Genomic DNA, 57671 nt, shown 5'->3' on the forward strand with positions numbered 1-57671 from the left:
ATGCCCAACTTATTGCCCAAAGCTTTGGAAAACAGCTCGCCCAAGGCAATAGCGGTATCTTCAATGGTGTGGTGTTCATCCACCTCTAAATCGCCATCTACTCTGATTTCCAAATCCATTTGTCCGTGCCTAGCTAGCTGGTCCAACATATGGTCAAAAAACGCCAGACCTGTATTGATGTCACTTTTTCCTGTGCCGTCAAGGTTAATTTTGATATAGATATCGGTCTCGTTAGTTTTTCGGGTTATTTCCGCAACACGATTTTCCAATTTTAGAAATTCATAAATTTTCTCCCAATCGTTGCTTTCCAAGGCGATGTACTCATCCAATTCTTCACGTTTTACTGTAATTTCCCCTGTGCCCAAATGTGTTTCATCATTGATAAAGATTCCTTTGGCACCCAGATTTTTGGCCAATTCAACATCTGTCAAACGGTCACCGATCACAAATGAATTGGCTAAATCATATTCATCGGAAAAATAGGAGGTCAACATACCCGTACCTGGTTTTCGGGTATTGGCGTTGTCTTTTGGAAAGGTCCTGTCAATAAAAACATTATCGAAATTTACACCTTCGTTCTCAAAAGCTTTGATGATGAAATTATGTACGGGCCAAAACGTATTCTCAGGAAAAATGTCGGTCCCAAGGCCATCTTGATTGGTGATCATCACCAGTTCATAGTCCAACTCTTTGGCAATTTTGCCCAAATAAGTAAATACCTTAGGGTAAAAAACCATTTTTTCAAAAGCATCTATCTGCTCATCTACAGTTTCCTTGATGATGGTTCCATCACGATCAATAAACAATACTTTTTTGCCCATTAGTTCAATTCTTTTAAAATGGCTATCAATTTTTTGTTCTCCTCTGGTGTGCCTACGGTAAATCGCAACGTATTCTCACAGAGCGGCTGCGTGCTTCGGTTACGCACCACCACTTGTTTATCCAATAATTGTTGGTAGCGTTTGTTGGCATCGTCAACTTTGGCCAATACAAAATTGGCGTCGGTTGGATATAATTCCCTTACAAATTCCAAACCGTTCAAAGCATTGATCAATTCATCTCTTTCATCAAGAATCTGTTGCACCTCTCTATTGACCAAGTCTTGGTTCAACACCCGTTGTAAGGCACGTTGCTGCGTCAATTGGTTGACATTGTAGGGTGGTTTGATTTTGTTCAAAACACCGATAATTTCTTCTGATGCATAGCATATGCCCAATCGGATACCAGCCAGTCCATAGGCTTTGGACAGCGTTTGGGTCACAATCAAATTGGGATAGTTATCCAATTTCGACAACCAACTTTCATCCTTTGAAAAATCGATATAGGCTTCGTCAATCACCACCAAGCCCTGAAAGTATTTCAGCAATTTTTCGATGGCTTCTTCTTTGAAAGCGTTGCCCGTAGGATTATTTGGCGAACAAATGAATAACAACTTGGTTTTGATATTCACCGCCATTAAAATTTCATCCACATTGGGTTCGAAATCATTGGTTAACAGAACCTCCTTGTTTTTAACTGCATTGATGCCTGCCAGCACCTTGTACATTCCGTAAGTTGGTGGCAGCGTGATAATATTATCCTGATTCGGTTCACAAAACGCCCTGTAGATCAAATCCAAGACCTCGTCGCTCCCATTCCCGAGTAAAATTTGATTTTCTGACACTCCTTTCTGCTCCGCCAACAACGATTTTAAACTTCGCTGGTAAGGGTCTGGGTAGCGGTTGACGCCATTATCGAAGGGATTTTCGTTGGCATCCAAAAATATCATCTCCGAACCATCCGAGACATATTCATCACGTGCGGAAGAGTACGGTTGTAGCTTAAGAACCGATTCCCTCACCAATTTATTTAAATCAAACCCTTCCATTATTTTAAACTTTTTAATCTAAGGGTTACCGCATTTTTATGTGCCTGCAATCCTTCCGCTTCAGCCATCAGTTCAATGGCAGTTCCGATACCTTTGATGCCTTTTTCGGATATTTTCTGAAAGGTCATGCTCTTCATAAAACTATCCAGATTCACACCGCTATATTGCTTGGCGTAGCCATTTGTGGGCAAGGTATGATTGGTGCCCGAAGCATAATCCCCTGCACTTTCTGGCGTATAGTTTCCAATAAAGACCGAACCCGCATTCTGAATGTTCTCGAGATAAAAGCCCTCATTTTCCACACAAACAATAAAGTGTTCAGGACCATATTCGTTAATCAAATCCAAAGCTTCTTGGTCATTTTTGGCTAGAATGAGCTTGCTGTTACCGATAGATTTACGGGCGATTTCTTCTCTGGGCAGGAGTTGTATCTGATTTTCAATTTCCTTTTCAACGGCCTTAACCAACTTTTCCGAAGTGGAGACCAAAATAACTTGACTGTCGACCCCGTGCTCGGCCTGACTCAACAAATCCGAAGCAACAAAAGCGGCATTGGCAGAATCGTCAGCAACCACCAACAATTCACTTGGGCCTGCGGGCATATCGATAGACACATTGTATTGAGTGGCCAGTTGTTTTGCGACAGTCACATATTGATTCCCAGGACCAAAGATTTTGTACACTTTCGGAATGCTCTCCGTTCCAAAGGTCATCCCTGCAATGGCTTGAATGCCACCTACTTTAAATATTTGTGTTACACCGCACAATTGGGCCGTATATAAAATCGCTGGATTGATTTCCCCATTTTTATCAGGTGGGCTACAGAGCACAATTTCTTCACACCCAGCAAGTTTGGCTGGAATAGCCAACATTAAAATTGTAGAAAAGAGTGGCGCTGTTCCTCCAGGAATGTACAATCCCACTTTCTGGATGGGGCGTTTTTCTTGCCAGCACTCCACACCAGGCATGGTTTCCACTTCTACTTTTGAAGTTTTCTGTGCCGCATGGAATTTTTCAATGTTGGATTTGGCCAGCGTAATGGCTTGTTTCAACGCATCAGAAACAGAATTACTGGCGTTATCAATCTCATCATCGTTCACTAAAAGTGATTCCAAACTCACTTTATCAAACTGGGCTGTATATTTTTTGATGAGGGTATCGCCCTCGGCCTGTACCTCCTTAAAAATACTGTTGACAATTTCCTCAATATCGGAAACGGTGTGGGTAGGACGCTTTAAGATTTCTTCCCACTCCGTGGGCTGTGGATAGTTGATACGTTGCATTACAATACCATTTTTTCAATAGGACACACCAAAATACCTTCTGCACCAGCTGCTTTCAGCTCATCGATAACCTCCCAAAAAGTCTCCCGATTGATTACGGTGTGCACGGAGCTCCATCCTTCCTCCGCTAATGGCAAAACGGTGGGGCTGCGCATTCCGGGAAGAATGGAAATAATCTCTTCCAACTTATCGTTCGGGGCATTCATCAAAACATACTTGTTGTTCCGCGCCTGCAATACCGATTTGATCCTGAATTGGATTTTTTTCAGCAGTTCCTTGCGCTCTTGGGAAATGGTGGGCGATACCGCCAATACGGCCTCACTTTTCAACATCACTTCCACTTCCTTTAAATTGTTTTTGAAGAGCGTGCTGCCACTGGAAACAATATCACAAATTCCATAGGCCAAGCCAATATTTGGTGCGATTTCCACCGAACCGTTGATGATGTGCAAATCTGCCGTTACACCTTTGGATTCCAAATACTCCCTTACGGTGTTCGGGTACGAAGTGGCAATTTTTTTACCTTCAAAATCTTTGACTGAATTGTAGGTTACACCCTTGGGTACGGCCAAGGACACGCGACATTTAGAAAAATTAAGACGCTCCGCGATGGAAATGTCTTTTCCTTTTTCAATCAAAACATTTTCCCCAATAATGGCAATGTCAACTACCCCATCCCTTAAATATTGAGGGATGTCGCCATTTCGTAAATAAAAAACTTCCAAAGGAAAATTTCTTGAGGTAGCCTTTAACTGATCCTTTCCATTATCGATGGAAATACCACAATCTTTTAAAATAGCGAGGGAATCCTCGTTCAATCGGCCACTTTTTTGGACTGCAATTCTAATTTTTGTCATTTTTTTATCGTTTTGTCCGAAAAATCAAATGGGTACAAAAAATAAACCCGTTTGATTTCTCAAACGGGTTAGAATATATTTTAAAAACAACAATACATTTCTATCTCGCTTGAGGGCAAGTATAAAAATGATGATGTGTGTTTCTATTTCTCATTATGCTTCAAAAATAGGATATATTTTTATATCAAAAAAGAAGAATTTAGTTATTTCCCAAAATTAATGGCAATCCGTCATCGCCGGAACCAACCACAACAATTTTAGCATTCGGAGATTCCGCTAATTTTAAGGTTGCATCTATACCTTTGTCCTGCAATATCTTATCTGTTAAAGATGCACTCAAAATACGGTTGGCATCGGCCTTACCCTGTGCTTCGATTCTAACTTTTTCAGCTTCCTTTTCTGCAGTCACCAATCTAAATTCATATTCCAATGACTCCTGTTCCTGCTTCAATTTTCGCTCAATGGCATCCTTGATGGTTGGCGGTAAGGTAACATCTCTCACCAGTACCTCATTGAGTTGAATATACTGGTCTTCCACAATTTTCTGGGTCTCCTCAAAAATCTCTTGTTGGATTGCATCACGTTTACTGGAGTATAATTGTTCGGGAGTATAACGCCCAACAACGCTACGTGCGGCAGACCTGATGGCAGGAAGTAGAACGCGCTCTATGTACTGTTCACTTTTTTCCTGATGTAACTTTCCGAGTTGCTCATATTTGGGCTGGAACCACACGGATGCCTCCAATTTAATGTCCAGACCATTGGATGAGAGTACGTTCATTTTTTCGAGTTGTTCTTGCTGCCGTACTTCGTAAACAAAGACTTTGTTCCACGGTGCTACAAGATGAAAGCCTTCTCCCAAAGGTGGTTCGTCGGTAACAACCCCTCCACCGAAATATTTGTACAAAACCCCAGCTTCACCGGAACCAATGGTCACCGTTGACCTAGATGCAAAAATGATTAAAAAAATAATCGCTGCCAAAGCCGGCAACGCAATCTTTGGTAATTTATCCATGTTTAGTTTGATTTAAATTAATCCGTTATATTTTCTGATAAACCATTCCGCTGCAAGCGAAAGGATGATGAGTCCGAGTAAAATACGGAAATCTATTAAAGATACAACATTATCCCTGCTTTTTTGAACAGGTAAAAATTGTTGTGATAATGACAGATTGGTCTGTAGTTCTTCCAGTTTATCCAAATAATATATTTGCCCCCTATTTTTGAAGGCTAAACGTTCCATTTTTTTATAGTTTGAGGAAACAAGTTGCTTTTCTGGGTTAAAATCCAATATTTTAAAAGTTCCCGAGCGGCTCAAATTTTCATCCTGAACAGTTACAGTAAATTCATATTCCCCTGCTCCCAGATCACTCAGGTCCACTTCATAAAAAGAGCCTCTTAAGAGCATTGGGGATATTCGTGAAAAACCATTTTCTTTTCCTTTAATGGTCATGGAAATACTGGCATTGCTATCAAACTGGTAACTTTCATCAAAATAAGAAGCCCTGATTTTGGCCATACTTGCATTATCAAAAATCAATTCGTAATCCAGTTCCAAACGGTTCCGTTGCTTGCTGGAGCCCAGATACACCATCAAATTCCCGATAAATTCATCAAAAATGTCAAAGCTTTGCTCATTTCGGTACACTTGGGCCCGCCAACGCCAAATATCCTCTCCAAAAAGAACGGCTTCCTTTGTGTTGGATTCGGTCAAAATTGAAAATAAAGGCTTTTCAAGGTTGATGCCCTGCAACTGTTGGAACATCAATGTTTCACTTTCTTTGTTCAACTGAATATCTGCCAAGGTTCCCTTTAAGGGTGGAAATCCGTCAACAGCAAAATTGCCAAGACCAAATAACCCGAAGGCGTTGTTTAAGACTGGTAAAATATCCTCTGGCTGTCGACTACCTGAGACAGTAAAGCTCTTTTGGATTTGATTTAAAAAGTTCCAATCCGTTTTGCTTCCAGTGATGGTAAAATGGTTGGCACCTGAATTATTGATAAACTCGTAAATACTTCTAAAATTTCGGTTGGGCTGATACAAGATAATCAATCCCACATCCTCTAGTTCTGATTGACCGACGTTAGGTTTTAAAAGCTTTACGGAGCGTTGTTCGTTGGATTCAATAGACTTTTTTAATGCACCGATATCTGGATGCAGCATATCGGAAATAATGGCCACATTGGTTTTTTCATTAATAACTTCAATGGCGGTTTCTTTGGAGTTGTTGGCTGTATTGCGCTCATTTTCAAGTGTGACCACTTCAATTTTGATGGTTTTGATGCCCACACTTTGCGCCTCCACCAAGGTATTCAAGGTTTGACTATTCTTGGTAGCACTAAAGTTTATGAGTTTTTGATGCACCCTGCTCCCATTAATGGAAATGGTGACGGTACTGGAGACTGGTCGACTCCCTTGATAACGAATGGTGGATTCAATGGGAAAGCTGTTTCGTAAAAAGGCATATTTATTCACATTGATGAGTCCTACGGAAAGGTCTTCATACTGAGTTGTATCCCCAACGACAACTGAGTTTACGATTAAATTTTGATTCAGATTGATGTACTCGTAATCTCTTCCCAAGGTCTGATTGCCATCGGAAAACAATACAATGGCATTGTTTCCGTTGACAAATACTTCGTTTAAGGTATTGAGTGCATTGGAAATATCGGTATTGCTCTGATCAAATTGAATAGAATCGCTAGCAGAAATGGTATTGCCAAACCCGTATTGATGGATGTTGAATCTTTCGTTTATAGCATCATTCTGACTAATTTGTTGGATAGCTTGGGAAATATCAGTCTGGGACAAAGCATCTTGCATAGAAGTGGAATTATCCACTAACAGAATCAAATTGGCTTTTTCAACAAAATAATCCTTACTGACAAACTTTGGGTTTATTAAAAGTAAAAGGCCGCAAAACAAGGTGATAAACCTTAATGCGGCCAATATTATTTTAAGTGAACCCTTTCTTGGGTTTTTATAGAAGTATTGAAAATAGACAAGTATAAGCGCGGCAGCAACTGCTAAAATAATAAGAAGTACCGTGCTCAACTCCATTCATTTATGTTAACATTCCACCATCAACATTCAATACCTGTCCTGTTACGTAGTCGGATAGGTCCGATGCTAAGAATACACATGCATTGGCAACATCTTCTGGGCTTCCACCTCGTTTCAACGGAATACCTTCTCTCCAACCTTGAACTGTTTTTTCGTCCAATTTCTTGGTCATTTCAGTTTCGATGAAACCGGGAGCAATGGCGTTGCAACGGATATTTCTGGAACCTAGTTCCAAGGCCACGGACTTGGTAAAACCAATCATACCGGCTTTAGAGGCTGCATAATTGGTTTGTCCAGCATTTCCTTTTACACCTACCACACTGCTCATATTAATAATGGAACCTTTGCGCTGCTTCAACATAGTACGTTGCACCGCTTTAGTCATATTAAACACTGATTTCAAGTTAATTTCAATTACGGTATCAAAATCTGCTTCGCCCATACGCATCAACAAATTGTCCTTGGTGATACCTGCGTTATTAATCAGTACGTCGATTTTCCCATCAAAATCCTCCAAAACCTTGGCAACTAGTGCTTCGGATTCTTCAAAACTGGCGGCATTACTTTTATAGGCCTTGGCCTTTACGCCCATTTCGGACAGTTCTTTTTCCAATTCCAAAGCTGGAGCTTCGCTAGAACTGTAGGTAAAGGCCACATTTGCTCCGTGTTTTGCAAATACTTCGGCAATACCTCTACCAATTCCTCTACTAGCTCCTGTTATAATTACATTTTTCCCTTCCAAAAGTTTCATACAATGATTGTGTTTGAATGGTTAATAACCAAATATAGTTGTTGTTTTATGTTTAGACGAAAAAAAATCCCGCATAAAACGGGATTTAGTATGGTTTTAACGGTTGGTTACCCAACCACTTCTTTCACTTTTACGCCGATTTCGGCAGGAGAATCAACAACGTGGATACCACATTCTTTCATGATTCTTTTCTTGGCCTGGGCAGTATCATCGCTACCACCAACAATGGCGCCAGCATGCCCCATGGTACGTCCGGCAGGGGCGGTTTCACCAGCAATAAATCCAACAATCGGTTTTTTGCTTCCACTCTCTTTGTACCATCTAGCGGCTTCAGCTTCCAATTGACCACCGATTTCACCGATCATGACAACACATTCGGTTTCTGGGTCATTGATCAATAGCTCAACGGCTTGTTTTGTAGTAGTTCCGATAATTGGGTCACCACCAATTCCAATGGCAGTTGTGATTCCCAATCCTTGACGAACTACTTGATCAGCAGCTTCATAGGTCAACGTTCCTGATTTTGAAACGATTCCCACTTTTCCTTTTTTGAAGACAAATCCTGGCATGATACCAACTTTTGCTTCACCAGGGGTAATTACACCTGGACAGTTTGGACCGATCAATGTACAGTTCTTGTTCTTGATGTAATCGTTGGCCTTAACCATATCCGCTACGGGAATACCTTCGGTAATCGTGATGATTACTTTTATTCCAGCATCGGCAGCTTCCATAATGGCGTCCGCAGCAAATGCGGGCGGAACAAAAATAATTGTGGTATCGGCACCAACTTCTTTTACAGCATCTTCCACTGTATTAAAAACTGGTTTTCCCAAATGTTCCTGTCCTCCTTTTCCTGGGGTCACACCACCAACCACGTTGGTTCCGTATTCAATCATTTGTTCGGCGTGGAATGTTCCTTCACTACCGGTAAATCCTTGTACAATTATGTTTGAATCCTTGTTTACTAAGACGCTCATATATTTAACTTAATGTAGAGATACAAAAATATGGTTTACTAAAGTTTTTATCTATTGATTTCTTAAATCTTTTTCAGTTTTTTCAAGATTTCGGGAATCTTTTTAATGTATGCTATCTGTTTGAGTTTTTCGCGTGCTTCCTCTGCCGGATACCCAAAATAGGTTTTGCCTCCTTCAAGGGATTTGGAAATACCTGATTGTGCCAAGATGACTGCTTTTTTACCAATGGTCGCACCGCTTGTGATACCAACTTGTCCCCAAAGTGTCACTTCATCTTCAATAATGCAACATCCGGCGATGCCAACATGGGATGCAATCAAGCATTTTTTGCCTATGATCGTATCATGCCCAACTTGGATTTGGTTATCCAGTTTGGAGCCTTCTTTAATTGTTGTTGAAGCTGTTACTCCACGGTCAATGGTACATCCAGCACCAATATCTACGTTATTCTCGATAACGACATTTCCTCCGGAAAGCAGTTTATCGAAGCCTTCGGGTCTGTTTTTGTAGTAGAACGCATCGGCGCCCAACACAGTTCCTGCGTGAATGGTTACGTTGTCGCCAAGAATACATCTATCGTAAATTGTTACGTTGGGATGGATTACGCAGTTTTTGCCAATTTTTACATGGTTGCCGATAAATACATTGGGCTGGATTACGGTTCCCTCTCCTATCTCCGCGGATTTAGCTATTGATGCAACTGCAGTTTCGAAGGGTTTAAAATGACGCGTAAGTTTGTTGAAATCCCTAAATGGGTCATCCGAAACCAATAATGCCTTACCATCAGGACACTCCACCTCTTTGTTGATGAGCACCACGGTGGCTTTGGACTGAAGCGCCTTATCATAATATTTGGGATGATCCACAAATACGATATCCCCTTCTTCCACCACGTGGATTTCATTCATACCGAGTACAGGAAAATTTTCATCTCCTACAAAATCGCAGGCAATGATTTCCGAAATTTCCTTTAAAGTATGCGTTTTAGCGAATTTCATTTAGGCTATTCTTTCGCACGTTCCAGGTAAGCTCCTTTTTCTGTGTCAATTTTGATCTTGTCACCTTCGTTGATGAAAAGAGGCACATTAACACTGGCCCCTGTTTCAACGGTAGCCGGCTTGGTAGCATTGGTCGCCGTGTTCCCTTTAACACCGGGCTCCGTATGAGTCACTTCCAAAACAACACTTGCTGGCATTTCAACAGAAAGCGGCATGTTGTCCTCCGCGTTGAAAATGATTGTAACGACTTCGCTTTCTTTTAGCAAATCGTATGCATCAAGAGCATCCCTTTGCAAAGCAATCTGAGTGTAGTCGTCCGTATTCATGAAGTGATAGGTCTCACCTTCACTGTACAAAAATTGATAACTACGTGTTTCTACACGGACATCTTCAATTTTGTGTCCTGCGGAAAACGTATTGTCAATCACCTTTCCAGTGGTAACACTTTTCAATTTGGTTCGGACAAATGCGGGTCCTTTGCCAGGTTTTACATGAAGAAATTCTACAATCTTGTAGATATCATGATTGTACTTGATGCACAATCCCTTTCTTATATCAGAAGTACTTGCCATAAATTTAATTTGAACTGAAATAACCTTTCATAATTCCACGTTGCGAATCTCTTATAAATTGAAGAATCTCATCTCGCTCTGGAGTCGCCTCCATTTCAGCTTCAATAATGGATGCCGCTTGGGAATTGTTATAATTTTGTTGATAGAGCAGTCTATAAATGTTTTGGATTTCACGAATTTTGTCGGACTCGAAACCTCTTCTTCGTAATCCAATGGAATTGATACCTACATAAGATAGGGGTTCCCTTGCCGCTTTTACGTAAGGAGGCACATCTTTACGCACCAAAGAACCACCTGTTACAAAAGCGTGGTTTCCAATAGACACAAATTGGTGCACGGCTACCATTCCTGCCAAAACCACATTCTGACCAATGGTTACATGTCCTGCCAAAGTAGAGTTATTACTGAAGATACAGCCATCGCCCACAAAACAATCGTGTGCGACATGGCAATAGGCCATAATCAAACAATTATTTCCGATCACTGTTTTCATACGGTCGGAAGTACCTTTATTGATCGTGGCACATTCTCTAATCGTTGTATTGTCACCAATTACAACTGTTGTCTCCTCACCTTGATATTTAAGGTCTTGAGGCATTGCGGAAATTACGGCTCCAGGGAAAATACTACAGTTTTTTCCAATTCGCGCTCCTTCCATGATGGTTACGTTGGAACCAATCCAAGTTCCTTCACCTATCGTTACATTATTGTGTATCGTGGTAAAGGGCTCTATCACCACATTTTTGGCGATTTTGGCTCCTGGGTGTACGTATGCTAGGGGTTGGTTCATTTACGAATCTGTATTTTTTGTTTTTACGATCTGTGCCATCAATTCAGCTTCGGACACCAATTTTCCATTGGCGTATGCATATGCTTGCATATGACAGATTCCTCTTCTAATAGGCGAAATCAAATCGCATTTGAATATAAGCGTATCCCCGGGAACTACTTGTTGTTTAAATTTCACCTTATCAATCTTCATAAAAAAGGTAAGGTAGTTCTCTGGGTCGGGAACCGTGCTCAACACAAGAATTCCTCCAGTTTGAGCCATAGCTTCAACCTGTAAGACGCCTGGCATAACGGGTGCTCCGGGAAAATGACCTACGAAGAAAGGTTCGTTCATCGTAACATTTTTGACCCCTACTACATGTGAGTCGGAGAGTTCCAAAATTTTATCTACCAATAAAAATGGAGGGCGGTGTGGCAACCTCGCCATGATCTCGTTGACATCCATCAACGGTTCTTGATTTAGATCATAGCTCGGGACTTTGTTTCTTTTTTCGATTTTGATGATTTTAGAAAGCTTCTTTGCAAATTGTGTGTTTACAAAATGACCTGGTTTGTTCGCAATGACTTTTCCACGAATGCGGGTTCCAGCCAAGGCCAAATCCCCGATTACATCCAATAATTTATGTCTTGCCGCTTCATTGGGATGATGCAGGGTCAAGTTATCCAAGATACCATTGGGTTTTACGGAAAGTTTCTCTTTGCCGAAAGCTTTCTCCAATTTCTTCATGGTAGACTCCGAAATTTCTTTGTCTACATAAACAATGGCGTTATTCAGGTCACCACCTTTAATCAGGCCGTTCTCCAACAACATTTCTAATTCATGAAGAAAACTGAACGTACGAGAATCGGCTATTTCTTCCTTAAAATCAGACATTTTTTCCAAAGTGGCATTCTGAGTGCCCAAAACCTTGGTCCCAAAATCTACCATGGTAGTGATCTGATACTCATCAGAAGGAATAATGGTGATTTCACTGCCCGTGGCTTCATCTTTGTAGGAAATCACATCCTTTACAATGTATTCTTCCCTTTCTTCCTCTTGTTCAACTATACCGGCTTCCTCCAACGCTTTCACAAAAAACTTGGAGGAACCATCCATAATTGGTGGTTCCGGGGCATCGAGCTCAATTAGGACATTGTCGATATCCAGACCCACTAGTGCAGCAAGCACATGTTCGGAGGTATGAATTTTAACACCGTTCTTTTCTAGATTGGTGCCTCTTTGGGTGTTCACCACATAATTGGCATCGGCTTCAATAATGGGTTCTCCTTCCAAATCAATTCTTTGGAATGCAAAACCGTGGTTTTCGTCCGCAGGTAAAAAGCTCATGGTTACATTTTCGCCTGTATGCAGTCCTACACCTTGTAGCGTTACTTTTTTGCCAATGGTGCGTTGTTTATTGCTTGGTTTGCTCACCTTCAACTCTTTTTTCTATGTTAGAGATTTGACTTGCCAATTTTGGCAAATTCTTAAAGTGTACATATGATTTATTGAAGTCTCCATAGTTGAGTGCTGGCGACCCTTGGAGAGCTTCATCATCTTTTACGTTTCTTCCGATTCCGGATTGGGCTTGGATTCGGACCCTATCACCTATGGTGATGTGCCCAACGATTCCTACCTGACCTCCTATTAAACAGTTTTTTCCTATTTTGGTGGAACCTGCCACCCCTGTCTGGGCTGCAATGGCAGTGTGTTCTCCAATTTCAACGTTATGTGCAATCTGTATCTGGTTGTCCAGTTTTACGCCCTTTCTCAATATGGTGGAACCCAATGTGGCACGGTCAATCGTAGTGCCCGCACCAACATCCACATTGTCTTCTATGATTACGTTCCCTGTCTGGGGCACTTTACTGTATTCGCCGTTGGAGTTTGGGGTAAAACCAAATCCGTCCGCCCCAATAATCGCTCCGCCATGGATTACACAATTGTTTCCGATAATGGTTTCCGAGTATATTTTTGCTCCGGCAAAAACAATAACGTTGTTGCCAATGCTCACATTATCGCCAATGTATGCGTTAGGATATATTTTTACATTGTCCCCTATTTTTACATTATCCCCTAAATAAGCGAACGCTCCCAGGTAAAATCCTTCACCATATTTAGCAGTTTCGGATATATGGCAAGGGTTTTCCACTCCTATCTTATTGTTTTTTACCTGATTGTAATATTCCAATAATTTGGAGAAGGATTTGTACGCGTCTTCCACTTTAATAAGTGTTGTGGAAACGGATTGCTCCGGTACAAAATCCTTGTTCACAATAGTGATGGATGCTTTGGTGGAATAAATGTAAGAGGTGTATTTTGGATTGGCCAAAAAGGTCAGTGAACCTTTTTCACCTTCTTCGATCTTGGACAATTTATGGACAGCGATTTGAGGATTTCCCTCAACTTCCCCTTCTAAGATTCCGGCAATTTGGGTAGCTGTAAATTTCATTGGTGCAAAAGTAACAAAATTTGTTAAACGGCTTTCTTTGGATAACAGCTGTAATATTTGGTCACAGTTTCGGCCAACGCTTTTAGGCTTAGCTGGTCCGATTCTTTAAGTACATCTGAAATTTTACCGTTCTTTTTTAATATTTGAATAGCCTCGTCCTTACTGTATGCTTTGTTGGATATTTCTCCATTAAATACGAAATTGGATGCTTCTTCAACGGAAAGATCATGCTTTTTGATGATCCATTCCAACTTTTCATTTAATTTTTCTTGAGTTATAGGCCGCTTTTTTACTTTAATATGCAAAAGACGCCTGTTCAATAACATTTCACAAAGTTTGGAAAGCACAAAATCATCATGGAACTGCCAATTCTTCAGAGCGCCCAAAATATCGATATCATCAAGTTTGGCAAAGGTTTTTAAAACGTCGGCAGTAAAGGTCAAAGTTCCATTGTTCTTCAAAAAAAACAATAAGGATTCACTTGCGGCAAGCGGTTCTCCATTACTGAGTAGAAATCTTGCTCGTTGCATTACACGAACCAATAATTGCTCCGCCACCAAGCCTGTTTTGTGCAGATACACCTGCCAGTACATAAACCTGCGGGCCATTAAAAACTTTTCTACCGCATAAATGGCCTTCTCTTCTACAACTAGATTGCCTTCCACAACATTCAACATGGAAATCAACCTTTCTGAATTTATGTTGCCCTCGGTAACACCAGAGTAAAAACTGTCTCGTTTTAAGTAATCTAAACGGTCCATATCCAATTGACTGGAGACCAATTGATTTAAAAATGTTTTTGGGTAATCACCTTTGAAGATGGCGATGGCAGTATCCAACTGTCCGTTGAACTCTTCGTTCAATTCCATCATAAATTTCAAGGAAATCTGCTCATGGCTAATTTCTTTGGCCACAAAGCCTTCCAAAGCATGGGAAAATGGGCCATGACCAATATCATGAAGCAAAATAGCACACAATAATCCTTCTTCTTCTACTTCGGTTATCTCTACATTTTTTAATTTTAAAACCTGAATGGCCTTAGTCATTAAATGCATGCTACCCAATGCGTGATGGAATCGTGTATGATGCGCACCTGGATACACCAAATATGAAAGCCCCATTTGGGATATCCGTCTCAACCTTTGAAAGTAAGGATGTGATATCAGACTAAAAATTAGTTCGTTTGGAGTTCCAATAAAACCGTAAATTGGGTCGTTGAAAACATTAAGTTTATTGGTTTTTACCAAGGATTTTTGTTTTAATTCCCACAAAGATAAACACTATATGAACAAGATAACAATTCTTTGGGTCGATGATGAAATAGACCTATTAAAACCCCATATATTATTTCTTGAAAGCAAAGGCTACAAGGTAGTGACCAGCCAAAGTGGACAGGACGCCATCGAAGAAGTAACGAGCACTTTTTTTGATATTGTTTTTTTGGATGAGAACATGCCCGGACTGTCCGGCCTGGAAACCTTGACCGAAATTAAAAAATATGATGGCTCCATTCCTGTGGTAATGATAACCAAAAGTGAAGAGGAGTATATTATGGACGAAGCCATTGGGTCCAAAATAGCAGATTACTTGATCAAGCCCGTAAATCCCAATCAAATTTTACTTTCCTTAAAAAAGAGTTTGGACAATTCCCGTTTGGTCTCAGAAAAGACCACGGCCAATTACCAACAGGAGTTCCGTAAAATAGCCATGGATCTTTCCATAATCAACACACAAGAGGAATGGGTCGAACTCTATAAGAAATTGATTTATTGGGAACTGGAACTCGAACAAATCGAAGATTCCGGAATGTTCGAGATATTGGAATCCCAAAAGGTGGAAGCAAATTCGCAGTTCGGGAAGTTTGTAGATAAGAACTACAAGAATTGGTTCAAGGACGGTGAAGCTCCCGTAATGTCCCACACTCTATTTAAAAACAAAGTAGTGCCCGAGCTGGATGATAGCAAAACTCTTATGGTTGTCATAGATAATTTAAGGTATGACCAATGGTTGGCCTTTGAGAAAACATTGTCCGTTCATTATAAGAAGAAACAAGAATGCGCCTATTTCAGTATTCTGCCAACGGCAACACAGTATGCTCGTAATGCACTTTTTTCCGGTTTGATGCCCTCTGAAATGGAAAAGCGTTATCCAGATTGGTGGAAAAACGATACGGACGAAGGCGGCAAAAATCTGCATGAATCCGATTTTTTGGGAGAACAGCTTAAAAGATTGGGATTGGACCTTAAATGGGAATACCACAAAATAAGCAATCTAAAACAGGGGAAACAACTCGCCCAAAACTTTAAGACCCAAAAGAATAATGATCTAACCGTGGTGGTCTACAACTTTGTGGACATGTTATCCCATTCCAAAACCGAAATGGAAGTGGTGAAGGAACTGGCATCGAATGATAAGGCTTATCGATCATTAACCCTGAGCTGGTTCAAAAACTCCCCGCTGTTGGAAATTATCCAGCAAGCCCAAACATTGGGCATGAAACTGATTTTAACCACGGACCACGGAACCATTAATGTAAATCAGCCCTCCAAGGTCATAGGTGATCGTGAGACCAGTTTAAATCTTCGCTATAAAACTGGACGAAGTCTCACGTACCAGGAAAAGGACGTGTTAGCTACCAAGAATCCACAGGAAATCCATTTGCCCAACATTAATTTGAGCAGTAGTTTCATTTTTGCCAAGAACGACCTGTTCTTTGCCTACCCGAACAATTACAACCACTATGTTAGTTATTACAGAAATACCTATCAGCATGGCGGTGTTTCATTGGAAGAAATGATTGTTCCTTTTGTAGTTTTGGACCCTAAATAATACTCAAGTGAAGAGAACTTTTCAATTGAATGAAATCCACGATGTAGCCAAAGAGTTATTGGAAAAAGCACCGAACAAAGTTGTGTGCCTATATGGTGAAATGGGTGTGGGCAAGACCACTTTGGTAAAAGCTTTGATAAAAGTACTTGGAGCGGTGGATGTCGCCAGCAGCCCCACTTTTGGTTTGGTTAATGAATATTCCGATGCAAATGACACACCCCTTGCCTATCATTTCGATTTTTATCGACTCAATGATGAAATGGAGGCGTTGGACATGGGTTTTGAAGATTATTTAAACTCTGATGCTTGGTTGTTTATAGAGTGGCCAGAAAAAATACCTTCATTGCTTCCCAATGATGCCGTAAGCGTATTCCTGCACTTTATCGAGGAAAGCACACGTTCAATCGAGTTAAATATTTCCTAAAATAGTATTGGTATATCTTCCAACAAATTATTGCACAGAGCAAGTCTTTTTCGATAAAACGTTGATTTTTTGCGTTTAAAAACCAATTTTATCGATAAAACGTATGGTAGGTTGAAATATTTTCCTACATTTGCAATGTGAATTAATTCATTTATTAACCAAAAACTCTTTTACGATGAACACTAAAAAAGTTTTTTTTGGATTGCTAGCTGTTGCATTTTTGGCAATGACCGCTGTTTCAACAAGCGCTGTATCTATTGACAAAGACCAAACTACTAGCATCAGAAAAGATCAACTAAAGAAACTTTAGTAATCTTTTTCCAAAGCGTACCAATAATCCCTTTTTTCGAGAAGGGATTATTTTTTTTTACAATAATCTTTCATTTTTCTAGTTATCTACAACAATGAAGGATAAAACTAGAATCAGGAAAAAGTTTGTTATTGAAGGGTTGGTAGCTTTATTTATAGCTGTTTCTCCCCTACTTTTTTATGGGTACAAGTATCTACCGGTCGGTGCCAAGTCATGGACATTTTTAGGTATTGAGTTTACGGACAATGGTTTTGATGATGATGTCAGTTTGGCTTTCTATTACTACTTGAACAAGTTAGTCCCATTGCTTCTACTGATTATTTGGTTTGTTACCTCCAAAAATTGGTGGTACCATGCCATATTGATTCCGATTGCTATGTACAGTTTTCAACTATATACTGTATTGAACTACACCAATAGCGAACGAATAGATGAAAACGAAATTCTTTATGTCATAGCTGTTACCATGGTAATAGTTCCTGTTGTTTACTTTATCAGGGTAAAACTCGTGGATAAACACGTACATGGCATCGACCTTGAAGCTATGGACACCGAACTTCAAATCTTAAAAGAGAAAGAAGAATTACGCAAGGAACGTGAGAAATTGGAACAGCGTCAAAAGAGCGTTTCAAAAAAAATGTAAATTTGCTCAAATGTCAAATCGGCATCTTGCATAGATTTACTCCATATGAGCCACGCTTCCTCCCCATTTAGCAAACAACAATTGCTTCCCCAAGAAGAAACCTTGGAGGTCACCAAACAAAAGGGCGAACTTTTTATTGGGATACCCAAAGAAAACCAATACCAAGAAAAGCGGGTTTGCCTTACACCAGATGCCGTAAATGCCATTACTGCGAACGGACATCGGGTGTTGTTGGAATCCGGGGCTGGCGAAGGAGCCAATTTTTCCGATATCGATTATACCAATGCCGGGGCGGAAATTACCAGGGATACCAAAAAGGTGTTTTCCTGTCCGATAATTCTAAAAGTGGAGCCCCCCACCCTTTCCGAGATTGAGATGTTGAATCCGCAGACCATTGTTATTTCTGCGCTTCAAATTAAGACCCAAAACAAAGAATATTTTGAAACCATGGCCAAACGAAGATTAACGGCCATAGCGTTTGAATACATACGGGATGAAGACGGAAACTATCCGGCCGTCCGCTCCCTTAGTGAAATTGCTGGTATTTCTTCAATCCTAATTGCTTCCGAATTGATGTCAAACCCTAATACGGGCAACGGCCTAATGTTCGGAAATATTAGTGGTGTTCCACCCGTAGAGGTTGTCATTATTGGAGCTGGGACAGTAGGTGAATTTGCCGCCAGATCTGCGATTGGGCTTGGTGCCAACGTAAAGGTTTTTGATAACTCCATCAGTAAGCTGAGAACATTGCAGGCCAATTTGAAGCAAACCGTATATACCTCTACAGTACAGCCCAAAAATTTATTGAAATCCCTAAAACGTTGCGATGTGGCCATTGGCGCCACACGCGGAAAGGACCGTTCGCCCGTTGTTGTTTCCAAATCCATGGTGGAAAATATGAAGAAAGGGGCCGTGATCATCGATGTGAGTATTGATATGGGAGGTTGTTTTGAAACTTCCGAAGTAACTACACATAGAAAACCCACTTTTGAAAAATACGGGGTCATTCATTACGGGGTACCAAATATTCCTTCTAGATACCCAAGGACTTCCTCCATTTCCATCAGTAATATCTTCACTCCATATTTATTAAAAATCGGGGAAGAAGGTGGTTTGGAACACTCAATTAGATTTGATAAAGGCTTGCGCAATGGACTTTATATGTACCACGGAATTTTAACGAACAAATCGGTTGGTGATTGGTTCGGCATGAGCTACAACGATATTAACTTTCTTATTTTTTAATATAGATGGCATTTTTGAAACGATTGGGATGGTACTTGGTTGGACTATCCATAGGATTGATTTTTTTAGTTTTTTTCTTGAAGAAAAAATCAGGCGAGGAAGGGTTTGATTTCTGCTATTTGCCCAATTGCAGGGTACTCAAGGACATGCGCTCCAAACCATTGATTTTCTCTGAATCGCTTCCAGAGCAATACCAAGACACCCTGATGGTTCAGGCCTTTTTAAAGGATGGAAATGTTGATTTTGGCAAGAGCGACACCAAATCCGAACCCTGCAAAACGTATTACATTTCTCATGAATACAAGGGTCGGGAACTGGAATTAAAAGCCAAGAATTGTGAGGATGTGGTTACCGTGGAAAAAATCAATTCTTTGAATTAACCTTCCATCTTCCTGCGCTTCCGTTCTTTTGTAATCAAGGTAAGTTCCCTGGAAGTTTGTCCGGCCACGGAGGTATTCTCCTCTGCCCTTCTAATCAAATAGGGCATTACGTCACGAACAGGGCCATAGGGTATATACTTAACCGAGCTGTATCCATGGGCCGCTAAGTTGTAGGTTATATGGTCGCTCATTCCAAACAATTGTCCGAACCAAATTCGGGAATCGTCGGGAGATACTTGCTTCTCCTCCATTAAATCCACTAGTTTTAAGGTGCTTTGCTCGTTATGGGTTCCGGCGAAAATGGTAAAATACTCCAAGTGTTCCATCATATAATCGATGGCTGCATCAAAATTTTCATCGGTCAATCGTTTGCTTTTACAGATAGGGCTTTCATAACCTTTGTCGTCTGCCCTGTCGTTCTCTTTCTCCATATAGGCACCGCGCACTACTTTAGCGCCAATTTTGAAACCTTCTTCCTTGGCAGCTTCGTGTAATTTTATGATGTAGCCCATTCGGTCCCAACGGTACATCTGAAAGGTGTTGAAGACAACTGCTTTTTCTTTATTGTACTTGCGCATCATGTCCAAAACCAAATCATCGGCTGCATCCTGCATCCAACTTTCCTCGGCATCAATCAAAAGGGAAACATCAAGGTTGTGGGCTTTTTGACAGACTTTTTCGAACCTGTTTACGATTCTTCCCCACTCTGCTTGTTCCTCTTTGGTCAACTTGGTACCGGCAGTAACCTTTTCGAACAATTTAAACCTTCCAAAACCGGTAGGCTTAAAAACAGCAAAGGGCAAGGCGTCTTTTTCTTTGACAAAATCCAAGATTTCCAATGTTTTTTCCATGGCAAAATCAAACTGATTGTCCACTGATTTCCCCTCGGCCGAATAATCGAGTACAGAATAAACTCCGTTACCATACATATTATCTATGATGGGCAAACAGTCCTTTTCGTTCACGCCACCACAAAAATGGTCGAATACGGTGGTCCTGATCAATCCCTCTACAGGCAAATGGGCCTTTATGGCAACATTGGTCAAGGCGGTTCCTATCTTAACCAAGGGTTCTATGGAAATCATTTTAAAAAGAAAGTAAGCTCGCTCCAGTTGGGAGTCGGATTTAAGCTCAAAAGCTATTGCAGTGTTCTCGAAATTCGGTCGCATTCAAAATTAGGCATTAAGACCCGCGGTCTTGGTTTCTATATTTTCTGATTTTTAATGCTTGGGGCTCGGGATTGATAAGCTTTAAGATGTATTCTTCTACATAATTCCTCAACTCAAAACATTGAAAACCAGAACAGTATTTCTTATTTTGAAAATGCCTTGTTATTGAACAAAAAGTCTATTCAAAACCTGTGCATTTACGCTTCCAAATATAGTCACGGAGATTCTATATTTTTGCACTGGAAAAGATAAAAATTAACTTAAAACATGTAGATTTTTCCAATATGGATTCACAAGGAACTAGGTGGCCATCAGCAGAAAAAACAAATTAGTTCAGTGGGTATGGACTTCAGCCAAACAGGGATTGCTATAAAAGTGACGAATTCTTTTTGTTAAGCAGCTTGTTCCGAATATAACATAATCAGCAAAAAAAGAATCAACCCTTTAAGATATTGATATAAGTTAACCAACAAAGGGCTTAAATATAAAAATAGTCTTTATTTAGTGGTGTAATTAAAATTATGGAGTCGGTAAAATCACAATCCTACGAAGTTCACATAAATGAATTGGCAAAAGCGGCGCTCAACCAACATATTGCCAATAAAAGTTATTCGAAAATATTCCTGTTGGTGGATGAAAACACCAAGGAGCATTGTTTGCCCATTTTTAAGGAAATCGTTGACCATACCATTGATTCCCTACTTGAAATAAAATCTGGCGAAGAAAATAAGCACATTCACACTTGTTTGCAGCTTTGGGAACAACTGTCCAATTTTGATGGTGACCGCAAAAGCCTCCTGATCAATCTTGGAGGTGGCGTACTGACCGATATGGGAGGTTTTGTCGCCTCCACCTTTAAACGTGGAATTGATTTTATCAATATCCCCACTACCCTGCTTTCTATGGTGGATGCTTCCATTGGTGGCAAGACGGGGGTTGATTTGGGTCCATTAAAAAATCAAATAGGGGTCATCAATCAACCGCAGATGGTTTTGATTTTCCCTGAATTCCTGAAAACGCTCGATGCACGCCAAACGAAAAGCGGATATGCGGAAATGCTGAAACATGGTCTCATCCGGGACAAGGCCTATTGGGAAGATATCGTAGCTAAAGGAGATTTTACGAATGCTGCTAGAATTCAACAATCCATTTCCATAAAAAATGAAGTGGTTCTACAAGACCCTACAGAACAAGGTCTGCGAAAGATCCTCAATTTTGGGCACACTTTGGGTCACGCTATCGAGTCGTACTGCTTAGATAATCCAGATAAGAAAACATTGTTGCACGGGGAAGCGATTGCTGCCGGGATGATATTGGAAGGTTATTTATCGCATGAGCTTAGAGGGCTTTCAAAATTGGCGTTGGACGAAATCAAGAAGGCGTTCCTAACCTATTTTGACAAAGTCGAGTTTACCGAAGATGATATTGATGCAATTCTACAATTGCTCAAATACGATAAGAAGAATTCGCACGGCAATGTAAATTTTGTATTGCTCCAGGACATCGGGAATGCTGTTACGGACATAAAAATCCCTGAAGAATTATTTTCCAAAGCCTTCGCTTACTACAAGGAATAAACTTTTTATATACTTCTTTTTTACGTTTACAACTCTTTGAGTTCATCGGATTCGAAAATTCCTAGTTTAGGGACACTTTTAATAACTGACCATTATGAAACGAATTTTGATAGACTACAAAAAGTTGAGCCATGATGTGGCTGCAAAATTAATTGACTCCTATCCTGATGGTTACGGGGACGATGATATTATTACCATTAAAAAACCCACTGGGGAAGTAATCGATGCCGTGGAAGTTAGGACAGAAGACACTATCTACTTGGTAAAAATCAGTAAGAGTCTTTCTAATTTTATGGCCAATTTCGAGGAAACTATAGACAAGGAGCTCGATAAGGAATTGATAGCCTCTGAATTTGAGGGGGACTCTTTTGAAAATCTTGAAACCGCCTCAGAAGATCTGAATGAGGAGGAGGACTATTGATCAATCAAGATAGCGTTCCTGAATTACACGAACATGATGTGCCTGATGCCCACATATAATAAAACCAAGGGCTCTAACACTCATTTTGGAACCACTGGTTGTCCCCAGTCTCACCAATGCCTCATCATCAAATGAAGCAAATAGCGATATCGTAGCATCTCTTACCGTTTTATATTCGGTAATCAAATCTGTTTTTGAACGCTTTGCCGCATTGGAGAACGGAACATAGTCATCTTGATCAAAACCAGGTAAGGGAGTCTTGTCGTTTCGCGCAATACAAAGTGCCCTGTATTGGAAAATGCGTTCCGTATCTATTATATGCAACAATGCCTCAGCCAAGGACCATTTGCCCTCGGCATAGGCATAATTTAATCTGTCTTCTGGTATTTCTTCAAAAACGGACACAAGTGCTTTTTTTCCGTTTATTAACTCTTCAAGCAATTCCACATTGCCCAGCGCCATAATATAGGTCTGGTAAAATGGATTGTATTCAGAAGATGGAAGTTCCGATAGTACCATAAATATTATGAGGTGCTACAGCTCGTTGAAGATGGTGTGCATCAAACGTCTCTTATCGTTGATGCTCTCTTCCAAGGAAATCATTGTTTCCGTTCTGCTGATACCTTCAATATCATCTATCTTAAAAATGATGTTTTTGGCATGTGTAGTGTCCCGTGCACGGATTTTACAGAAAATATTGAACTTTCCTGTTGTAATGTGCGCTACGGTAACGTATGGTATTTGGCTCAACCTTTCCAAAACAAATTTGGTTTGGTGTGTTTTTTCCAAGAAAATACCCACGTAGGCGATGAATGAATACCCTAGTTTTACGTAATCCAAGGTAAGGGAAGAACCTTTAATGATTCCGGACTCTTCCATTTTTTTGACTCGGACATGAACCGTACCTGCAGAAATCAGCAATTTCTTTGCGATGTCCGTAAAGGGTGTACGAGTGTTATCGATTAACATATCCAAAATCTGATGATCTATCTCGTCTAGTTTAACTTTGTTCATTACGTTGAATTTTGCAGCAAAAGTAGTTAAAAAAGGAAATTTACGTAATAAAAATGGTTCTTTTTTAAATAATATGCAAGAACCTCCGATAAACTCTTTTTATTTATTGATTTTCAGTAGCAAATCGAGAATTTCTTTCTGGGAAGATCTAAGCCCAAAATCCTTGGAATCAACACATTCTATGGTCCGGTGCCCATAAAAACCTTCTAACGGCCCAATTTCAGTAATCTCTGGCTGAAAAATGATTTTTTTATCCTGCAACACTTCTTTATATCGAATTCCTACCCAATGCCCCTTCTCAAACTCGGCATTCACTACTTCGGGATGCTTCACTAAAACATCAAAAAATAGTTTGTCATTATTTGGAATGGAGAAATAATCCCCAGTTTTAAAGTCATTGATTCGGTCTTCCGAAATTATTCCGATAGCTTCTACAAGTGAGAAAAAAATAAGTTCCCGTGTTTTCTCTCGTTCATAATCCTTCGGATAATGGCCCGCTTCAAATAGAATGGTGGGCACACCCAACATTTGAAGAGTATCCCCTATGCAATTGTCGTTGAAACCATCATCATATCGCCCCACCTGCCCAGGAATACGGGTCTGAAGCATATGGTTCATGGCAGCAATCAATTTCATGGCCATTTCGCGGTTTGTGGTTATGTGCCGTTCCTTATTGCTAGCAGGCGATAAAAACGATACTGTAGCTGGTTTGTTCGTTTTTCCTGCACTGAACAAGGTACGTTGGTCATGCAGGTTAAAGCAGAAATCGGGTTGGAATGATTCGAACAATTTTCGAAAAGCAATACTTTCAGGTTGCGTTAAATTTTTGGCATCGCGGTTAAGATCAATATCATTGCTATTAACACGTGTGTATGCATTGGCGCCATCCGGATTCAGTATGGGCACTATCATAATGGTGCACGCTTTTAGTATATCAATTGCAGAAGGCTCATCGGACTGTAAAAAATTTACTAGGTCCCAGACCGCTTTTGTGGTTGTGGATTCATTGCCGTGCATTTGGGACCACATCAGAATCTTTTTGTCCCCCTTTCCCAATTGAAAAGCACTAATATCAACCCCATTGACGGATTTACCAATACAGTTCACAACCGATGAAATCTTGGCAAAACAGGGCCGTATGGATTCCATATTTATGTAGCGTCCTTGAATGGAGTTCTCTTTAAATAACGAATAATCGAGCATAAGGTTTTGCAATTGAAGTTTACAAAAGTAACCATAGTTGAATTTACAAATGTAAATAGACTTAATTATCAATTAATATACAATTGTAATCAGTCAAATAGTGCCGGGCATCCTGAAATTGCATAATGTAAACAATAAAAATAATTTAGAATTCAAATAATTGTTAATCAATGTCATAAAGATTTTTATATCAACTTATACATCAAATAAAATCACCAATAATTCCTTTGTTTTTTACAGTATGAGATGTAATTTGGTATCTTTGATCTGTAAAATTTACATTTGTGAATAAAGAAATTGTCTCACGTATTGAAATGGTGATCGAACACCTAGAACTGTCGGTTTCTGCCTTTGCTGATGAGATTGGGGTGCAACGTTCAAGTATGTCTCATTTGCTTAATGGGAGAAATAAGCCAAGTCTTGATTTTGTCATGAAATTGGTGGACACCTACCCCGAAATCAAACTAGATTGGTTATTAAAAGGAAAAGGAAATTTTCCTGAAACAGATAATATTGAAGAAGAGCCTGTTGCTAAGAAGACTAATCTTGAAATTGAAAATTTCAAGATTGAACCAACCAAAAGAGAATCTGTCATAGCACAAAAGCAATCCAAAGAACCCTATAAAATAGTTATGTTTTATTCGGATGGTACTTTTGATACATTCAACACAAAAAAGGATTGACCCTTTCCGCTACATTCCGTTTCTTTGTGGTTATGATAAAACACTTCTATTTTGGTTTAATTGCGCTATTTTTCATAGCCTGCGGTCAACCCCCACAGCGCAACTGTACGGATTTTAAAACGGGCAACTTTACTTTTGCCGCAATGGTGAATGGTGAAGAGAAAGAAACGACTTTTAGCCGAACATTGGATTTGGAAGTTGATGAATATGAAGGCAAGGTGGACTCCTCTTCCATTCGGTGGATAAATGATTGCGAATACGTTCTTAAAAATTTAAATCCCAAGAACAAGGCCGAATCAAAACCAATTCATATCAAAATATTGACCACAACAGAATCTTCATATACTTTTGAGTACAACGTTGTTGGGGATAATCGAAAGTTTAAAGGAACGGCCCACAAAATAGATTGATAATCTTTCAGGTTTTGGCTAAAACCTCTAGTTGGGTCGTTGATAAGCCAGTTCAGGACTAGCTTCCTTGTGTTTTTTGAACAATCGTTGCTGCTGTTTCACGGTAAGTGTGCTTCCGTCATGGCTCCACCCCGGAGGGCCAAAAATATACATCAGTTTATGTGAAAGCTTTTTGGATTTCTTTACGTCCTTCCAGATATCTTTGAATTCATGGGTGAGAATCACTACCGGATTATATGATTCCGGAGCGTGAATCACGCCGTATTTTACATCAATATCATCGTCCAGTTCCTTCCAGGTACCGAACATTTTATCAAAGATATTCAAGAAACCTCCATGGTTTTTGTCCAAATACTCCACATTTTGGGCGTGATGCACTTGGTGCATGGTATGTGTGTTGAATATTTTCTCTAAAAACCCAAGTTTTGGAACATAAACGGTATGGAGTTGAAATTGCCATAAGGCTTCAATACCTAAACAAACTACCACCATTTCTGGAGGGAAACCAATTGCTGGCAACCACATATAAAAGAAGGGCTTGTACAAAATGGTGAACCATCCATTTCGGATTGCGGTGCCTAAATTAAAGTTGTCGGATGAGTGGTGAACAATATGAGCCGCCCATAAAATGCGTACCTCGTGATTGGCCCTGTGGAACCAGTAATACGTAAAATCATCACCTAATTGACACAAAATCCAAACGTACCAAGCGTATCCAAAAGATTCATAGCCTATAATATTTGTTCTGACCCCATCCACTACTGGATTGAACAACTCATAAGTACCTTCAAAAAGAAGAATGGCAAAAGCTACTTTGAAAAGAGGTCCAAGGATTGCAGACCCAATCCCCATAAAACCACTTGCCGCTAAATCCTTCCAGTTGTAGAGCTCATGATGGTGCTCGTGATCATGGGTTTTGCTATACGTAAGTTCAAGTAAAATAAAGGCAATAAAAACTGGTACGCCATATACCAGCGGGTTTGTAAAATCCATATAGATGTATTAAGCAATCTGTTTGGTGTGTAACTCAATTGGGAAAATTAGCTATAAAAAGCGTTAAAACAAAGTAGTTTGATCAGAACTATCATTCTTTGTCCCTATATCAGTATCATCATTGTTTATTTGCTCTTCGTCGATTACCTCTATATCCTCGGGCTCTTGTTCTTCTGGTTCTTCGTAAGGAAGTGAATCCAAAACATTGATGTTCTTCACCTTGTCCGGTGTCAGTTGATTGCCCAGCGCTTTGATTCCTTTTACCGCAATAAACTCCTCAATATTTACTTCAAGGTTCGGTTTTTGGTCTTTGCCCCTTGGTTTGACAAATTCAATTTCCAACATAGGTTTCCAATCGGTGGAGACCAGTTCCAAATAGGATTTAGGGTCCTCGTCAATCACCAATTCTTCTTTATTCGGGTTTTCGACCAAAAATCGTTTCAGGTAAAAGCGCTCCTTGTCACCTACATAGTGAACGACAGAAATTGGTTTGTCGGGATTCCATTTTTCCAGAACCACCATATCGTCGTTGAAACGGGTAAGCAAATCAGGCGGAATGGTTTTTACGATACCTTTCTGGTCTATTACCAACAACAGGTCGTCACCTCTGAATTCTCCAAGTAGCTCCCCTCTTCCATCAACATTGAGTCGGCTCACTACATCATCGAACCAAATTTTTCGAGGTTTTAGTGTGGACACCCCTTTTTCTTTAAGTTCGATGCGCTTTACAGGGTATTTGGTGACCAAATTTCCTTTCGATGTTCTTCCTTTGATAAGAACGTCCGAGAAATCGATGTCCCATTTTAATTTTTTGATGCTACCCGATTGTCGCAACATAACGGTGACTACTTCTGCCTCCCCGTTCGGATTGGCCGAGAAATACAATACCTCGGAGGTGGGCTTATCGCCCGCAAGATCATATATCTTGTCACGGGTAATACTGGTGACATTGAACCTTTTTATGTAGCTGGGTCCGCCCTTCATGCTCTTGTAGATCATGTTATAAATGGTTCGCTTGTCCTTCTTTTTAAAGACTGCTACGTGGATAATGTTTTTCCCGACAAACACTTTCGAATCCACTTTGGTTACCATCATCTCCCCTTTTTGGGTAAAAACTATGATGTCATCGATGTCGCTACAGTCTGTAACATATTCATCACGTTTTAAGGAAGTTCCGATAAATCCTTCTTCGCGATTTACGTAAAGTTTGGTGTTTCTTATAACTACTTTGGTGGCTTCGATTTCATCAAAAACCCTTATTTCGGATTGACGTTCACGACCGGCTCCGTATTTCTTTTTGAGCTCTTTGAAATAGTCGATGGCATATTCGACCAAATGTTCCAAGTGATGCTTGGTCTGCGCAATTTTATCCTCTAAACTTTCAATGAGTTGTTGGGCCTTGTCCAAATCGAACTTTGAAATACGTTTGATGCGGATTTCGGTCAACCTGACAATATCGTCCTTCGTCACCTCTCTTTTTAGATGGGTAATATGGGACTTCAGTCCTTTATCGATAGCCTCGATAACACCCTCCCATGTTTCCTCTTCTTCTATTTCGCGATAAATCCTATTCTCTATAAAGATTCGCTCCAAAGATGAGAAGTGCCATTGCTCTTCAAGCTCGTCCAATTGAATTTGAAGTTCTGCTTTAAGTAACTCCATGGTATTGTCTGTGGATCTTTCCAGCATTTCCTTCACGCCGATGAATAAAGGCTTGTTGTCCTCTATGACACACCCTAACGGGGAGATGGACGATTCACAAGCCGTGAATGCATAAAGGGCGTCAATAGTTTTGTCCGGTGAAATACCATTTGGCAAATGCACCAGGATTTCTACCTCGGCTGCTGTATTGTCTTCAATCTTCTTTATTTTGATTTTCCCCTTGTCATTAGCCTTTAAGATGGAGTCAATTAAAGAGGAAGTATTGGTGCCATAAGGTATTTCGTTGATCACCAAGGTATTCTTGTCCAAGGTCGATATTTTGGCGCGCACACGAATCTTTCCGCCGCGCATACCATCGTTATAATTGGTCACATCAATGATGCCCGCTGTGGGAAAGTCCGGAACTATGGTGAATCTTTTGCCCTGCAGGTGTTTTATTGACGCGTCAATCAATTCGTTAAAGTTGTGCGGAAGTATTTTTGTGGAAAGACCCACTGCGATCCCCTCGGCGCCTTGAGCTAACAACAAAGGAAACTTTACGGGTAAATTGACAGGTTCCTTTTTTCTACCGTCATAGGATAACTGCCACTCGGTAATTTTAGGACTATAAACTACTTCTAGGGCAAATTTGGATAATCGGGCCTCTATATATCGAGGTGCGGCTGCGCCATCACCTGTCAAAATATTTCCCCAGTTACCCTGGGTATCAATAAGAAGGTCCTTTTGGCCAATTTGAACCATGGCATCGGCAATACTGGCATCACCGTGCGGATGGTACTGCATCGTATGTCCCACCACATTTGCTACTTTATTGTAACGGCCATCGTCCAATTCTTTGAGCGAGTGCATGATTCTCCGTTGCACAGGCTTGAATCCGTCTTCGATGGCAGGTACGGCGCGCTCCAGAATAACATAGGAAGCGTAATCCAAAAACCAATCCTTATACATCCCGGTCACCTTGACCAGGCTGTCTTGGGATTCGTCTTGGTTATCTAAACTTTCATCGTTCAGTTCTTCGTTCTCTTCCATTTAGAAAGGTGGCATTTATTTGGGTTGTAGTTGGTTTTCTTCGACAAGATCAAGTTCCACTTTAAGGTTGTTGATAATGAATTCTTGTCTGTCAGGTGTGTTTTTTCCCATATAGAACTTCAAAAGGGCGTCAATGCTCATGGCTTTGTCCAGCATTACGGGTTCCAAACGAATATCGTCACCGATGAAATTTTTGAACTCATCCGGAGAGATTTCACCCAATCCTTTAAATCGTGTTATTTCTGGCTTTCCGGAGAGTTTTTCAATGGCCTGTTTTCTTTCCTCGTCGCTGTAGCAATAAATGGTCTCCTTTTTATTGCGCACCCTAAACAATGGGGTTTGAAGAATATATAAGTGGTTTTCTTTGATCAATTCCGGGAAAAATTGCAGAAAGAAGGTAATCAACAATAAGCGAATGTGCATTCCATCCACATCGGCATCGGTTGCGATCACAATATTATTGTACCTCAGGTCCTCCATGGAATCCTCAATATTGAGTGCCGCCTGAAGGAGATTAAACTCTTCGTTCTCGTAAACTATTTTCTTGGACATGCCGTAGGAGTTCAAAGGTTTTCCCCGTAAACTGAATACGGCCTGTGTGTTCACGTCCCTTGATTTTGTAATGGACCCGGAAGCAGAATCCCCCTCTGTAATAAAAAGTGTCGATTCCAATCTTCGGTCCTTTTTCATATCCTGAAGGTGAACCCGGCAATCACGTAATTTTTTATTGTGAAGGCTTGCCTTTTTAGCACGGTCCCTAGCCAGTTTTCGGATTCCCGAAAGTTCTTTTCGCTCTTTCTCCGCCTGAACAATCTTTTTTTGAAGTGCTTCGGCCGTTTTAGGATTTTTGTGCAGGTAATTATCTAGCTGTGTACCAATAAAATCGTTGATGTAGGTACGCACCGTGGGCAAATCGCCTCCCATATCGGTGGAACCTAGCTTGGTCTTGGTCTGACTTTCAAAAACGGGCTCCATCACTTTAATGGAAACAGCCGATATGATGGACTTGCGAACATCCGAGGCGTCATAGTTTTTTCCGTAGAAATCACGGATGGTCTTTACCACGGCTTCCCTAAATGCAGATTGGTGCGTTCCACCCTGTGTGGTATGCTGCCCATTAACAAAGGAATGGTACTCCTCGCTATATTGTGTTCTGCTGTGGGTCATCGCGACCTCTATATCATCACCCTTCAAATGTATGATCGGGTAAAGGAAATCCTCATCGTTATTATTGTCCTCCAATAAATCCTTCAGACCATTTTCCGAATGGAATTTTTCGCCATTGAACACAATGGTCAATCCCGGATTTAGGTAAACATAATTTTTGAGCATGCGTTCCACATACTCGTTACGATATTTATATTTTTTGAAAATGGTCTCGTCCGGGGTAAAACTGACCTTGGTTCCCTTTCTTCGGGAAGAATCTTCCAAAAGCTCTTCGTTCACCAAATTCCCTGCTTCAAACTCTGCAGATTTTGATTGTCCGTCCCTGTTGGACTCTACCCTAAAATAGTTTGAAAGGGCATTCACCGCCTTGGTACCTACTCCATTCAGCCCCACTGATTTTTTAAAGGCTCGGGTATCATACTTTCCTCCCGTGTTCATTTTGGAAACAACATCCACCACCTTTCCGATTGGTATTCCACGACCATAATCACGAACATGGACCGTATTTTCCTTAATGCTGATTTCAATGGTCTTTCCCGCTCCCATCACAAATTCGTCGATGGAGTTGTCGAGCACTTCTTTTAAAAGAATGTAAATGCCGTCATCTGCGGAGGAACCGTCGCCCAATTTTCCGATGTACATCCCCGGACGCATACGAATATGCTCTTTCCAGTCCAGCGAACGGATATTATCCTCAGTATATTGGGTATCTGCCATGAGTCAAGGGTTAATCATTGCAATATAAAATTTAGGAGCAAAAATAAAAGGGTGAACGGTAGAAAGTAATCAACAATGAAAAACAATAATTGTTAATATATATCAGCCTTTAGCCCTCTTTTTGCCTTGGATTGACAGGTATGTCACCCCAAAAATAACAACCAACATTCCAATCAACTGCCAATATGTGAGTTTTTCGTCCAAAAACACAAAGGCGAGTAAAATAGTGGAAATAGGTCCCAAGCTTCCCAAAATGGAAAAGTTATTGGCTCCCAACCTTTCGATGGCAGCGGAGACCAAAAATGACGGAATCAATGTTGCAAAAACTGCCATGGCCAAACCGTAGGCATAAACCTGCCAAGAGTAGTCCATAAACTCCCAACTACCTGCTAATAAATAATGTATGGCAATGCAAAGGGTTGATATGATCATTGCGTAGCAAGTAAATCGTAGCACTCCAAACTTGGGAATCAACCAGCCACTGCCCACTAAATACGATGCATAAGTGATGGCACTCAACAACACCAAAAAGCCCCCCAATAGGACTTCGTTACCAGAGACGTCCAATTCATCCCAAAAGGTAATAAGGACACCCACGTAGGTAATCAAGATGGCAATACCTTGCACTTTGGTTATCTTCTGTCTGAAAATCAACCAACTAAGAAAAACAACTATTGTCGGATATACAAAAAGAATGATACGCTCCAAGCCAGCTTTGATGTAATTCAACCCCTCAAAATCAAAATAACTGGCCAAATAGTAACCCACAAAGCCAAACAAGGCAAGCCATGCATAATCTTTGGGTGAGATTTTTGCCTTTGATGGCTTTTTTCGAATCAAGAACAATATCAAAATGTAGAAAGGGAGTGAAAAAAGCATCCGGAACAATAGCAAATCCAATGTGTCGACATCGTAGCGGTATGCCAATTTGACCATCACGGCCTTAGAGGAGAATAACACTACTCCCAAGACTCCGTACAAAATCCCTAAACTTTTACTGGACATATAGCAAAGCTATTTTATGTCCATGAATAGGGGGTTCACAAATTTTATGGATTACAATGCCCAGCGTTTACACGTTGAACCTAAAGTGCATTACATCACCATCTTTAACGATGTATTCTTTACCCTCTACACGCATGCGTCCAGCTTCTTTTACCTTGGTCTCGCTTCCATATTTCACGTAATCATCGTAAGCGATGACCTCGGCACGTATAAAGCCCTTTTCAAAATCGGTATGGATTACGCCGGCAGCCTGGGGAGCGGTCGCCCCAACGGGAATGGTCCAGGCGCGGACTTCCTTTACCCCTGCGGTGAAATAGGTTTCCAAATCAAGTAGTTTGTATGCGCCACGAATCAATTTGGCTGAACCTGGCTCGGAAAGCCCCAAGTCTTCCAAGAACATTTGGCGTTCTTCGTAGGTCTCCAATTCAGTGATATCTGCCTCTGTTCCAACGGCCAAAAAGATGACTTCGGCATTTTCGTCGGCAACGGCCTGTTTTACTTTTTCAACATAGGCATTTCCGTCAACAGCAGCACCTTCGTCCACATTGCAAACATACATTACGGGCTTATCTGTAATTAGCTGCATAGGACGGACAAACTCTTCACGCTCATCTTCGCTCAACGAAATGGCTCGCACAGATTTCCCAGCTTCCAGTCCTTCTTTCAACGCGGTAAGTACAGCTTCTTCTTTTTGTGCCTCTTTATTTCCGGTTTTGGCAGCTCGCTTTACTTTGTCGAGCTTCTTTTCCACACTGTCCAAATCCTTCAACTGTAATTCCATATCAATGGTTTCCTTATCCCTAATAGGGTCTACGGAACCATCCACATGCACCACATTGTCATTGTCAAAACAACGGAGCACGTGGAGAATGGCATCGGTTTCCCTGATGTTGCCCAAAAATTGGTTTCCAAGTCCCTCACCCTTACTGGCGCCCTTTACAAGCCCGGCAATGTCCACGATTTCAACGGTGGCAGGCACCACACGTTCCGGATTCACCAATTCTTCCAATTTTTCCAAACGTTGGTCGGGCACGTTTACCACGCCAATATTGGGTTCAATAGTACAAAAAGGGAAGTTGGCACTTTGTGCCTTTGCATTGGACAAACAGTTGAAAAGTGTTGATTTTCCTACGTTTGGTAATCCTACAATACCTGCTTTCATCTAATTACTTTGTGTTTTGAGGGTGCAAATATAAGTTGAAGTTTTGGTACTAGAGGTCAATAACCTTGAATGAGCAAATAAAGCCCCATGATCATCAATCCGATGATACCAAAGATGGCAATCAAGGACAAAATGCATCCTGCCTGTTTCCAAATACCATTGTATGCTTTTTCTTCTTTTTGCATAAAAAAACCCCGAACATTGGTCCGGGGCTAAATTAAATGTTTTTTATTGCTTAACCATCGGGGTGCATAAACTTTTGCTTGCCCAATAGCTCTTCCTCTGTTTCTACATGGTCTTCATCGGGAACACAGCAATCCACGGGACAAACCGCCGCACATTGTGGCTCTTCGTGAAATCCCTTGCATTCGGTACACTTATCGGGGACTATATAGTAAAGCTCGTCACTTACCGGCTCTTGTGCTTCATCGGCATTTACCTCTTTTCCATTGGGCAACACCACATCACCGGTAAGGGAAGTACCCTCGTTATATCTCCATTCGTCAGCACCTTCATAAATTGCTGTGTTGGGGCATTCCGGCTCGCAAGCACCACAATTTATGCACTCATCTGTTATAATAATTGCCATAATTTTCTTTTCCTTTTGGGCTGATTCTTGTCAGCATGCTTACTTTTGACAAAAATAAACCCTAGTAAATTAGTGTACAAATTTAATGGCACCAGATAGAAATACCATAGAAGCTTTTGTTAAACTTGGAAAATACTTAACGGATTTTTGTGATAAATGTTATTCCAACGTCCTAGAAGTTGACCAAAATTTGAAGGAAGTCGTTGCACGGGCAGGTCATCACAATGGATGGTTTACCGAAGATAACATTCTGTTTTCTTTAAGGCAATGGGGAGAATTGCTCACCACAGAAAACTTGAACAATTGGTTGTCCGGTTACACTTTTCTTGAAAAAGGAGAAGCAAAAACTGTAGGTATAGTCATGGCGGGGAACATACCTTTAGTGGGCTTTCACGATTTTCTGTGCGTATTGTTGTCCGGAAACAAGGTTTTGGTAAAACTATCATCCAATGATAAAGTACTCCTTCCCTATTTGTGCTCTTATTTGATTCAACAAGAGCCTTCTCTTGCAGATAAAATAGAGTTTGTGGACGGAAAACTCGAAAATTTTGATGCCGTAATCGCCACAGGCAGCAACAATACCAGTCGCTATTTTGAGTACTACTTTGGTAAAAAACCGAATATCATCAGAAAAAACAGAAGTTCCGTAGCCGTGCTTACTGGAAACGAGAGTGAAGAAGAGCTAAAAGCCTTGGGCGAGGATATTTTTAGGTATTACGGACTGGGTTGCCGCAATGTGTCAAAAATCTACGTACCCAAGGATTATGATTTTGATGGCCTCTTCAATGCACTCTTCCATTATAAGGATATCATCAACCAACATAAATACGCCAATAATTACGATTATAACAAGGCCGTGTATTTGATGAGCGAATTCAAGATTCTGGATAATGGATTTTTGATTTTAAAAGAGGACGAATCCCTCACCTCCCCTATTTCTGCACTATTCTACTCATATTATGATGATGAATCAACCTTGAGAAAGAAATTGCAAGAGATGGAAGAGCAAATACAATGCGTGGTTTCAAGTGATGCAAAGGAGAACGAGGTCAATTTTGGCGACACTCAAAAACCGAGTTTAAACGACTATGCCGACGGAATCGACACCATGGAATTCTTATTGAAACTTTAAGATAATCCTAACCACAGGAAACGTTTCAAGATCCAACTATTTTTTAGACCTTTACTCCTTAAACCTAGTCAATGAAAAAGCACAATTTTAGCGCAGGCCCCTGCATTCTACCGGCGGAGGTTATGCAAAAAGCATCCCAAGCTGTACTGGAACTGGACGGCATTGGACTTTCACTTATCGAGATATCGCACCGCAGCAAAGAGTTTGTGGCCATTATGGAAAATGCCCGTTCCTTGGCCCTTGAACTTTTGGGACTGGAGGGCAAGGGGTACCAGGCCCTTTTCTTGCAAGGAGGAGCGAGCATGCAGTTTTTAATGACCGCTTTTAATCTTTTGGATAAAAAGGCAGGATACGTAAATACAGGAACTTGGAGTCAAAAAGCGATTAAAGAGGCCCGTTTGTTCGGAGAAATTGTAGAGGTAGCTTCATCACAAGAAGATAATTTCAAGTATATCCCGAAGGGCTACGCCATCCCATCAGACCTTGATTATTTGCACCTTACGTCAAATAATACCATTTATGGAACACAGATTAAGGAATTTCCAAAAACGGATGTTCCCCTAGTCTGTGATATGAGCTCGGATATCTTTTCACGTCAATTGGATTTTTCACAATTTGATTTGATCTATGCTGGTGCACAAAAAAATATGGGACCTGCAGGAGCCACCCTTGTAGTGGTAAAAGAAGATATTTTGGGTAAAGTTTCCCGAAAGATTCCTTCCATGATGGATTATTCGGTCCATATAGCAAAGGAAAGCATGTTCAATACACCTCCCGTTTTTGCCGTGTATGTCTCCATGCTCACTATGCAATGGTTGAAAGATTTGGGCGGTATTGCCGCCATCGAAGAAATCAACGAGCGTAAAGCCAACTTGATCTATTCAGAAATTGAACTGAATCCAGTATTTTATGGGGTTGCCGCAAAAGAGGACCGTTCCATTATGAACGCCACTTTCAACATCACCGATGATGAACTAAAAGATGTGTTTGATGACATGTGCAAAGAAGCTGGAATAAGTGGTATTAATGGACACCGCTCCGTTGGCGGCTACCGTGCCTCAATGTACAACGCCCTTCCCATGGAAAGTGTAGGTGTATTGGTCGACATAATGAGCGAATTGGAAAAGAAAGGATAGTTTTAATGGTGAAGATTTTAGCCAACGACGGAATTGCCCAAGAAGGTATTGACTTGCTTGAGAAGGAAGGTTTCGAAGTTAAAAATACCCGTGTTGCTGAAGAACAATTGGCAAACTATATCAACAAAAACAAAATTGAAGGATTATTGGTGCGCAGCGCAACCAAAGTCAACAAAAAACTGATAGATGATTGCCCTGGCTTAAAGTTGATAGGTCGTGGCGGTGTAGGTCTGGACAATATTGATGTAAAATATGCCGAATCCAAAGGAATTCAGGTTTTCAACACTCCGGAAGCATCCTCAGGATCCGTAGCAGAATTGGTTTTTGCCCATTTGCTCAATGGGGTTCGTTATTTGCACGATTCCAATCGTAACATGCCTTTGGATGGCGATAGTCAATTTAAGCAGCTTAAGAAAAGTTATGCCGCTGGAGTTGAACTTAGAGGGAAAACCTTGGGTATTGTTGGTTTCGGTAGAATTGGGCAAGCCACGGCAAAAATCGCCCTTGCTCTGGGAATGGAAGTCCTCTTCACAGATCACGAAACCAAAGAAGCAACCCTGTCCCTTTCATTTTTTGATGGACAGTCCATTGATTTTACCTTAAAAAGCAGTGAGTTGAAGGAAGTGTTGGCCAATTCGGATTTTGTGAGTCTGCACGTTCCAGCACAGGATAAATATTTGATCGGTAAAAAAGAACTTGGACTAATGAAACCTGGTTCAGGAATCATCAATACCTCTCGTGGGGGCGTTTTGGATGAAGTTGCCTTGGTAGAGGCTTTGGATTCCGAACACTTGGCTTTTGCAGGATTGGATGTGTATGAATCTGAGCCAAATCCGGAAATCAAAATACTAATGAATCCCAAGATTTCCCTGAGCCCACATATAGGAGGTTCTACTCTAGAAGCACAGGAACGCATCGGTATTGAATTGGCGGACAAGGTTATCAAATTGCTAAAGAAATAGGTTTTTTTCTGAAGGGAACGATCTTGTAAAACTCACTTTTTCGTACATTGTTACTTCAAACCTTAACACTAACACAATGTCAGGATTATTAGATTTGATCAATAGCCCAGTGGGCAAACAGTTGATCAGCGGAGTTGCAGGACAAACCGGGCAGCCCGAAAATAAAACAGCAGAAGTTTTGAGCATGGCAATGCCCCTATTGATGGGTGCCATGAAAAAGAATGCTTCTACCCCCGGTGGAGCGCAAGGACTTATGGATGCGCTTTCTTCCAAGCATGATGGCGGAATTTTGGACGACCTGGGCGGTCTTTTTGGTGGTGGTGTGGACCAAAATGTGATGAACGACGGTGCTGGAATTTTAGGCCATGTATTGGGTTCCAAACAATCACAGGTAGAAAATGCACTCAGCGCCAAGTCTGGTATTGATGCCAGCTCAATTGCACAAATCCTTAAAATTGCGGCACCAATTCTGTTGGGATATTTGGGAAAACAAACAAGACAGCAGAATGTAAGCAGTCCAGAAGGACTTAATGGTCTTTTGGGGGGCCTAATGGGTGGAACCAAAACTGCCAATAAACAACAATCCTTAATTGAGACTTTTCTGGATAGCGACGGCGACGGCAGCGTTATTGATGATTTGGCTGGAATGGTTTTAAACGGTGGCAATCAGAAGAAAAGTGGTCTTGGCGGAGTCCTGGGCGGACTTTTTGGAAAGTAGAATAATCCAATTAACGATATTTAACTAAGCCGCTTGAATTTCCAAGCGGCTTTTTTTGTACATTATGTATATGAAAAAGAAAACCACACACCTTATTTTAATCGGCTTGATGTTTGGCATGGCCCTCACCTCTTGTACCTCACAAAAATCAACATTAGATGTATCAAGTGAAGAAAAGGCTCTGTTTGACTCCAATGATGAAGAACCAGTTGAAATTGCAAATGATGAAACTGAATATGAAATCATAATCATAGAACCTGGTTTTAACACATGGCTCAATTCCATAGCCCGTCCAGAAGGCTACTATTCCCAATCATTTTTGGAAAATAGAAATGCCATAATGGTAATCAATTGGAACCAAAGAGTGCTCAACCCTATGCGATGGAATCCTAATCTGTACGAAATGCAAATTAACTATGACCCAAGCATAGATTACGGTTACGAAGTGAATTACAAACTCTACAATTATTTCATTTATTTCCAAAGGAAGTACAATCAAAGGTTAGGGCCTTTCATTCCAAGGATTTAAAGTATTATTTTTGCATTGATTATAGCTTTAGCCTTCAATGCAAAAAATAAAACAACGTTGGGAAATCCAGAAGAACTGGCAAATCCTTTTTCCCATTCTGGGTACAATTCTCAACCTACTCGCCGCTTATCTTGTTTCTAGGAGTTTATTACATGCTTTTGGCCTTAATAATACAGTGTTCGAATGGCCTTTTGCCATTGGTGTTATGCTTATTATCCATGTAATGTTGATCAAGTTCTTTCTTTGGTGCTTCAAAAAGTTGGAAAACAAATGGAAAGTGGACTATAAGTGGGAAATGATAGCCATTTTTATTGTTTTTGCCATTACAGGAAGTTTATCTGGAAAACTGGCCGCCCCTTTGGTCCATTTGATTGGTTTTGATAACGAAAACATACATGGGGCCATCTATTGGACTCTTCGCATTCTTTTGATATTTCCTATTTACCAAGTTCTTTTGGTTGGGATTGGCTGGTTGTTCGGACAGTATCAATTTTTCTGGAATTTTGAGAAAAAAATGCTAAAACGGATGGGATTGGGCTTTCTCCTTTCATAGTTTATGTTTTTTTTAACATAAAAACAAATATGGGCTTGGTTACTTTGCGAACGTATGATGACCAGCCTCCACAAACGCATACTCATATTAAGTTCCCTACTGATGGTGGTAGCAATTCTAGCTCCCTCCGTTATAAAGTTAGGGCATACGTTGTACGAGCACAATCAAGAAAAACATTGTGTGGCGTTTGGAACAAACCATATACACGATGGCAATCTGGACTGTGATTTCAATGATTTCACCCTCGCCAACAAAGTACTGTTCAACATTACCTTCACATATACACCGGTCGACATACCGGAAATAAAGTATGAGACCATAAATTATTCTTTTTTTTACGAGCCACGAGAAGCGTCTTTTCAGGCTTTAAGGGCTCCCCCATCAGTTTCATAGTAAGATTTTTCTAGATTCGTCAACTTTTTATCTTTTACAATGAAACAATTTTGTACCACAATGCTATTGGCATTGTTCCCCCTTTTAACATATACCCAAAACTCATTATCAGGAAACGTTGCCGACGCCGAAACAGGCACACCATTGGAACAAGTTTCCGTTTATATTCCTCAATTGGAAAACGGAACGGTAACCGATGAAAACGGAGACTTCCGATTAAAGAACTTACCGGAAGGAAATTACAAACTAGTGATTTCCTATATTGGGTTTGAAACGTATTCAACTTCCATTGAAATAAATACAGGAAGTAATCAATTTGACTACCAAATGACTCCATCCGCCATAGAAATGGATGAAGTGGTCCTATCCACTCCTTTCCATAAGCTCCAACGTGAAAATGTGATGAAGGTGGAGCAAAAATCCATGGAGGAACTCAAACAACAAGGAGGAATAACCTTATCTGAAGGAATTACCAATATACCTGGTGTATCTTCGGTCTCTACTGGGGTGGGCATCGGAAAGCCCGTAATTCGTGGTCTGAGCTTTAACCGTGTACTTGTTTATACTCAAGGTGTTAGGTTGGAGAACCAGCAATATGGTGGTGAGCACGGATTGGGAATAAATGATGCCGGTATCTCTAGTGTAGAGGTAATCAAAGGCCCAGCGTCCTTATTATATGGTTCGGATGCTTTGGGAGGTGTGCTTTACCTTAATCCCGAAAAATTTGAGACAGCTGGCGAGACCTCTGGTGATGTGAATATGAGATACTTCTCCAATACCCTGGGCTACAATGGCAATGCAGGGTTCAAAACTTCTGGGGAAAAACTTAAATTTTTGGTCAGAGGTGCGTATGCATCAAACGCCGATTACGAGACAGGAGATGGAACCAGTGTAACCAACTCAAGGTTCAACGAAGCAGATTTAAAAACAGGTCTTGCCTATCAGGCTTCCAAGTTTAAGACAGAGCTTAGATACAATTACAATGGTTCGGAATTGGGAATTCCGGAAGAAATCGGGGCACAGAACAATGATCGCGATCCATTGATGCCCTATCAAGAGCTATCGACCCACATTATTAGTTCCAAGAACAACTTCTTTTTCAAAAAATCGAGCCTTGAAGCCACTTTTGGCTATACCGTGAACAATAGAAAGGAGTTCGAAGAGCACCACCACGAAGAGGAACACGAGCATGAGGAGGGTGGGGAACACGCCGAAGAGGAAGAGCACGAAGGCGAGGAACACGAGGAAGAAGGCCACGAGAGTGCAGCACTTGATATGCGCTTGAGTACCTTCAACTACAATATTCAGTTTAACCCGCAATGGGGCAAAATGACCACGATCTTTGGAGTGCAGGGTATGCATCAAACCAATGAGAACTTCGGCGAAGAGGTTTTGGTTCCCAATGCCACAACCAACGATTTCGGAATCCTGGCAACTTCACATATCCATTTTGATAAAAGTGACCTTCAGATTGGATTACGTTACGACCTTAGATCTATCAACGGAGAAGCTAGTGGTGTAGAGGGAGACGAAGAGTACATTCCATCGTTGGACAAAAACTTCAATAGTTTTAATGCCGCTGTGGGTTATCGAATGGATTTGACCCAAAATATTTTGGGCCGTTTAAATCTCGCCACAGGATTTAGGGCTCCCAACTTATCCGAATTGGCTTCCAATGGCTTGCACAGTGGTGCAAATAGAGTAGAAATTGGTAATCCCGATTTGGACAGTGAACAAAATTTTCAAGTTGACTTGGCACTGGAATATGGCAACAAACACCTTGAGGCCTATATCAATTCATTCTACAATATCGTGAACGATTATATTTATTTGGAACCTACTGGAGAATTCCGAGAACTGGACCCTATATATGACTTTCAACAGCAAAATGCCATTTTGTATGGTGGAGAGTTTGGGTTCCATTTGCACCCACATCCTATTGATTGGTTGCATTTAGAGAGTAGCTACGACATAGTTTACGGGCAATTGGAAGATAAGTCCAATCTACCCTTGATTCCTGCCAACCGCTGGACCAATACGTTCCGGGTTGAGTGGAAAAAACGAAATCAAGATTATAAATGTTATGCCTTCGTAACCCTTCAAACAAATTTTGATCAAAACAAGGTAGCCGATTTTGAAACCACTACGGGAAGGTACAATCTATTTAACGTAGGCTTGGGAGGAGATATGAGAATTTTTGACCAAAAGGTGGGGTATTCCATCACGGCCAACAACCTTTTTGATGAAAATTACATTTCCCACCTATCAAGATTAAAAGCAGATGGCATAGCAAACATTGGAAGAAATATATCGTTTAGTTTGAACGTGCCACTTTAACAAGCAAAGGTATTTACAGAGAATATAGGTCAATCTATTTGTTTAGGTTGGCCTTTTTTCTTGCTGAGAACATAGGTATATATCCAAGTTAACGTGAATGTCGGAATTACATCCAACCCTGGAACAATTTCCTCTACAAAAGTCACAACACCAGCAGCTTGACCTATTCTTCCTTTATACAAGCGGGTCATGAGCCAACCCGCTACGGGCGCCCAGATTACATCGGAAAACTCTCCTATGCCTGGAATAACAAAGGAAAGCATCCCAATGGCATCGAACAATAACCCTAAAAATAGGTTACGGTACTTATTGTCTTTTTCTTCTGTCATGTGGGAAAAATAGCAATTCCCATCTAATTGGAAAAGTGGATTATGACAAATCGGCGCTGATGAGCTTTAAAAACTCGTTTCGGGTCTCTATTTTTTCGAACTGTCCCCGGAATCCAGAGGTAGTTGTGACCGAGTTTTGTTTTTGCACTCCGCGCATCATCATGCACATGTGGGACGCTTCGATGACCACGGCGACCCCTTTGGGTTTGAGGGTTTTATTGATACACTCCAAAATATCGTGTGTTAACCGCTCCTGAACCTGTAATCTTCTTGCAAAAACATCGATCACTCTTGGGATTTTGCTCAACCCAACAATGTGGCCGTTGGGGATGTAAGCAACGTGCGCCTTTCCAAAAAACGGAAGCATATGGTGCTCACAAAGGGAATATAGTTCAATATCCTTAATAATTACCATGTCATCATATTCCTCGGCGAACATGGCACCTTTTAGGATTTTCTCGGCATCCTGCTTGTAGCCCTGGGTCAAGAAAAGCATCGCTTTGGCGGCCCGCTCTGGAGTTTTGATCAATCCTTCACGAGTTACGTCTTCACCAATATCCCCTACAATTTTGGAGAAGTGGTCTTTCACCTCATTGGTAATTTCGATGTTGTACTCTTCAAGGTTTCTATATGGTGCCATTCTTTAGCTTTTTTGAAAAATAATTGTTCAATTTTTTGATCTTAGGATCAATTATGATTTGACAATACGGTTGTTGCCTGTTATCGTTGTAGTAATTATGATGCTCCTCTTCGGCCAAATAGAATGGCTTTTCTTCTGATACTACAGTAACTATCGGGGCATCAAAAACCTTTTCTCTTTCCAAAAATTGGACAAAATCTTCAGCCAGTTTTTTTTGTTCAGAAGAAGTATAAAAAATTTCACTTCTATATTGTGTGCCCACATCATTACCTTGTCGATTAAGGGTTGTTGGATCGTGCGTAGCGAAAAAAACTTCCAATAGTTCCGAATAGGATATTTTTGAAGAATCAAAAGTAATCCTTACCCCTTCGGCATGTCCGGTTCGACCTGTGCAGATTTCGCGGTATGCAGGATTCTTAATGTTCCCGCCCGTGTATCCAGAAACCACTTCCTCTACTCCATCAAGTCTTTGAAAGACAGCCTCGGTACACCAAAAACAGCCTCCTGCAAAAATTGCTATTTCTAAATTTGAATTATTTTGTTTATTCATTTTGATTCAAAGTTAAACAATATTTGTTCTTACAACTGATTTCTAACAAATATTTATGTATCCCTTGGTCGAAGTTATAACCATAAACTTAATCCAGTGGCTCTTATAAAAAAAGACTTTTGCCCAAACCGTCATGTCTCCCCTATTACGCTTAAAACTTTAAAAGTTATGGAAATCGAGTTAAAACGATCATCTTTGCGATACAACGGTAATGATTATCTTCGACCAGCGAAGTTGTACTTATGATAAAGGCCACAAATATTCAAAAAAGTTACGGAGACCTCAAAGTTCTGCAAGGCGTTGATCTCGAAATCAAGAAAGGTGAAGTAGTATCGATTGTCGGTGCTTCGGGTGCGGGAAAAACAACCTTACTACAAATTTTGGGCACTTTGGATACTCCGACCAATAAGGGGGAAAGCACATTGTTGATCAATAATACGGACGTAAACCAACTCAACGAGAAGAATTTGGCCAAGTTCAGAAATGAGCATATAGGGTTCATCTTTCAGTTTCATCAGTTGCTGCCCGAGTTTACCGCTTTGGAGAATGTGTGTATACCTGCCTTCATCAAAAAAACTCCGAAAGCCGAAGCGGAAAAACGTGCCAAGGAACTATTGGACTTTTTGGGATTAAAGGATCGCTACGACCATAAACCGAATGCGCTATCGGGCGGTGAGCAACAGCGCGTAGCAGTGGCCCGTTCCTTAATGAACAATCCTTCCGTAGTTTTTGCCGATGAGCCCAGTGGCAATTTGGACTCAGAGAGCGCCGAGAATCTTCATAAATTGTTTTTTAAATTACGTGATGAGTTTGGACAAACCTTTGTTTTGGTGACCCACAACTTGGATTTGGCCGATATGGCGGACCGTAAACTCACCATGGTGGATGGTTTGATCGTTTCCAAAGATTGATATGACCAAAGCGGAACTCAAAGAATTTTTGGATGCCAAGGTATTGGAATACAACCATCCCAAGTTTTTGGAGGATGATCCTTTGCAAATCCCACACAAATTCACGCAAAAGGAGGATATTGAGATCAGCGCATTTTTAACGGCCACCATTGCGTGGGGCAATCGCAAGAGTATCATCAACAACGCCACAAGACAGATGGAATTGATGGGCAACACACCCCATGATTTTGTAATGAACCATACCCAGCGTGATTTGGAACTCCTCTCCCCTTTTGTACATCGTACCTTTAATGGTATTGACCTTGGTTACTTTGTAACCAGCCTTCAAAATATTTACAAAAACCACGATGGTTTGGAAGCGGTTTTCACCGCACATCAGACCAAAGATTCCATGCAGCCTGCCATTTCCAAGTTCAAGGAACTGTTTTTTGAGCTGCCACACCAGAGCCGAACGCAAAAACACGTTTCCGACCCCAATAAAGGCTCTGCGGCCAAACGCATCAATATGTTTTTACGGTGGATGGTGAGAGACAACAGCACTGGGGTTGATTTTGGCTTGTGGAAAGACATCGACCCTGCCAAACTTTCCTGCCCATTGGATGTGCACTCAGGTAACGTGGCCCGTAAACTCAAACTGCTCAAACGCAAACAGAACGATGCCAAAGCATTACTGGAGTTGGACAAAAATCTAAGAAAACTGGATGCCACCGACCCTGTAAAATACGATTTCGCACTGTTTGGATTGGGGGTTTTTGAAAAATTTTAAATTAAATGGCCGTATCAAAATTATAAAATAGTTTGGGATGATTCGATTTTGGTGTATTTTTACACCATATCAAATAATCAGAAATTATGGCTCGTCAAAGTATTTCCTTTACCAAACCTAACGATCAATGGCTTAAAGAACAAGTGGATAAGGAAGAGTATTCCAGCAAAAGTGAACTTGTCAATGATTTGATACGTCAGGCAAGAAAACAACAAGTACAAATTGATTGGGTTAAAGCAAAGTTGGAAAAAGCCGAAAATAGCGGGTTTACCAGTGATAGCAAAGAAGAAATTCTGGCCCAGTCCAAGTCAATGCTCAATGGCTAAATATAGACTGAGCAACACAGCAAAAGAAGATTTAATTAGAATCCATCAATATGGCGTTCAAAGGTTTGGGATGGCTCAAGCTGACAAATATTTTGAAACTTTTTTTGAATATTTCCAAATTATTGCCGAACAACCATATTCTTTTGAATCAGTGGACCATATCAAAAAAGGATATAAACGTTGTGTTTGTGGCTCAGATAGTATCTATTATAAACTGAATAATGATTTAGTTGAAATTATTGCTATTATTGGGAGTCAGGATTTAAATAATGTTTTATAGTAAACTTTAAATCACCCCCCAAACCCATAACCAGGCTCAAAATCCAATGCAATAGTCTCTCCCCCATTGGCAATGGATCTATAAATAGCCTCCACAATCACCATATCACGTTTGCCCATTTCGCCAGGCGCTTTGTTAGGTTCATCGAATAAAACATGTCGTGTAAAATCATCCATTTGCAATTTTTGTTGGCTTTCGTGCGGGAATTTAATGGTATCTCCATTGGAGGTCTCTCCGCTCAACGGTCCATAATTATTAGCGGGCTGTAACCGAAACCATCCCGATGTTCCCGAAGCATACATGGCATTTGCATTAAAATTGTGGGAAGTGGTAATATTCCCTACTGCCCCACTTGGAAATTTAAATTGTGCTGTAATGGTCTCGTCGGTATCCTTAAAATAGTCGGGGCGAGTACTAAATTCCTGAGCGGCCACCGAAATCGGATTTTCACCTGTACCATAAATGGTACTTTGCACGGCATAAACGCCCATGTTCATTAAAGCACCACCTCCTGACATTTCTTTGTTCAATCGCCACTGGTCTGGATTGCCCGTTGAGCGGTAGGCCGCATCAGCGGAAACGAAGAGAATATCCCCAAAGGTTTTTTCTTTTACATATTCCTTTACCTGCTGGGTGTAGGGTTCGGAATGTAAGCGATAGCCCATCCCCAATTTTACTCCGGCTTCATTGCACGCTTCGATTATGGCTGTACACTCCTCAACACTTATTCCCATAGGTTTTTCGCAGATCACATGCTTGCCCGCTTTTGCGGCACGAATACTGAATTCGGCATGCATACTATTGGGAAGCACCACGTACACTACATCGATATCCTCATTATTGGCGATATCATCAAAATTTTGATAATTGTAGATATTCTTCTCCGGGATTCCGTATTTATCAGCCCATATCTTCTCCTTTTCAGGCGTTCCGGTCACAATTCCGGCCAAATAGCAATATTGGGTATCCTGCAAGGCTGGCGCCAACTGGTAGGTGCTATAACTCCCCAATCCCACTAAGGCAATTCCAAGTTTCTTTTTATCCTGATTTGCTCCCATGGCACAGGCGAAAGGAGCAGATGACAATAAAGCTGCTCCGCCAAGTCCTTTTGCGGTGAGACTATTAAAATTTCTTCGAGAAATGATTTTCATAGCTTATGGATTTAGTATTGGAACTAAATTTAATAAATATAGCTCAAATACAGGTTTTACGATTGTTTTAACAAGGCAGGAACTTTCAAATTCCCTATTTTTATGCACTAGACTAATTCAACCAAATAATAATGAAAAAACTCTTCCTTTTAGGTATGGCGTTGTGTGCGTCATTGACCTTTGCCCAAGAACGAAAAATTCCTGTTGACACAACTGTTGCCACGCAACATGCAGTGACTATCGGCGGAAATCGTATCAACTACACTGCTACCACAGGCACACAGCCCGTTTGGGACGAAATGGGTGAGCCCATTGCAACCCTTCACTACACGTATTACACCAAGAACGATGTAAAAGATAGAGCCTCTAGGCCCCTTTTGATTTCATTTAACGGAGGTCCAGGTTCTGGTTCTGTATGGATGCACTTGGCCTACACAGGTCCACGTATCCTTAAAATTGATGATGAAGGATATCCTGTCCAGCCCTATGGCGTTAAGGAGAATCCATACTCTGTATTGGATGTGACCGATATTGTTTACGTAAACCCTGTGAATACTGGTTATTCCCGAACTATTCCTGAAACAGGAAAAGATGTAGATCGTGATAAGTTCTTCGGAATCAATGCGGACACCAAGTATTTGGCCGAATGGTTGAACACCTTCGTATCCCGAAACAATCGTTGGAACTCACCAAAATATATTGTGGGTGAAAGCTATGGAGGAACCCGCGTTATGGGCCTTTCGTTAGCGTTACAAAATCAACAATGGATGTATTTGAACGGCGTGATCATGGTTTCCCCTGCCGATTATAAGGTATTCCGAGACAACGACCCTGTTTCAAGTGCACTCAATATGCCATATTTTGCCGCAACTGCTTGGCATCACAAAGCATTGCCTTCGGACTTGCAAAGCAAAGACTTATTGGACGTATTGCCAGAGGTAGAGGAATTTACCATAAACGAACTATTGCCTGCCATTGCAAAAGGTGGTTTTATTGCTGATTCCGAACGTAAATCAATTGCCGATAAAATGGCACGTTACTCAGGTTTGGATGTTCAGGATATTTTAGACCATAATTTAGATGTACCTACGCAGTTCTTTTGGAAAGCTTTGCTAAGAGAAAAAGGAGGATACACTATCGGGCGTTTGGATAGTCGTTATTTGGGAATCGATAAAATGTTGGCCGGAACCCGACCAGATTATTCTCCAGAGCTGACCTCGTGGTTGCACAGCTTCACCCCTGCCATAAATTATTACTTGCAGGAAGAGTTGGATTTCAAAACCGACATCAAATACAACATGTTTGGACCGGTTCACCCTTGGAACAACGACGACGACAGTGTTCGTGACGACTTGCGCCAAGCCATGGCACAGAACCCTTACCTGAATGTTTTGGTTCAATCTGGGTATTATGATGGTGCTTGTACTTATTTTGCAGCCAAATACACCATGTCACAAGTTGACCCTAGTGGTAAAATGAAAGACCGGTTCGATTGGAAAGGTTACCGCTCTGGACACATGATGTACCTGAGAAAAGAAGACCTAAAAACAGCCAACGATGACATTAGGGATTTTATCATTAGGACTCAGGCCAATGGAAAAAGTGCGAAATACTAATTCACAGCACATAAAATAATTAAAGCGGTATGACTTTATAAGTTGTACCGCTTTTTTATTCAACTAGGTTTGGTTGAATTTTTATACTTTTAACAAAAACCGCACATAGTGAAAAAACAAACTGTACTTTGGTTCATGATATCGTTTCTAGGATTATCTATCACCTCAAAAGTAAACGCCCAAGATTGGCCTAATTTGGAAAAGTATAAAATGGCAAATGCAGAACTGGAAGCTCCCGCAGACGGTGAAAACCGTGTAGTGTTCATGGGGAATTCCATCACCGAAATGTGGATTGGGACCCATCCCGAGTTCTTCTCCGAAAATCCTTATGTAAATCGTGGAATCGGTGGACAGACCACACCACAAATGCTGCTGCGTTTTCGTCAGGATGTGATTGACCTCGACCCCAAAGTTGTTGTTATTTTGGCAGGAACCAACGATATAGCTGGAAACACAGGCCCAGTGACATTAGAACAGATTCATGATAATATTTTGTCCATGGTCGAATTGGCAAAAGCAAACGGAATCAAACCTATTGTTTGTTCGGTTCTTCCCGCTTATGATTACCCATGGCGTCCCGGATTGAACCCAAATATTAAAATCCCGAAGCTCAACAAAATGCTCAAAGATATGGCCAAAGCCCAGAACGTAATGTACTTGGACTATTTCTCCGAAATGGCCGATGACCGAAATGGAATGCAGTCCAAATTAACCACGGACGAGGTGCATGTCACCAAAGCCGGATATGATATTATGGAGAAAATGGTCACCGAAGCCATTGCAAAAGCATTAAAAAGTTAAGTTATCTCCCTATCCCGGTACCAAATCATCCGCCTGAACCTGAATAATTAATGGTATGCAAAACGACAAGGTTAGCATCATCATTCCCTTCAAGGATACGGCAGATTTTTTACCAGAATGCCTGGATTCCATTGTAAACCAAACTTATATCGATTGGGAAGTATTGGCTGTAAACGACCACTCTACCGATACAAGCCTTGAGCTCCTATCCTCCTATTCCCAGAGAGATAAACGCATTAAGGTATTTCAAAATAACGGAAATGGAATAATTCCTGCGCTTCAAACAGCATTTGCACAAAGTAGTGGAGGATTTGTGACGCGAATGGATTCAGATGACATTATGGAACCAAATCGTTTGGAAGTCATGGTCAATTCTTTGATAAAATATGGAAAAGGACATGTTGCCGTAGGAAAGGTGAAATATTTTTCGAACAGAGGCATCAGCAATGGTTATCAACGTTATGAAGAATGGCTGAATCAATTAACATCCACCGGAAACAATTTTGAAGAGATTTATAAAGAATGCGTCATCCCCTCACCCTGTTGGATGGTCTATCGAAGCGATTTTGAACAATCCGAAGGGTTTGAACCAAAACGATACCCCGAAGATTACGATCTAACATTTCGATTTTACGAACATGGCTTCAAAATTATTCCCTGCGACCAAGTATTGCATCTCTGGCGTGATTACGACACCCGAACTTCACGCACCCACGAGCACTACGCCCAAAACTATTTTTTGGACATCAAACTGCACTATTTTCTAAAACTAGATTATGATAAAAACCGCCCTTTAGTGGTTTGGGGCGCAGGATTCAAAGGGAAAAAGATTGCCAAAGGATTAAAAAAACAGGGGTTGGATTTTATCTGGTTGTGCGACAACCCAAAAAAAATAGGCAAAAAAATCTACGGAAAAGAACTTGTCCATTTTGAAGCTTTGCAGAGTTTGAAGAACCCGCAGAGCATCATAACGGTGGCCAACGAGAATGCACAATACGAAATCCGCAGTTATTTTTCAGAATTGGGCCAACTCCCAATGCAAGATTACTTCTTCTTTTGTTAGACTTTGCGTGTCCAATGATTACTGAAGTTTGAAATCAGAATGTTTTAATGCCTATCTTTGATCAAGCAATATTGGGAATGCAGTTTAAACATCCAGAAATTCTTTGGGCACTTTTTCTTCTAATCATACCCATTTTAATTCATTTATTTCAATTAAGACGCTTTACTAAAACTCCTTTTACCAATGTGGCGATGCTACAAAAGGTAGTTTTGGAATCAAGAAAAAGTAACACCTTAAAAAAGTGGTTGTTGTTGATAACCCGATTATTGTTGCTCGCGGCCATCATCATAGCTTTTGCCCAGCCGTTTACCTCCGCAAATACGGCTCTTCAGGAAAAAGAGACCGTAGTGTATCTCGACGATTCCTTTAGTATGCAGGCCAAAAACAATGGTATTTCGCTTTTGGAAAAAGCTGTACAGGACTTCATTAAAAATATTGGAGCAGATACAGAATTCAGTCTGTTTACCAACGAAAAAACCTTTAGCAATGTAAGGGTTTCCGATATCCAGAACTCATTATTATCATTGACTTTCTCGCACAAGCAATTGAATCTGAACGAAATTGGTCTTAAGGCCAATACTTTATTTTCACAAAATCAGGGTACGGTAAAAAACCTGATTGTAATCTCCGATTTTCAAGAAAGAATATCCGTAGCAAACCCCGAATTGGATTCTAGGCTGCAAGTTCATTTTGTTCCTCTGCAAGCGCGAGAGCTCCAAAACATATCCATTGATTCCGTTTTTGTTGATGACGCCCTGAACGACCAATCTACATTAAAAGTATTCTTGACGGGCGGTAACGAGGATGAGGCCCTGCCCATTTCACTTTATAATGACAATGAACTGATAGCAAAAACAGCAGCAAAATTTAAATCGAACGGTGACGGTGAAGTCGAATTTACCATTCTAACGAATGAAGCGCTGAACGGACGCTTAAGTATTATTGATAATTCTTTGGGGTACGACAATCGTTTTTATTTTAATATCAATTCCAAAGAAAAAATAAAGGTGCTGGCCATCAGCGCATCGGATAGTGATTATTTGAACCGCTTATTCCGTGGCAATGAGTTCGATTTCCAGAAATATAGACTGAATCAATTGGACTATAGTAGTTTGGGAGATCAGAATGTGGTGATTTTAGATGCTCAATTGTCAATCCCGACCAGTCTTCAGAATATACTGCGTACATTTAAAAATGATGGGGGTACTTTGATTATTGTTCCATCAAAGAACAGTGACATTTCATCGTACAACAGTTTATTGTCAAGTTTATCTAGCACGCAATTTCAAGAAAAAGTAGTGGCCGATGTGCAATTAACCTCTATAACCTTTGAGCATCCATTGTACCGCAATGTTTTTGAGAAAGAGGTTACCAATTTTCAATACCCATCGGTAAAGGAATATTTCAAAATACAGACCAGTCTACCTACTGCGTTGTCTTTGAGCGGTGGCAATCCATTTTTGGTCGGGGACAATGGATTGTATGTGTTTACAGTGCCGTTGGAATTAGAAAATTCAAATTTTATCAACTCCCCATTGATTGTGCCTACATTTTACAATATGGCACAATCCAGTTTGCAAATGCCACAGACTTATCAAACCCTTGGCAAATCCAACACAGTGGATATTCCGGCGGAAATCGGAAATGATGATATTTTAAAGGTTGCTAAAGATGGTTATGAGTTTATCCCTCTGCAGCAGATATTCCCACATCGGGTCCGTGTTTCTTTTGATCAAAACCCTACGGAAGATGGAATTTACTCCGTACTCCAAAATCAACAAGTTTTACAAAATATAAGTTTTAATTATCCGCGGACCGAAAGTCAGCTCAAATATCTGGATGTCGGTTCGTTGGAAAATATGAATTCCATGGATTCCGTTCCGGAGCTGTTCGAATATCTAGAAGCGGAGAACAACATTACAGCTTATTGGAAATGGTTTGTTATTTTAGCGTTGCTTCTGGCGCTGATAGAGGTACTCATTCAAAAAATTGTTACATGAACATTCTGCTGAAGTCTGCAAAAATTGTATGCCCAGAGAACAAGGACCTACACTTAAAAAAACGCGATATCCTTATAAAAAAAGGAGTAATCGATAAGATTGGTGCCTCTGTTGAAGCCACTAGCGGTGTAAAAGTGTTGGAAAAGGAGAACCTTCACGTCTCATTGGGTTGGTTTGATAGCAGCGTGGCGTTCGGTGAGCCGGGTTTTGAAGAACGAGAGACCATTGCCAACGGATTGTTTACAGCGGGCAAAAGTGGTTTTGCCGATATTGTGCTCAACCCCAATACGCATCCGGTACCCGATACCAGTTCTGACGTTGTGTTTTTAAAAGAGCGTGGACAGGGTAAGGCAACCAAAATCCACCCATTGGGAACTCTGACCAAAAATGCGGAGGGGATTGATTTGGCCGAGCTTTTCGATATGAGAAACGCTGGTGCAGTTGCTTTCTTTGATTTCAAAAAACAAATCGCCAATCCCAATTTACTCAAGATAGCTTTACTGTATGCCCAAAATTTTGATGGGCTGGTATATTCATTTCCACAAGATGGAGACATCAAAGGAAAAGGAGTGGCCAATGAAGGGGAAGTGTCCACAAAACTTGGCTTAAAGGGAATTCCCGCATTAGCGGAGGAACTACAGATTGCACGTGACCTTTTTATCCTAGAATATACTGGGGGAAAACTGCATATCCCTACGATTTCGTCGGCAGGTTCGGTGAAACTTATTGCCGAAGCCAAGAAAAAAGGGCTGGACGTTTCTTGTAGTGTAGCGGTACACAATCTATTTTTTTCTGATGAAACTTTAGTGGAGTTTGATACGCATTTTAAGGTTTCCCCTCCCCTGCGCACAAAATCTGACTGCAAGGCCTTGATCAAAGGGGTGAAGAATGGAACTATAGATTTTGTGACTTCGGACCACATTCCTATGGATGTAGAGCACAAACGCGTAGAATTTGACAACGCAAAAAATGGCAGCATAGGTCTGGAGTCTGCATTTGGTTGTTTGAATACCATTTTTGAACTGGACGAAACCATCACATTGTTGACCAAGGGAAGGTCTCGATATCAAATAGAGTCTCCAAAACTGGAAGAAGGCGCCATGGCTTGCTTAACACTCTTCAATCCGGAGGGAGAATATATTTTTGGAACAGGGGACATTCTTTCTACATCAAAAAACAGTATGTTCGTAGGTGCTACCTTAAAGGGTACGGTTTACGGAATCATCAATAACGACCTAAGTACTTTGTAATGAGCGACCCATCTGCCCCAGGGAAAACTGCTGCCGTAGTAGCTTATATTACCATTGTTGGCTGCTTGATTGCCATCACCATGAACATTGAAGAAAAAAATGAATATGCCCGTTTCCATATTCGGCAAGCATTTGGCATACATGTCCTTTTTCATGCCCTGGCCATTTTAATGACCTATGCGGGCTATGCATATTTGGCCATACCGGTTTATCTTTTTTATTTTGCCATATGGATTTTTGGCTTTTTACAAGCCCTTAACGATAAACTTAAACCATTGCCAATAGTGGGTAAGTATTTTCAAAAATGGTTCACATTCATATCTTAAACTAACAATATGTCGCTTAAACCCCTATCACTAGAATATCTGCTAAGACCTTCGGCCAAAGTTTCTGGTAAAATTCCGGCACTTTTTATGTTCCATGGTTACGGCAGCAACGAAGAGGACCTATTCTCTTTCGCCTCTGAACTTCCAGAGGAATTAACGGTGATTTCGGTTAGGGCACCATATAACCTTGAACCTTTTGGACACGCGTGGTATGCCATCAATTTTGATGCTGAACAGGGTAAGTGGAGCGATGATGAGCAGGCCAAGGAATCTAGGGAAAAAATTGTTCAATTTATAGATGAGGCCATTGAAGCTTACAACCTTGATAAAGAAAATATAACCCTTTTAGGATTCAGCCAAGGAACCATTCTGAGTTATTCCGTAGCATTGTCCTACCCTGAAAAAGTGAAAAATGTTATCGCGTTGAGCGGATACATCAATGAAAATATTTTGGTTGATGATTATGCCCAAAAAGACCATAGCAAGTTGAATTTTTATGCTTCACACGGTCAGGTGGATCAAGTCATTCCTTTGGAATGGGCCCAAAAATCACCAAGTTTCTTGAAAAAATTGAATATTCCAACAACTTATGAGGAGTTTCCTGTGGGACATGGTGTTTCCCAGCAGAATTTTTTCTCGTTCAAAAAATGGTTGGAAGGACATATTTAAAAGTGAATCCTCTAAATCTAATATTCCTGCGGGGCGTAGAGCAAATGCTCTGCCAACGTAAAGTCTACGCTCAAATCATCCTTTAGTTCATACTTAATAATAAGGTCGCCCCAATATTTACCATCGGAAAAATCGGCCAAAATCCATTTGTGGTTCAATACTTTGATTTTGTTGATTTTAAAATCACTCTCCATGCCTTCGTAAGGAATCAAAGGATTGTCGCCTTTTTGTTCGTTGGTTTCCAACAACTTATCCTGAATATATAGTGATGGATTTTCAAGGTTCAGGTGGTCATAATACGCCAAAGCATCGTCATTGTTCTCCAAGGTAAAGTATTGCATGTCCAATACCTTTAAATGCAAGGTCTGCAAAGAATCCTCTAGCTTCACCACCTCTTGTTCTAGTTGTTTTACATCTGATATCAATGCTTTTTGCATATTATTTCCCGTAACAAACTGGAAAAGTGCCAATAATACGGCGAAAACGAATAGGTATAGAAATATATTTCTCTTCATCAAATCTAAATTTTGATCTTTAGGTTATCGTAGGCCAAATGTATGTTTTTGGGGAGACTTTTTTCTACTTCTTCATGAAATCCCAACAAAGCGCTTATGTGCGTAAAATAGGTCTGCTCCGCCCCTACTTTTTTGGCAAAATCCAAAGCTTCTTCCAAATTAAAATGAGAATGATGTGGCTCGATACGCAGTGCGTTTATTACCAATACTTTGGCTCCCTTCATTTTTTTTATCTCCTCCTCTTCTACCCGTTTCACATCCGTCATATAGATAAATTCTCCAAAACGGTAACCAAAAACCTGTAGTCTGTTGTGAAAGGCTTCAATGGGCACCACATCCAAATTCCCTAATGGGATTTTCATATTTTTATCGACTTCATTTACCTGAACAGCTGGAGCACCGGGATATCGGTCTTCGTCCGCAAAAATATAGTCGAACCGTTTTTTTAAGGATTGAATTACCCTAGGATGGGCATAAATTGGAATATCTCCCTGTCTAAAGAAAAAAGGACGTATATCATCCATACCTGCCGTATGGTCCGCATGTTCATGGGTGAACAGAATGCCATCCAACTGATCTATGGGATTGGCAAGCATTTGTTGTCTAAAATCCGGCCCGCAATCAATTACATAATTGTAGTTGTTCCATGAAATCAATACGGAAACACGTAGTCTTTTATCCCTCGGGTCCTTGCTCAGGCATACGGGATGATTGCTACCGATTACAGGAATCCCCTGCGAAGTTCCCGTACCCAAAAAAGTAATGGTCATCTGATCATCCATTAATTTCAAAATTATAACTTATTTATTTAATAGATTGATTGAAGAGTGTAACTTTGTTTCATCTTAAAATTTGGATATGCCTACCGTACCAAGCAAAGAAAATGCTTTTGAAAATATTCCTTCCATAAAGGCCAAAACCCTTAGGATAAACTTAAATCGTGATATTTACGGAACCTTTGCCGAAATTGGCGCAGGACAGGAAACCGCTAGGCATTTTTTTAGGGCCGGTGGAGCCTCTGGGACCATTGCAAAAGCGATGAGTGCTTACGACAAATCCTTTAGTGATGCTATTTACGGTATTGAGGTAGACGGGCGCTACGTGACCCAATCCCGATTAAAGAAAATGCTGGACCACGAAATGCGTTTGGTCGAGGAACGGATAAGCAGGGACAGCAATCCGGATTATCTATTTTTTAGCTACGCCAATACGGTAGCCACCATAGATTTTTCCAAGAGATATAAAGGACATGGATGGGTTGGACTACGTTTTCAATTAGACCCCGACCAAAAGGAGTATGATGAGATTGTACTCCATATCCGTTTTAAGCAAAATGAAGCAAGATTACAGCAAGAAACACTTGGAATACTTGGTGTTAACCTGATTTATGGGGCATTTTTCAAATTCCACAAACCAAGAAAACTTTTAAAATACCTATATGATCATATTGACCAAGATACGTTGGAAATTGATATGATCAACTTTACCGGGCCCAATTTTGCCGATGTCGATAACCGTTTGATGAGTCTTCAGCTTATTAAAAACGATATGACGGATGCTGTAATGTTTGGACCTGATGGCAACAACTTGTTGCCAGCTGCCGTGCTTTACAAGAAAAATATCTTGGCCCTTCGCGGTAGTTTCAGGCCTGTTACCAAGGTGAATATGGATATGTTCCAGAAATCGTACGATATTTTCATCAGAGAACAAACGGTGGACATGGAAAACGCCATCGTTGTGTTTGAGATAACATTGTCCAACCTCAAGGCATCTGGGGAAATTGACGAACAGGATTTTATGGACCGGGCCGAACTGCTCTGCTCCCTTGGCCACACGGTACTGATTTCCAAGTTCCAAGAATACTATAAACTGGTAGAGTACTTTAACAATTACACCAAGGCTAAAATTGGTTTAACAATGGGCGTCAATAACTTGGTGGATGTATTCGACGAAAAATATTACCGTCATTTGAGTGGTGGTATCTTGGAAGCATTCGGTAAATTGTTCTTCAAGGATTTGAAGGTTTACTTATATCCAATGAAGGATCCCGAAACCGGGCAAGTACTTACCAGTAACAATGTTAAGGTCCACCCAAGGATGAAGGAATTGTACAAATTCTTCAAGTATAACGGTAAGGTGATGGACATTATCGATTATGATCCGGATGTATTGCATATCTTCTCAAGGGATGTGCTCAAGAAAATCATCAATAAAGATGAAGGCTGGGAAAAGGAATTACCGGAAGGTATTGCAGAAACTATAAAAGAGAAGAACTTGTTCACCAGAAAAGTTCTGGAAGAAAAAGAATAAAAAAAGGCGCTATATCAGCGCCTTTTTTAGTTTTTATGCCAGTATCTGTGCTGCGTGATCTTTGGTCTTTACTTTTTCGATGACATTTTCTACTTTGCCCTCTTCATCAATAACAAAAGTGGTTCTATGAATACCATCGTACTCCCTACCCATGAATTTTTTAGGTCCCCAAACCCCAAAGGT

The 57671-nt window shown here is 40.7% G+C and carries 61 protein-coding genes (2 of these 61 only partly in view); 29 read left to right on the top strand and 32 right to left on the bottom strand.

Annotated features, from left to right (window positions below):
* The 14 genes from hisB to K1F36_RS01110 all read right to left on the bottom strand — a co-directional run.
* A protein-coding gene (gene hisB, locus K1F36_RS01045) for a bifunctional histidinol-phosphatase/imidazoleglycerol-phosphate dehydratase HisB (RefSeq protein ID WP_220112143.1) crosses the window boundary here: on the bottom strand, positions 1 to 821 show its 5' portion. The gene continues 316 nt to the left of window position 1, outside the view; the window shows 821 of its 1137 coding nt (coding positions 1–821); it begins with the start codon at positions 819 to 821; the stop codon falls past the left edge of the window.
* The gene (gene hisC, locus K1F36_RS01050) at positions 821 to 1867 is read right to left on the bottom strand and encodes a histidinol-phosphate transaminase (protein WP_220112144.1); all 1047 of its coding nucleotides are present in this window, start codon (positions 1865 to 1867) and stop codon (positions 821 to 823) included. Before hisC ends, hisB begins: the two co-directional genes overlap by 1 nt.
* On the bottom strand, positions 1867 to 3150 hold the full coding sequence (hisD, locus tag K1F36_RS01055) for a histidinol dehydrogenase (protein WP_220112145.1): 1284 nt from the start codon (positions 3148 to 3150) through the stop codon (positions 1867 to 1869). The genes hisC and hisD overlap by 1 nt, the downstream gene beginning before the upstream one ends.
* The gene (hisG, locus tag K1F36_RS01060) at positions 3150 to 4007 is read right to left on the bottom strand and encodes an ATP phosphoribosyltransferase (protein WP_220112146.1); all 858 of its coding nucleotides are present in this window, start codon (positions 4005 to 4007) and stop codon (positions 3150 to 3152) included. Before hisG ends, hisD begins: the two co-directional genes overlap by 1 nt.
* Positions 4008 to 4206: 199 nt before the next feature.
* A complete protein-coding gene (locus tag K1F36_RS01065; RefSeq protein WP_220112147.1) occupies positions 4207 to 5022 on the bottom strand; it encodes a prohibitin family protein in 816 nt (271 codons plus the stop codon).
* Positions 5023 to 5034: 12 nt separating this feature from the next.
* Positions 5035 to 7068, bottom strand: coding sequence for a VWA domain-containing protein (locus K1F36_RS01070; RefSeq protein ID WP_220112148.1), 2034 nt, complete (start codon positions 7066 to 7068; stop codon positions 5035 to 5037).
* 4 nt (positions 7069 to 7072) lie between these two features.
* Complete coding sequence (fabG, locus tag K1F36_RS01075; protein WP_220112149.1) at positions 7073 to 7822, bottom strand: 3-oxoacyl-[acyl-carrier-protein] reductase; 750 nt, start codon at positions 7820 to 7822, stop codon at positions 7073 to 7075.
* 107 nt (positions 7823 to 7929) lie between these two features.
* Positions 7930 to 8802: a succinate--CoA ligase subunit alpha gene (gene sucD / locus K1F36_RS01080; protein WP_108246089.1), complete on the bottom strand. Its 873-nt coding sequence runs from the start codon at positions 8800 to 8802 to the stop codon at positions 7930 to 7932.
* A 62-nt stretch (positions 8803 to 8864) separates the two neighbouring features.
* The gene (locus K1F36_RS01085; RefSeq protein WP_220112150.1) at positions 8865 to 9800 is read right to left on the bottom strand and encodes a UDP-3-O-(3-hydroxymyristoyl)glucosamine N-acyltransferase; all 936 of its coding nucleotides are present in this window, start codon (positions 9798 to 9800) and stop codon (positions 8865 to 8867) included.
* Between the two features lie 5 nt (positions 9801 to 9805).
* The gene (efp, locus tag K1F36_RS01090) at positions 9806 to 10372 is read right to left on the bottom strand and encodes an elongation factor P (RefSeq protein WP_220112151.1); all 567 of its coding nucleotides are present in this window, start codon (positions 10370 to 10372) and stop codon (positions 9806 to 9808) included.
* A gap of 4 nt (positions 10373 to 10376) precedes the next feature.
* Positions 10377 to 11162 carry an acyl-ACP--UDP-N-acetylglucosamine O-acyltransferase gene (lpxA, locus tag K1F36_RS01095; RefSeq protein ID WP_108246092.1) on the bottom strand — a complete coding sequence of 262 codons (786 nt, stop codon included), beginning with the start codon at positions 11160 to 11162 and terminating at the stop codon, positions 10377 to 10379.
* Positions 11163 to 12575: a bifunctional UDP-3-O-[3-hydroxymyristoyl] N-acetylglucosamine deacetylase/3-hydroxyacyl-ACP dehydratase gene (locus tag K1F36_RS01100; protein WP_220112152.1), complete on the bottom strand. Its 1413-nt coding sequence runs from the start codon at positions 12573 to 12575 to the stop codon at positions 11163 to 11165.
* Positions 12556 to 13593 (bottom strand): UDP-3-O-(3-hydroxymyristoyl)glucosamine N-acyltransferase, encoded by a 1038-nt coding sequence (gene lpxD / locus K1F36_RS01105; protein ID WP_220112153.1) that lies wholly within the window; start codon positions 13591 to 13593, stop codon positions 12556 to 12558. Before lpxD ends, K1F36_RS01100 begins: the two co-directional genes overlap by 20 nt.
* A gap of 23 nt (positions 13594 to 13616) precedes the next feature.
* Positions 13617 to 14840 carry an HD domain-containing protein gene (locus K1F36_RS01110; RefSeq protein WP_220112154.1) on the bottom strand — a complete coding sequence of 408 codons (1224 nt, stop codon included), beginning with the start codon at positions 14838 to 14840 and terminating at the stop codon, positions 13617 to 13619.
* A gap of 37 nt (positions 14841 to 14877) precedes the next feature.
* Between K1F36_RS01110 and porX the strand changes: the two genes are divergently transcribed.
* The 5 genes from porX to K1F36_RS01135 all read left to right on the top strand — a co-directional run bounded on the left by porX (position 14878) and on the right by K1F36_RS01135 (position 19424).
* Positions 14878 to 16422: a T9SS response regulator signal transducer PorX gene (gene porX, locus K1F36_RS01115; protein ID WP_220112155.1), complete on the top strand. Its 1545-nt coding sequence runs from the start codon at positions 14878 to 14880 to the stop codon at positions 16420 to 16422.
* Positions 16423 to 16429: 7 nt separating this feature from the next.
* Positions 16430 to 16846 carry a tRNA (adenosine(37)-N6)-threonylcarbamoyltransferase complex ATPase subunit type 1 TsaE gene (gene tsaE / locus K1F36_RS01120; protein ID WP_220112156.1) on the top strand — a complete coding sequence of 139 codons (417 nt, stop codon included), beginning with the start codon at positions 16430 to 16432 and terminating at the stop codon, positions 16844 to 16846.
* A 404-nt stretch (positions 16847 to 17250) separates the two neighbouring features.
* Positions 17251 to 17799: a hypothetical protein gene (locus K1F36_RS01125; RefSeq protein WP_220112157.1), complete on the top strand. Its 549-nt coding sequence runs from the start codon at positions 17251 to 17253 to the stop codon at positions 17797 to 17799.
* Positions 17800 to 17844: 45 nt separating this feature from the next.
* The gene (locus K1F36_RS01130) at positions 17845 to 19044 is read left to right on the top strand and encodes an alanine dehydrogenase (protein WP_207031664.1); all 1200 of its coding nucleotides are present in this window, start codon (positions 17845 to 17847) and stop codon (positions 19042 to 19044) included.
* A 5-nt stretch (positions 19045 to 19049) separates the two neighbouring features.
* On the top strand, positions 19050 to 19424 hold the full coding sequence (locus K1F36_RS01135) for a DUF4258 domain-containing protein (RefSeq protein WP_220112158.1): 375 nt from the start codon (positions 19050 to 19052) through the stop codon (positions 19422 to 19424).
* Here K1F36_RS01135 and K1F36_RS01140 read toward each other — a convergent pair.
* The gene (locus K1F36_RS01140; RefSeq protein ID WP_220112159.1) at positions 19421 to 20593 is read right to left on the bottom strand and encodes a proline dehydrogenase family protein; all 1173 of its coding nucleotides are present in this window, start codon (positions 20591 to 20593) and stop codon (positions 19421 to 19423) included. The two genes, K1F36_RS01135 and K1F36_RS01140, sit on opposite strands and share 4 nt — an antisense overlap.
* Before the next feature lie 521 nt (positions 20594 to 21114).
* Between K1F36_RS01140 and aroB the strand changes: the two genes are divergently transcribed.
* Positions 21115 to 22170 (top strand): 3-dehydroquinate synthase, encoded by a 1056-nt coding sequence (aroB, locus tag K1F36_RS01145; RefSeq protein ID WP_220112160.1) that lies wholly within the window; start codon positions 21115 to 21117, stop codon positions 22168 to 22170.
* Positions 22171 to 22264: 94 nt separating this feature from the next.
* Positions 22265 to 22591, top strand: a complete 327-nt coding sequence (locus tag K1F36_RS01150; protein ID WP_207031683.1) for a hypothetical protein — start codon at positions 22265 to 22267, stop codon at positions 22589 to 22591.
* On the opposite strand, the gene K1F36_RS01155 is transcribed toward K1F36_RS01150, so the two are convergent.
* The 3 genes from K1F36_RS01155 to K1F36_RS01165 form a co-directional block, all read right to left on the bottom strand.
* Entirely contained in the window at positions 22592 to 23110 is a 519-nt protein-coding gene (locus K1F36_RS01155; RefSeq protein WP_207031684.1) for a DinB family protein, read from the bottom strand.
* 15 nt (positions 23111 to 23125) lie between these two features.
* Entirely contained in the window at positions 23126 to 23605 is a 480-nt protein-coding gene (locus K1F36_RS01160; protein WP_108246105.1) for an Lrp/AsnC family transcriptional regulator, read from the bottom strand.
* Between the two features lie 99 nt (positions 23606 to 23704).
* Positions 23705 to 24808 (bottom strand): M14 family metallopeptidase, encoded by a 1104-nt coding sequence (locus K1F36_RS01165; protein ID WP_207031685.1) that lies wholly within the window; start codon positions 24806 to 24808, stop codon positions 23705 to 23707.
* Positions 24809 to 25092: 284 nt separating this feature from the next.
* Between K1F36_RS01165 and K1F36_RS01170 the strand changes: the two genes are divergently transcribed.
* Together K1F36_RS01170 and K1F36_RS01175 are read left to right on the top strand one after the other, a co-directional pair.
* Positions 25093 to 25491 carry a helix-turn-helix transcriptional regulator gene (locus tag K1F36_RS01170; protein ID WP_225604444.1) on the top strand — a complete coding sequence of 133 codons (399 nt, stop codon included), beginning with the start codon at positions 25093 to 25095 and terminating at the stop codon, positions 25489 to 25491.
* 32 nt (positions 25492 to 25523) lie between these two features.
* Positions 25524 to 25901 (top strand): DNA topoisomerase IV, encoded by a 378-nt coding sequence (locus tag K1F36_RS01175; RefSeq protein ID WP_220112372.1) that lies wholly within the window; start codon positions 25524 to 25526, stop codon positions 25899 to 25901.
* Positions 25902 to 25928: 27 nt separating this feature from the next.
* Here K1F36_RS01175 and K1F36_RS01180 read toward each other — a convergent pair whose 3' ends face one another.
* From K1F36_RS01180 to K1F36_RS01205, 7 genes are all read right to left on the bottom strand, one after another.
* On the bottom strand, positions 25929 to 26894 hold the full coding sequence (locus K1F36_RS01180) for a sterol desaturase family protein (RefSeq protein WP_207031686.1): 966 nt from the start codon (positions 26892 to 26894) through the stop codon (positions 25929 to 25931).
* Positions 26895 to 26957: 63 nt separating this feature from the next.
* Entirely contained in the window at positions 26958 to 29585 is a 2628-nt protein-coding gene (locus tag K1F36_RS01185) for a DNA gyrase/topoisomerase IV subunit A (RefSeq protein ID WP_220112161.1), read from the bottom strand.
* Positions 29586 to 29600: 15 nt separating this feature from the next.
* Complete coding sequence (locus K1F36_RS01190; RefSeq protein ID WP_207031688.1) at positions 29601 to 31469, bottom strand: DNA topoisomerase IV subunit B; 1869 nt, start codon at positions 31467 to 31469, stop codon at positions 29601 to 29603.
* Between the two features lie 102 nt (positions 31470 to 31571).
* Complete coding sequence (locus K1F36_RS01195; RefSeq protein ID WP_220112162.1) at positions 31572 to 32474, bottom strand: DMT family transporter; 903 nt, start codon at positions 32472 to 32474, stop codon at positions 31572 to 31574.
* A gap of 67 nt (positions 32475 to 32541) precedes the next feature.
* Positions 32542 to 33636, bottom strand: coding sequence for a redox-regulated ATPase YchF (ychF, locus tag K1F36_RS01200; RefSeq protein WP_220112163.1), 1095 nt, complete (start codon positions 33634 to 33636; stop codon positions 32542 to 32544).
* Positions 33637 to 33692: 56 nt separating this feature from the next.
* Complete coding sequence (locus K1F36_RS20045) at positions 33693 to 33821, bottom strand: hypothetical protein (protein WP_258538890.1); 129 nt, start codon at positions 33819 to 33821, stop codon at positions 33693 to 33695.
* A gap of 50 nt (positions 33822 to 33871) precedes the next feature.
* Positions 33872 to 34225 (bottom strand): 4Fe-4S dicluster domain-containing protein, encoded by a 354-nt coding sequence (locus K1F36_RS01205; RefSeq protein ID WP_207031693.1) that lies wholly within the window; start codon positions 34223 to 34225, stop codon positions 33872 to 33874.
* A gap of 85 nt (positions 34226 to 34310) precedes the next feature.
* Between K1F36_RS01205 and K1F36_RS01210 the strand changes: the two genes are divergently transcribed.
* The 8 genes from K1F36_RS01210 to K1F36_RS01245 all read left to right on the top strand — a co-directional run bounded on the left by K1F36_RS01210 (position 34311) and on the right by K1F36_RS01245 (position 41985).
* A complete protein-coding gene (locus tag K1F36_RS01210) occupies positions 34311 to 35357 on the top strand; it encodes an acyl-CoA reductase (RefSeq protein WP_207031695.1) in 1047 nt (348 codons plus the stop codon).
* 71 nt (positions 35358 to 35428) lie between these two features.
* Positions 35429 to 36493, top strand: coding sequence for a 3-phosphoserine/phosphohydroxythreonine transaminase (gene serC / locus K1F36_RS01215; protein WP_207031697.1), 1065 nt, complete (start codon positions 35429 to 35431; stop codon positions 36491 to 36493).
* Between the two features lie 8 nt (positions 36494 to 36501).
* Positions 36502 to 37455 carry a D-2-hydroxyacid dehydrogenase gene (locus K1F36_RS01220; protein WP_207032211.1) on the top strand — a complete coding sequence of 318 codons (954 nt, stop codon included), beginning with the start codon at positions 36502 to 36504 and terminating at the stop codon, positions 37453 to 37455.
* Positions 37456 to 37531: 76 nt separating this feature from the next.
* Positions 37532 to 38173: a DUF937 domain-containing protein gene (locus tag K1F36_RS01225; protein WP_220112164.1), complete on the top strand. Its 642-nt coding sequence runs from the start codon at positions 37532 to 37534 to the stop codon at positions 38171 to 38173.
* Positions 38174 to 38243: 70 nt separating this feature from the next.
* Positions 38244 to 38702: a DUF6146 family protein gene (locus K1F36_RS01230; protein ID WP_207031700.1), complete on the top strand. Its 459-nt coding sequence runs from the start codon at positions 38244 to 38246 to the stop codon at positions 38700 to 38702.
* 37 nt (positions 38703 to 38739) lie between these two features.
* A complete protein-coding gene (locus tag K1F36_RS01235; protein WP_220112165.1) occupies positions 38740 to 39255 on the top strand; it encodes a DUF6787 family protein in 516 nt (171 codons plus the stop codon).
* Positions 39256 to 39309: 54 nt separating this feature from the next.
* Positions 39310 to 39648, top strand: coding sequence for a hypothetical protein (locus K1F36_RS01240; RefSeq protein WP_220112166.1), 339 nt, complete (start codon positions 39310 to 39312; stop codon positions 39646 to 39648).
* Between the two features lie 39 nt (positions 39649 to 39687).
* Positions 39688 to 41985 (top strand): TonB-dependent receptor, encoded by a 2298-nt coding sequence (locus K1F36_RS01245; protein ID WP_258538891.1) that lies wholly within the window; start codon positions 39688 to 39690, stop codon positions 41983 to 41985.
* Between the two features lie 29 nt (positions 41986 to 42014).
* Here K1F36_RS01245 and K1F36_RS01250 read toward each other — a convergent pair whose 3' ends face one another.
* From K1F36_RS01250 to msrA, 3 genes are read right to left on the bottom strand one after another with little or no spacing between them, the layout of a single operon-like run.
* The gene (locus K1F36_RS01250) at positions 42015 to 42314 is read right to left on the bottom strand and encodes a hypothetical protein (protein ID WP_207031703.1); all 300 of its coding nucleotides are present in this window, start codon (positions 42312 to 42314) and stop codon (positions 42015 to 42017) included.
* 40 nt (positions 42315 to 42354) lie between these two features.
* A complete protein-coding gene (gene folE / locus K1F36_RS01255) occupies positions 42355 to 42954 on the bottom strand; it encodes a GTP cyclohydrolase I FolE (protein WP_220112167.1) in 600 nt (199 codons plus the stop codon).
* Positions 42941 to 43504, bottom strand: a complete 564-nt coding sequence (gene msrA, locus K1F36_RS01260) for a peptide-methionine (S)-S-oxide reductase MsrA (RefSeq protein WP_220112168.1) — start codon at positions 43502 to 43504, stop codon at positions 42941 to 42943. The genes folE and msrA overlap by 14 nt, the downstream gene beginning before the upstream one ends.
* Before the next feature lie 242 nt (positions 43505 to 43746).
* Here msrA and K1F36_RS01265 point away from each other — a divergent pair, with 242 nt between their 5' ends.
* The 4 genes from K1F36_RS01265 (at position 43747) to K1F36_RS01280 (ending at position 45787) form a co-directional block, all read left to right on the top strand.
* Positions 43747 to 44415, top strand: coding sequence for an ABC transporter ATP-binding protein (locus K1F36_RS01265; protein ID WP_207031706.1), 669 nt, complete (start codon positions 43747 to 43749; stop codon positions 44413 to 44415).
* A 1-nt stretch (position 44416) separates the two neighbouring features.
* The gene (locus K1F36_RS01270; protein ID WP_220112169.1) at positions 44417 to 45181 is read left to right on the top strand and encodes a TIGR02757 family protein; all 765 of its coding nucleotides are present in this window, start codon (positions 44417 to 44419) and stop codon (positions 45179 to 45181) included.
* Between the two features lie 86 nt (positions 45182 to 45267).
* Entirely contained in the window at positions 45268 to 45507 is a 240-nt protein-coding gene (locus K1F36_RS01275) for a ribbon-helix-helix domain-containing protein (RefSeq protein ID WP_207031710.1), read from the top strand.
* Positions 45500 to 45787, top strand: coding sequence for a type II toxin-antitoxin system RelE/ParE family toxin (locus K1F36_RS01280; RefSeq protein WP_220112170.1), 288 nt, complete (start codon positions 45500 to 45502; stop codon positions 45785 to 45787). Before K1F36_RS01275 ends, K1F36_RS01280 begins: the two co-directional genes overlap by 8 nt.
* An 11-nt stretch (positions 45788 to 45798) precedes the next feature.
* On the opposite strand, the gene K1F36_RS01285 is transcribed toward K1F36_RS01280, so the two are convergent.
* Positions 45799 to 46938 carry a Gfo/Idh/MocA family protein gene (locus K1F36_RS01285; protein WP_220112171.1) on the bottom strand — a complete coding sequence of 380 codons (1140 nt, stop codon included), beginning with the start codon at positions 46936 to 46938 and terminating at the stop codon, positions 45799 to 45801.
* Positions 46939 to 47069: 131 nt separating this feature from the next.
* Between K1F36_RS01285 and K1F36_RS01290 the strand changes: the two genes are divergently transcribed.
* From K1F36_RS01290 to K1F36_RS01320, 7 genes are all read left to right on the top strand, one after another.
* Positions 47070 to 48554, top strand: a complete 1485-nt coding sequence (locus K1F36_RS01290; protein ID WP_207031715.1) for a S10 family peptidase — start codon at positions 47070 to 47072, stop codon at positions 48552 to 48554.
* A gap of 108 nt (positions 48555 to 48662) precedes the next feature.
* A complete protein-coding gene (locus tag K1F36_RS01295; protein WP_225604431.1) occupies positions 48663 to 49355 on the top strand; it encodes an SGNH/GDSL hydrolase family protein in 693 nt (230 codons plus the stop codon).
* 55 nt (positions 49356 to 49410) lie between these two features.
* Positions 49411 to 50418: a glycosyltransferase family 2 protein gene (locus K1F36_RS01300; protein WP_220112172.1), complete on the top strand. Its 1008-nt coding sequence runs from the start codon at positions 49411 to 49413 to the stop codon at positions 50416 to 50418.
* A gap of 77 nt (positions 50419 to 50495) precedes the next feature.
* Positions 50496 to 52418 (top strand): BatA domain-containing protein, encoded by a 1923-nt coding sequence (locus K1F36_RS01305; protein ID WP_258538892.1) that lies wholly within the window; start codon positions 50496 to 50498, stop codon positions 52416 to 52418.
* Positions 52415 to 53668, top strand: coding sequence for a dihydroorotase (locus K1F36_RS01310; RefSeq protein WP_220112174.1), 1254 nt, complete (start codon positions 52415 to 52417; stop codon positions 53666 to 53668). The genes K1F36_RS01305 and K1F36_RS01310 overlap by 4 nt, the downstream gene beginning before the upstream one ends.
* Positions 53668 to 53994, top strand: a complete 327-nt coding sequence (locus tag K1F36_RS01315) for a hypothetical protein (protein ID WP_220112175.1) — start codon at positions 53668 to 53670, stop codon at positions 53992 to 53994. Before K1F36_RS01310 ends, K1F36_RS01315 begins: the two co-directional genes overlap by 1 nt.
* A 9-nt stretch (positions 53995 to 54003) precedes the next feature.
* On the top strand, positions 54004 to 54663 hold the full coding sequence (locus tag K1F36_RS01320; protein WP_220112176.1) for an alpha/beta hydrolase: 660 nt from the start codon (positions 54004 to 54006) through the stop codon (positions 54661 to 54663).
* 17 nt (positions 54664 to 54680) lie between these two features.
* Here K1F36_RS01320 and K1F36_RS01325 read toward each other — a convergent pair whose 3' ends face one another.
* Positions 54681 to 55178: a hydrolase gene (locus tag K1F36_RS01325; RefSeq protein WP_220112177.1), complete on the bottom strand. Its 498-nt coding sequence runs from the start codon at positions 55176 to 55178 to the stop codon at positions 54681 to 54683.
* Positions 55179 to 55183: 5 nt separating this feature from the next.
* Positions 55184 to 55948 (bottom strand): MBL fold metallo-hydrolase, encoded by a 765-nt coding sequence (locus K1F36_RS01330; RefSeq protein WP_207032217.1) that lies wholly within the window; start codon positions 55946 to 55948, stop codon positions 55184 to 55186.
* A gap of 88 nt (positions 55949 to 56036) precedes the next feature.
* Between K1F36_RS01330 and K1F36_RS01335 the strand changes: the two genes are divergently transcribed.
* On the top strand, positions 56037 to 57488 hold the full coding sequence (locus tag K1F36_RS01335; RefSeq protein ID WP_220112178.1) for a TonB-dependent receptor: 1452 nt from the start codon (positions 56037 to 56039) through the stop codon (positions 57486 to 57488).
* Between the two features lie 33 nt (positions 57489 to 57521).
* On the opposite strand, the gene bcp is transcribed toward K1F36_RS01335, so the two are convergent.
* Positions 57522 to 57671 carry the 3' portion of a thioredoxin-dependent thiol peroxidase gene (gene bcp / locus K1F36_RS01340; protein WP_220112179.1) on the bottom strand. Its footprint extends 303 nt past the window's final position, so only the last 150 of its 453 coding nucleotides appear in the window; its start codon lies off the right edge, out of view; the stop codon is at positions 57522 to 57524.

This window comes from Flagellimonas abyssi, from assembly GCF_019457905.1.
GTDB classification, from domain to species: Bacteria; Bacteroidota; Bacteroidia; order Flavobacteriales; family Flavobacteriaceae; genus Flagellimonas; species Flagellimonas abyssi.

Excerpts from the sequence above, each read along its gene's own strand:
- hisC (WP_220112144.1), bottom strand. The coding sequence starts at position 1,867 with ATGGAAGGGTTTGATTTAAATAAATTGGTGAGGGAATCGGTTCTTAAG.
- hisD (WP_220112145.1), bottom strand. The coding sequence starts at position 3,150 with ATGCAACGTATCAACTATCCACAGCCCACGGAGTGGGAAGAAATCTTA.
- hisG (WP_220112146.1), bottom strand. The coding sequence starts at position 4,007 with ATGACAAAAATTAGAATTGCAGTCCAAAAAAGTGGCCGATTGAACGAG.
- K1F36_RS01065 (WP_220112147.1), bottom strand. The coding sequence starts at position 5,022 with ATGGATAAATTACCAAAGATTGCGTTGCCGGCTTTGGCAGCGATTATT.
- K1F36_RS01070 (WP_220112148.1), bottom strand. The coding sequence starts at position 7,068 with ATGGAGTTGAGCACGGTACTTCTTATTATTTTAGCAGTTGCTGCCGCG.
- fabG (WP_220112149.1), bottom strand. The coding sequence starts at position 7,822 with ATGAAACTTTTGGAAGGGAAAAATGTAATTATAACAGGAGCTAGTAGA.
- sucD (WP_108246089.1), bottom strand. The coding sequence starts at position 8,802 with ATGAGCGTCTTAGTAAACAAGGATTCAAACATAATTGTACAAGGATTT.
- K1F36_RS01085 (WP_220112150.1), bottom strand. The coding sequence starts at position 9,800 with ATGAAATTCGCTAAAACGCATACTTTAAAGGAAATTTCGGAAATCATT.
- efp (WP_220112151.1), bottom strand. The coding sequence starts at position 10,372 with ATGGCAAGTACTTCTGATATAAGAAAGGGATTGTGCATCAAGTACAAT.
- lpxA (WP_108246092.1), bottom strand. The coding sequence starts at position 11,162 with ATGAACCAACCCCTAGCATACGTACACCCAGGAGCCAAAATCGCCAAA.
- lpxD (WP_220112153.1), bottom strand. The coding sequence starts at position 13,593 with ATGAAATTTACAGCTACCCAAATTGCCGGAATCTTAGAAGGGGAAGTT.
- porX (WP_220112155.1), top strand. The coding sequence starts at position 14,878 with ATGAACAAGATAACAATTCTTTGGGTCGATGATGAAATAGACCTATTA.
- K1F36_RS01125 (WP_220112157.1), top strand. The coding sequence starts at position 17,251 with ATGAAGGATAAAACTAGAATCAGGAAAAAGTTTGTTATTGAAGGGTTG.
- K1F36_RS01130 (WP_207031664.1), top strand. The coding sequence starts at position 17,845 with ATGAGCCACGCTTCCTCCCCATTTAGCAAACAACAATTGCTTCCCCAA.
- K1F36_RS01135 (WP_220112158.1), top strand. The coding sequence starts at position 19,050 with ATGGCATTTTTGAAACGATTGGGATGGTACTTGGTTGGACTATCCATA.
- K1F36_RS01140 (WP_220112159.1), bottom strand. The coding sequence starts at position 20,593 with ATGCGACCGAATTTCGAGAACACTGCAATAGCTTTTGAGCTTAAATCC.
- aroB (WP_220112160.1), top strand. The coding sequence starts at position 21,115 with ATGGAGTCGGTAAAATCACAATCCTACGAAGTTCACATAAATGAATTG.
- K1F36_RS01150 (WP_207031683.1), top strand. The coding sequence starts at position 22,265 with ATGAAACGAATTTTGATAGACTACAAAAAGTTGAGCCATGATGTGGCT.
- K1F36_RS01155 (WP_207031684.1), bottom strand. The coding sequence starts at position 23,110 with ATGGTACTATCGGAACTTCCATCTTCTGAATACAATCCATTTTACCAG.
- K1F36_RS01160 (WP_108246105.1), bottom strand. The coding sequence starts at position 23,605 with ATGAACAAAGTTAAACTAGACGAGATAGATCATCAGATTTTGGATATG.
- K1F36_RS01165 (WP_207031685.1), bottom strand. The coding sequence starts at position 24,808 with ATGCTCGATTATTCGTTATTTAAAGAGAACTCCATTCAAGGACGCTAC.
- K1F36_RS01175 (WP_220112372.1), top strand. The coding sequence starts at position 25,524 with ATGATAAAACACTTCTATTTTGGTTTAATTGCGCTATTTTTCATAGCC.
- K1F36_RS01180 (WP_207031686.1), bottom strand. The coding sequence starts at position 26,894 with ATGGATTTTACAAACCCGCTGGTATATGGCGTACCAGTTTTTATTGCC.
- K1F36_RS01185 (WP_220112161.1), bottom strand. The coding sequence starts at position 29,585 with ATGGAAGAGAACGAAGAACTGAACGATGAAAGTTTAGATAACCAAGAC.
- K1F36_RS01190 (WP_207031688.1), bottom strand. The coding sequence starts at position 31,469 with ATGGCAGATACCCAATATACTGAGGATAATATCCGTTCGCTGGACTGG.
- K1F36_RS01195 (WP_220112162.1), bottom strand. The coding sequence starts at position 32,474 with ATGTCCAGTAAAAGTTTAGGGATTTTGTACGGAGTCTTGGGAGTAGTG.
- ychF (WP_220112163.1), bottom strand. The coding sequence starts at position 33,636 with ATGAAAGCAGGTATTGTAGGATTACCAAACGTAGGAAAATCAACACTT.
- K1F36_RS20045 (WP_258538890.1), bottom strand. The coding sequence starts at position 33,821 with ATGCAAAAAGAAGAAAAAGCATACAATGGTATTTGGAAACAGGCAGGA.
- K1F36_RS01205 (WP_207031693.1), bottom strand. The coding sequence starts at position 34,225 with ATGGCAATTATTATAACAGATGAGTGCATAAATTGTGGTGCTTGCGAG.
- K1F36_RS01210 (WP_207031695.1), top strand. The coding sequence starts at position 34,311 with ATGGCACCAGATAGAAATACCATAGAAGCTTTTGTTAAACTTGGAAAA.
- serC (WP_207031697.1), top strand. The coding sequence starts at position 35,429 with ATGAAAAAGCACAATTTTAGCGCAGGCCCCTGCATTCTACCGGCGGAG.
- K1F36_RS01225 (WP_220112164.1), top strand. The coding sequence starts at position 37,532 with ATGTCAGGATTATTAGATTTGATCAATAGCCCAGTGGGCAAACAGTTG.
- K1F36_RS01230 (WP_207031700.1), top strand. The coding sequence starts at position 38,244 with ATGAAAAAGAAAACCACACACCTTATTTTAATCGGCTTGATGTTTGGC.
- K1F36_RS01235 (WP_220112165.1), top strand. The coding sequence starts at position 38,740 with ATGCAAAAAATAAAACAACGTTGGGAAATCCAGAAGAACTGGCAAATC.
- K1F36_RS01240 (WP_220112166.1), top strand. The coding sequence starts at position 39,310 with ATGATGACCAGCCTCCACAAACGCATACTCATATTAAGTTCCCTACTG.
- K1F36_RS01245 (WP_258538891.1), top strand. The coding sequence starts at position 39,688 with ATGAAACAATTTTGTACCACAATGCTATTGGCATTGTTCCCCCTTTTA.
- K1F36_RS01250 (WP_207031703.1), bottom strand. The coding sequence starts at position 42,314 with ATGACAGAAGAAAAAGACAATAAGTACCGTAACCTATTTTTAGGGTTA.
- folE (WP_220112167.1), bottom strand. The coding sequence starts at position 42,954 with ATGGCACCATATAGAAACCTTGAAGAGTACAACATCGAAATTACCAAT.
- msrA (WP_220112168.1), bottom strand. The coding sequence starts at position 43,504 with ATGAATAAACAAAATAATTCAAATTTAGAAATAGCAATTTTTGCAGGA.
- K1F36_RS01265 (WP_207031706.1), top strand. The coding sequence starts at position 43,747 with ATGATAAAGGCCACAAATATTCAAAAAAGTTACGGAGACCTCAAAGTT.
- K1F36_RS01270 (WP_220112169.1), top strand. The coding sequence starts at position 44,417 with ATGACCAAAGCGGAACTCAAAGAATTTTTGGATGCCAAGGTATTGGAA.
- K1F36_RS01275 (WP_207031710.1), top strand. The coding sequence starts at position 45,268 with ATGGCTCGTCAAAGTATTTCCTTTACCAAACCTAACGATCAATGGCTT.
- K1F36_RS01280 (WP_220112170.1), top strand. The coding sequence starts at position 45,500 with ATGGCTAAATATAGACTGAGCAACACAGCAAAAGAAGATTTAATTAGA.
- K1F36_RS01285 (WP_220112171.1), bottom strand. The coding sequence starts at position 46,938 with ATGAAAATCATTTCTCGAAGAAATTTTAATAGTCTCACCGCAAAAGGA.
- K1F36_RS01290 (WP_207031715.1), top strand. The coding sequence starts at position 47,070 with ATGAAAAAACTCTTCCTTTTAGGTATGGCGTTGTGTGCGTCATTGACC.
- K1F36_RS01300 (WP_220112172.1), top strand. The coding sequence starts at position 49,411 with ATGCAAAACGACAAGGTTAGCATCATCATTCCCTTCAAGGATACGGCA.
- K1F36_RS01305 (WP_258538892.1), top strand. The coding sequence starts at position 50,496 with ATGCAGTTTAAACATCCAGAAATTCTTTGGGCACTTTTTCTTCTAATC.
- K1F36_RS01310 (WP_220112174.1), top strand. The coding sequence starts at position 52,415 with ATGAACATTCTGCTGAAGTCTGCAAAAATTGTATGCCCAGAGAACAAG.
- K1F36_RS01315 (WP_220112175.1), top strand. The coding sequence starts at position 53,668 with ATGAGCGACCCATCTGCCCCAGGGAAAACTGCTGCCGTAGTAGCTTAT.
- K1F36_RS01320 (WP_220112176.1), top strand. The coding sequence starts at position 54,004 with ATGTCGCTTAAACCCCTATCACTAGAATATCTGCTAAGACCTTCGGCC.
- K1F36_RS01325 (WP_220112177.1), bottom strand. The coding sequence starts at position 55,178 with ATGAAGAGAAATATATTTCTATACCTATTCGTTTTCGCCGTATTATTG.
- K1F36_RS01330 (WP_207032217.1), bottom strand. The coding sequence starts at position 55,948 with ATGACCATTACTTTTTTGGGTACGGGAACTTCGCAGGGGATTCCTGTA.
- K1F36_RS01335 (WP_220112178.1), top strand. The coding sequence starts at position 56,037 with ATGCCTACCGTACCAAGCAAAGAAAATGCTTTTGAAAATATTCCTTCC.